The sequence below is a fragment of the Rhodococcus sp. Eu-32 genome, from assembly GCF_003336925.1.
GTDB classification, from domain to species: Bacteria; Actinomycetota; Actinomycetes; order Mycobacteriales; family Mycobacteriaceae; genus Rhodococcoides; species Rhodococcoides kyotonensis_B.
This window is the reverse complement of sequence record NZ_QGNK01000010.1, coordinates 1-57,671: the sequence shown is the minus strand read 5'-3', so window position 1 is coordinate 57,671 and position 57,671 is coordinate 1. Positions and strand designations below refer to the sequence as shown.

The window sequence follows — 57,671 nt, the reverse complement described above, 5'->3', positions numbered from 1 at the left end:
ACTGAGGAATTTCACTCCGACGAAGAAATGCGCACGCACGAAAAGTTTGACTTCAATTCGAGCCGGTGTAACTGTTCTGCCCGGAACTGCACAGTCCGAAAAGAAAGTTCTGTCGATGCCAAGACCGCTCGTCTACAACGCTTTCCTGCACTTGACACCCAATCACCACAGCCACGGCTACTGGCGGACCCCCGAGGGCCGCGTCCAATACGGATACAAGGATCTGCAGCCGTACATCGACGTGGTGAAGACGCTCGAGCGGGGCCGAATCGACGCGCTCTTCATCGCTGATGTCGTCGGGGTGTACGACCTCGACTTCGGAGACGGCACGACGACCATACGCGCAGGCTCGCAGTTCCCGGAGAACGATCCGATCACCATCGTCTCGGCATTGGGGCACGCTACCGAGCATCTCGGTATCGCAGTGACCAGCAACATCATTCAGGACCATCCGTTCTCCTTCGCCCGACGCCTCTCCTCGCTCGACCACTTCACGAACGGTCGCGTCGCATGGAACATCGTGACGTCGTATCTCAGCAACGGATTCCGCAACTACGGGTACGACGAGATAGTCGGCCACGACGACCGATACGAGTGGGCACAGGAATACGTCGACGTCACCTACAAGCTTTGGGAACACTCGTGGGAGGACGACGCAGTTCTCCACAACCACGAGACCGGTGAATTCTTCGACCCCGCCAAGATCCACACCATCGATCACGTCGGCAAGCGCTACAAGGTGCAGGGTCCGCACATCGTCGAGCCGTCGCCGCAGCGCACACCTGTTCTCTTTCAGGCCGGGAACTCCCCTGCCGGACGTAGTTTCGCGGTCACCAATGCCGAGGTGACGTTTCTTCCCTCGTACAGTCCCGCCTCAGCGGTGCGTGATGTCGCGATCCTCGACGAGCAGGCGCGCGCGATCGGTCGCGATCCGTCGTCTCTGAAGAAGATCGTGATGCTGTCCACCGTCATCGGTTCGACGGAAGAGGAATCGAAGCGCAAGCGCGAGTACTTCCGCGAGAACATCGATTTCGAAGCACTACAAGCATTCTGGAGCGGAGGATCCGGTATCGACCTGTCCTCCGTCGATCCGGATACGCCGTTGTCCGAACTCGCCGGCCGGGCCCAACTCGGCAACCACGTGCAGTCCAACTTCCGCGCCGCGGCAGATTCTCTGGAGGACCCGTCGACGGTGAGTTGGCGCGAGTACCTCGTCGAGAAGTCTCTTTTGCCTGGCAGATTCGCCGGCACGCCGGAGCAGATCGCCGATCACGTGCAGGATTGGGCCGACTCCGGGATCGACGGTTTCAACGTCGTACCCATCACCACTCTCGGTTGGTGGGACGAGTGGGTGGATCATGTCGTGCCTGTACTGCAGGACCGCGGACTTGCTCAGCGCGAATATTCGCCGGGCACGTTGCGCGAGAAATTGTTCGGCCGTGGCGACCGGCTGGGCGACGACCACCGTGCCCGCTCTCTCCGCATCGGCAGCCACCAACCCGCATGACCCACATCCACTCTCCCGGAGCAACTTCATGACTGCCACGCTTGACTCCATCACGGTGCGAGAACGATTTGCCGATGTCCTGGCCGACATCGCAGCGACCGCCGTCGCGCGCGACCGCGATCGCACACTCCCCTACGACCTGGTACGACGGCTCGCCGAACGCGGTTTCGGCGCCCTGCGCGTACCGACGAAATTCGGTGGGTCGGGCATCGCGGTTCCCGAACTCGCCGAGCTGGTACTCGATCTCGGCGCCGCCGACTCCAATGTCGTGCAACTGCTTCGCACGCACTTCATCTTCACCGAGGCGATCATTCATTCTCCCGAGTCGGACAGTCGGTCGGAGTGGCTGCGCCGCATCGGACGTGGTGACCTGTTCGGCGGCGCATACACCGAGCAGAACGCGCAGAACCAAACCCACTTCTCGACGCGCATCGAGTCGAGAACCGGTCGACGCGTGGTCACCGGACGCAAGTTCTACAGCACCGGGTCCCTCTACGCGGACTGGATTCTCACCACTGGAGAGGGAGACGACGACACTGTCGAGCAGGCCGTCGTGCCCGCGAAGGCCGACGGCGTCACACTCGTCGACGACTGGCACGGGTTCGGTCAGAAGCTGACCGCAAGTGGCACGACGGTGTTCGACGCGGTCGACGTGACCGACGCTCCCCAGTTGCCCGCCGACCTGGAGCTGGGAAGCTACGGCACGTCCGTCGCGCAGTTCTGGCACCTGCTCGCCCTCGCGGGAATCGCCCGCGCGGCGCACGTCGACGTCGTCGAGTACGTCCGCGGCCGGGCCCGCTTCTTCAGCCAGGGTGCCCGGCAGTTGCCCCGTGAGGACGCGCTGGTGCAGCAGGTCGTCGGTGAGGTCAGCGCGGCACGCCATGTCGCCGAGACGCTGGTACGTCATTCGGCTCGCACGCTCGGCGACCACGGCACCGCCTTGCTGGGAGGCAACAACTCGCAGGAGCTGGAGGACGCGACCGAGATCGAGATCTACCGTGCTCAGGTGTCGGTCATCGATACCGTGTTGAAGGCCGTCACCCGGTTGTTCGACGTCGGCGGCGCATCGGCGCTCAGCGCGGAGAAGGGCTGGGATCGACACTGGCGCAACGCACGAACGCTGGCGAACCACAATCCGACGCCGTACCGTCTGGCGAGTATCGGCGACTTCGACCTGAACGGCACGTCCCCGTTCCGGCAGTGGCTCAGCGGCATCGACCTGCGCAACAGGGGAAGCTAGCCGTGGACTTTCTCACCTACGCCTCGCTCGGATTGTCGACGGGTGGCGCCTACGCACTGGTCGCGCTCGGGCTGATCGCCGCCTACCGCGGCACCGGCGTCATCAATTTCGCGCAGGGCGCGCTGGGAACTTTCGGTGCTTACTCCTTCTGGAAGCTGCACGAAGCCGGCTTGCCGCTCCCCATCGCCATCGCAGCCGCCGTCGTGGTCAGCGGTCTGATCGGCGTCGCCTTCTTCGCGATCGTCGGCAAACGCCTGGCGCACGCACCCGTTGTCACCAAGATCCTGATCACGCTCGGTCTACTACTGGTTCTGGAAGCCGTCATCCGACTCGTCTGGACCAATCACCAGATCACCATCGATCCGTTCCTGGTCAGCGGTGGGTTCGAGGTCGGCGGGATACGCGTGCAGAACATTTCCGTCCTTCTCGGAGTCACCGCCCTCGTCGCCACCACAGCGTTGCATGCGCTGTTCACCCGAACGCGGTTCGGCTTGATCACCATGGCCATCCAGGACACCGACCTCGGTGCTCAGTCCATCGGTATCGATCCACGTAAATGGGGATCGGCCGCATGGGGTCTCGCAGGTGTGCTGTCCGCTGCAGGCAGCGTCCTCGTTCTCCCGATAACGCAGTTGTCGCCGACGTCGGCTGCGACGATTCTGGTCCCTGCGCTGGGGGCCGCGCTCGCGGCGAAGTTTCGCAGATTCTGGGTGGCGTTCGGCGTCGCGATCGGAGCCGGTGTTCTCGAGGGCCTCGTGACCGGACTGTACGACGCGCAACTTGCGCGTGCCGTTCCGCACATCATCGCGCTCGCAGTTCTCATCGTGTTCGCACGCACCGACATGAGCCGAGGAACCCGCGAGGTCAAGGCGGTCTTCCACGTCGGATCGGGACGAATCCGCCCGCTGCATGTCGTGATCGGTACCGCTGTCGTCGTCACGCTCGTCACCTTCGGAAACGGTTCGACAGTCGACGCATTGAGCCTCACTGCGATTTTCGGCCTCGTCGCTCTCGGCATCGTCGTGTCGACGGGTTACACGGGCCAGGTCAATGCACTGCCGCTCACGTTCGCCGGCATCTCGATGCTCGTGTTCGGTGCAGTGAGCCACCACGGCGCCTCGCTCCTCACCGCCGCGGCGGCAGCGGTGGTCGTCTCACTCGTCGTGGCAGGCCTCTCGTCGATCGTGTTCGTACGTGCCCGCATCTACGAAGTGACCATCGGGTCCCTGGCAATCGCGTCGATCGTGCAAGTCCTTGTGTTCTCGGTGGACAAGTTCTTCAACGGCACGACGGGATGGGCCATCGGTGACACCGAGCTGTTCGGGATCTCGTTCAGCAACATCGTCGAACCTCAGAACTTCGCACTGCTGGCGTGGACCGTGCTGATCGTGGGGCTGATCGTCGTCGCGAACATTCGACGCTCTGCTGTCGGCCGATATCTGCTGTCGGTGCGCCAGGACGAGCGCCTGCCCGCCGCTCTCGGAATCAACGCTGTGCGAGCGAAATTCACGTCCATCCTGCTTTCCGGAACGTTGTGGGGTCTGGCCGGCATACTGCTGGCGATTCAGCGCGGGTTCATCTCCAAGGGCCAGATCACGTTGGAGGGCTTCACCTACAGCGATTCGCTCGCACTGATCGCGTTCACGATCCTCGCGGGCACAGGGCATCTCGCAGGCGCTGTGCTTGCCGGATTGTTCGCGCCGGGTGGGCTACTCGCGAGCATCCTGTCCTTCACACCCGACATCAACGACTGGTTGTCGTTGTTCTTCGCCGCGAACATGATCCTCGTTCTGACCACCGAACCCGACGGTGTCGTCGGCCAGTTCCTTCGGCTCCGCGGCGCGGCGTTTCGCACGTTTCGATCGGCTCCCGTACAGAAGGAGAAGGTGCATGCCACGCTTGAACGTCAGTGACCTGTCCGTCGACATCGGAGACCACAGGATTCTGAACGACGTGTCCTTGTCGGTGCCCGAGGGCCGAATCGTCGGACTACTCGGAGCCAACGGCGCAGGAAAGAGCACCGCGATCGACGCCATCACCGGGTATCAGCGCGTCACGTCGGGCACCGTCGAGGTCGACGGCAAGGACGTGACGAGGACGACCGCACCCGCTCGGGCCCGTCACGGCCTCAGCCGCACGTTCCAGGACTACCTGCTGTTCGAGGACCTCACCGTGGAAGAGAATCTCCTCTCCGCTACGGAAGTCAGGAGCCGAAAGTCGGTCGTTGCCAGCATTGTTCGGTCCGGTCGGCCCGGCGCCCAGGAATTTGCACGGGTCGACGAGGTTCTCGTGGCCCACGGTCTCGACACCATACGCCACAAGCGCGTCGAGGAACTGTCTCTCGGTTGGCACGCACGAGTGAATCTGGCGCGCGCCGTCGTGCAGGATCCGTCCGTGCTGTTGCTCGACGAGCCGGCCGCCGCGCTCAGCCTCGATGCACGACGACGCGTCGTCGACACCGTCAAGAACATTCGTGACACCTCGGACATCGCAATACTGTTGGTGGAGCACAACTTGGACGTCGTCACCGAAGTCTGCGACGACATCTACGTTCTCGAAGCGGGGTCCGTCGTCGCGCACGGCCCCACTTCCGAGATCCTCGATCATCCGATGGTTCGGTCCATCTATTTCGGCGAGGAAGAATCCGGAGCTCCACCGGCCGGGAGCGGAGCCGGCGGAGTGACCCAGAAACGCACCGAGGTGACCGCATGACGATGGCAATCGACACCGCTGGCCTGCACGTGAAGGGCCTGACCGTCGACTACGGCAACGGCGCGGGGCTGTGGGACTTCGATCTCGACGTCGCACCCGGCGAAGTGGTCTGTGTCATCGGCAAGAACGGCGCGGGCAAATCCAGTGCATTGCTGGGCATTTCGGGTTTCGTGAAGCCACAGTCCGGATCGGTCGTGGTCGACGGGCGCTTGCTCGCGGGTACTCCGTACCGGCGATGCAAGAAACACATCGGTCTGGTCGTCAAGGGTCGATCGCTGTTCGGAAGCTTGACCCTGGCCGAGAACCTTGCGCTCGCGCACATCGACGAACGCGACTTCTTCGACCTCTTCCCACAGCTCGCCGATCGTCGCGACGTACCCGCCGGAAGCCTCAGCGGAGGTCAACAGCAGCTGGCCGCCGTCGGCCGCGCGCTTCTGCGTGACGTGCGTGTCGTGTTGCTCGACGAATTGACGTTCGGACTCAGCCCGGCCGTCCGAACCCTGATCGCGCGTGTCGTCGGCGAGCAGGCCCGAGACCGAGGCATCAGCGTGGTCGTAGTCGAGCAGCACGTGGAGACTGCGGTTGCCATCGCCGATCGCACCCTCGTACTCGCCGACGGCCGAACCGCACTCGAGCTCTCACGCGACGAACTGGTCGACGCCACCGAGCACGTCGAACACACCTATCTACACCCCTGATCACGAAGGAAAACCATGTTCACACGTAAGTTCCGTGCGGGTCTGATCGGCTTGTCCGCATTGTCGCTCCTGGCCGCCGGATGCTCCGGGGGTGGCGACAGCGACTCCGACACGATCAACGTCGGCTTCATCGCGCCGCTGTCGTCGTCGCCGTCCGCGTTCCAGGATCCAGCATTGGTTGCCGAGATCGCCGAGAAGGCCGTCAACGACCAGGGCGGCATCAACGGCAAGAAGCTCAACGTCATCGTCTACGACACGAAAGGTCAGCCGGCCAACGTCATCGCGGGCGCACGCAAGCTCGTGAACGAGGACGACGTCGTCGCGTTCATCGGCGGCAACAGCGGCGACGGTCTCGCCGAGATCGGCAAACAGGCAGGCGTCGTCAACTGGTTCCCGATGGGCTGCGCCGCTGCCGACGTCTCGAACGAGCTGTCGATGATCGCTGCACTCAACTGCGCCGGCGCGGCTCAGGGAACGTACCTGGGCGGCGCCAGGTTCAAGCCGAAGAAGGCCGTCTACGTCGCGTACGCAGGCAATACTCCGTACATCGAGAATGCGAAGCTCGGGTACCGAAATGCCGGCGTCGACGATGTCGAGATCATCGAGATCGCGCCCGACACGACCGATTACGCGCCCGTCATCGCCAAGATCAAGGCGGCGAACCCGGACGTGTGGGGCGGCATGATCTACACGCCGGAAAAGCTGACCGCACTGGTCCAAGCTGCCGTCGACCAGAACCTGCGAATTCCGTTGGTGCTCAGCAACAACGTCATGGAAGACGCAACCATCAAGGTCGTCTCCGACTCAGGAATCCCGAACTCCGTCGCGCTCGAAAAGGGTGAGGATGCGGCGCAGTTCGCCACGTGGAAGGAGTACGAGGACCAGCTCGCGAAGTACGACCCGGAAGGCAAGGTCAAGACTCCGCACGACGGCAGCGTCAGCACCGACTGGCTGGCCGTCTGGACGTTCGCACAGGAAGCACGCAAACTCGACACCGTCGACCGCGATACCTTCCGCGAGCACACCCAGAATCTGACGGACTTCCAGACCGACGTACTGCACGACATCGATTTCACGATCCAGGACGGTCCGGTCCTCATTGCGCCGCGTCAAGCCAACTTATGGGCCTTTGCCGGTCACATCGCCGACGGCAAGCTGCACGTCGACGACCCGACTCCGTTCAGCGCGTTCGAGAAGACGCAAGTGCAGTAGCACCGCCACTTCGTCCGACGAGATCGAAGTTGTGTAACCGATCAGAAGAATGCCGGTGCACAACTTCGGCTTGGTCGTCGTGTCGACAGGCCGTGACCCCCACGTTTCGCGACGGTCCGGCTCGGGCATGCGGACGCCATGCCCTCAATCCTCTACACCGCACAGGTGACCGCGACACCCGGATCCGTCGAAGCAAGCGACGGCGCTCTGACGTTGGACGTGCACGAACCCTCGGAACTTGGTGGAACCGGTGGATCCACCAACCCCGAACAACTGATGGCCGCGGCGTTGGCGTCGTGTCTGCTCGAGTCCGTCCGCATCTCTGCAGGCACGGCCGGTGAAAGCATCGACGACGTGTCCGTCGAAGGTTCGGTCAGCCTGTCCGACACGGACGGCGTCGGCTACGACGCCACGTACTCTCTCGCTGTGTCGCTGCCGAACTTCGCGAACCCCGACAACGTTCTGGCTCAAGCGAAATCGATCTGCCCGTTCCTGAAGAAACTCGACGACGTCGACGTGACCCTCACCGACTGAAGTCTCTTTTCGCGCCGCTGCGAGTCAGCACGAGACCTGTACCGACGACGCCGATCAGACTGATCGCCAACGCAATCGAGGACCACCCCTCGGTGTGCCAGTACACGTCCTCCAGAGTGATCAACAGCGCTGCTTCGTCCACGATCAGACCGAGACCGATTCCCAGTGCCGCTCCCATCCAGGACCGACTTCTGGGTGAGCGGTCGACGAGCCCGAATACGGCCACTCCCGCCAGAATCAGTATCCCCCACAGGTAATGGTGAAGGTGTACGCCGCCGGCGGACACGTCGCCGACGTTGCTGGTGTCGATTTGGATCAGCCACGTCACCAATCTCGCGCCGCCGAACGTCACGGTGAATGCCAACCACGCCAACACGATTCCTCGGCGCGCCGGATCCACTTGTCGGAGCCGACGTGGAAACCGGAACCGGGCGGGAGTGGATATCTCGTGGGACTTCGCGGCGGCATCGTCGGACATACTTACTGTCTACTCCAGTATGCCGGGGCGCCATCCGTCACCCTCGCCGAGCGGTGATGTGCCGCCAGAGGAAGATGACGACACGCACACAGTCTGGAGGACACGTGACATCTGGCGGGGCCCTTGCGCGGCGGTTGGGGCTGTCCGACGCGATCGTGATCGGCGTCGGATCGATGATGGGCGCAGGTGTGTTCGCGGCGTTCGCCCCGGCGTCGGCAGCCGCGGGCGTCGGTCTGCTCGTTGGTCTTGCTGTCGCCGCGATCGTCGCCGTGTGCAACGCCCTGTCGTCGGCGCAGTTGGCTGCCCAATATCCGACGTCCGGTGGTACCTACGTCTACGGCCGAGAACGGCTCGGGCACTGGCCGGGGTTCCTCGCCGGGTGGAGTTTCGTGATCGGCAAGACTGCAAGTTGCGCCGCGATGGCGTTGACGTTCGCCCACTACGCAGTACCCGACGAGTACACGAAACTCGCTGCCGTGGCCGCGGTGGTGGTGCTCGCCTCCGTCAACTACGTCGGCGTGACGAGAACCGCGGCGCTGACCAAGGTGCTCGTGACACTCGTCCTGGTCGTTCTGGTGGGAACCACGCTCGTCGGGCTGTCGGCACCGACGCGTCTGCCCGACGCCTCGGCGAGTATCGACCACGGCTGGTACGGAATCCTTCAATCGGCCGGACTACTCTTCTTCGCATTCGCCGGCTACGCGCGCATCGCCACGATGGGTGAAGAAGTCGTGGACCCACGCCGAACGATCCCCCGCGCCATCATCACGGCTCTGGCGATCGCTCTGTGCGTCTACGCCGTCGTCGCGGTGACGGTCCTCGCGGTGCTGGGACCCGATCAGCTCGCTGCGTCTACCGCACCGCTGGTCGATGTCGTGACCACGGCGGGCCAATCATGGGCCGCCCCGATCGTGCGCGTCGGCGCCTCGCTGGCAGCGCTGGGTGCTCTGCTGGCGCTCATCGCGGGGATCGGGCGTACATCGCTGGCGATGGCTCGCAACCGCGACCTACCGCGCTGTCTGTCAGCGGTGCATCCGCGCTTCGCGGTACCCCACCGCGCCGAGATCACCCTCGCCGTGGTGGTCGGAGTTCTGGTTCTCACCGTCGACCTTCGCGGTGCGATCGGGTTCTCGTCGTTCGGGGTTCTGCTGTACTACCTGATCGCCAACGTCAGCGCGTGGACGCAGGCGCCGGACGATCGTCGGTATCCCCGACCTGTTCAAGCAGTGGGGGCCGTGGGATGCGTCGCGCTCATGGCGACCTTGCCCGCGCCGGCGATCGGCGTCGGCGTCGCGGTTCTCGCCGTCGGGGTCGTGTATCGCTGTGTTCGACTCCGACGGGCCCGCTGACGTCTCCGCCCGTCCGACATGTTCTGCGACGGCACAGGGTCGACGACCCGCCCTGTCTCCAGGCCGCCCGACATGGTCGACAACATGTCCACGGCCCCGACGAGGGCCAGCAGACAGAACAACGCAACGAACCACACCGAGAATCCCATCACGACAGACGCGATCCCCGCCCCGGCCAGCCCCACGACAACGAGGGCACCCCATCTTTCGTACACGCGAGAACTCCACTCGTTGCGGTTCCACTGTTTCGTCAATGAACATTCGCAGCGCGCGCAGCGGGGGCACAGAGTCCAAAGTCACCGACGGACGGCACAAGACCTTGTGTGCGGCGCCGCGAATTCAGTTCTCTCTGCTGACTTTTCGGCGACTGGACCTGCGGTCGTCACGAAAACGAGGGGCGGCGACACGTAGCACGCGATTCGCCGGAGGAGTAGTCGGTTTACAGCGTCGCCCCCGGCCACCGTGCTGGGATACCACTCGCCTCCCCCCACCCGGTTTTCGTTTCGTGCGTGCATGGAACGGGCACACACGCACATGGTCACGAACGAGCCTGGAACAACCTCACCTCCGAACACCTCGACACCGTTGAAGCGTGCGATCACCGGGAAGATGCTGTTCGTGTTCATTCTCGGCGACGTCCTGGGCGCCGGAATCTACGCGCTGGTGGGCGAAATCGCGGGTGAGGTCGGCGGGGCCATCTGGCTGCCCCTCTTGGTCGCACTACTGATGGCGATGCTGACGGCGGCGTCCTACGCGGAGTTGGTCACCAAGTACCCCCGAGCCGGTGGAGCAGCCGTGTTCGCCGAGAGGGCTTACCGACGGCCGTTCGTGTCGTTCATGGTCGGATTCTCGATGCTTGCTGCGGGTGTGACCAGCGCTGCCGGTCTTGCGCTCGCCTTCGCGGGCGACTACCTACAGGTCTTCGTCGAGATACCAAGTGTGGCAGCTGCTTTGATCTTCCTGGCGGCGGTCGCGATGTTGAACGCGCGCGGCATCACCGAGTCCATGCGAGCCAACCTGGTGATGACGGTCGTCGAAGTGTCCGGGCTCGTGACGATCATCGCGCTTGCCGGGCTCGTCCTCGGGCGCGGCGAAGGTTCACCGTCACGCGTTCTCGAGTTCGCCGACGGAACCACCCCCGCTTTCGCTGTCCTGGGAGCCGCACTCCTCGCCTTCTACTCCTTCGTCGGTTTCGAAACCTCGGCGAACGTGGCAGAAGAAGTGACGGATGTTCGCCGCGTGTATCCGCGCGCGTTGTTGGGCGCGCTCGTAGCGGCCGGAGCGGTCTACATCCTGGTCGGTCTGGCAGTGTCGACCGTCGTCGATGCGGACACCCTTGCCGGGTCGAGCGGGCCCCTGCTCGAGGTCGTGAACAAGGCAGACGCGGGATTCCCGCCGTGGCTGTTCAGCCTGGTCGCGCTGATCGCGGTCGCGAACGGCGCCCTGCTGACCATGATCATGGCGTCGCGATTGACGTTCGGCATGGCACGCGACGGACTTCTTCCGTCGGCGTTGAGCAGAGTACTGCCGAATCGGCGCACTCCGTGGGCAGCCATCGTCGCGACCACTGCCGTCGCCATGGTCCTGTGCGCGACGGGATCGGTCGCGGCTCTCGCCGAGACCGTCGTCCTGCTTCTGCTGGTCGTGTTCGTGAGCACGAACGTGGCCGTTTTGGTTCTTCGACGAGACGATGCGCGCGGGGATCATTTCCGAGTTCCGACGGTGTTCCCTGTTCTGGCTGTCGTGACGTGCATCGTCCTGGCCACGCAGCAGTCGGCGGAGACCTGGCTGCGTGCACTGGTGCTGCTGGCGGTCGGAGCTGTTCTGTACGGCGTGCGGCGGCTCGCGACGGTTCGCTCGGGCAACAGCTCCGCGACGTCATGACCGATCCTCGCCGATGGAGACGGTGCGCCCCCTCTCCACGTACAGAACCTTGTCTCCTATTCCGTCGGCGTCGGCCTCACGAAGAAAGTCTTCGAGCGGGGACGAGAACACGCCGTAGTCGTCGAAGTGAATGGGAATCGCCCGGTCCGGATCGATCAATCGGATCGCGCGAACTCCCTGGTGTGCATCCATCGTGACCATCAAGCCGCGTCGAGGCGACTGCCCGAACGGTAGCGTCGTGCCGCCGAGGTGGAACACGCCGGTGTCGATCGACGGATACCGTCGCGGGATTTCCAGAAGGTCGTCGACCACGAGCGTGTCGCCCGAGATGTAGATACGCAGCTCGACTTTCTCCGAATCGTGCTCCGGCCCGACGCGCGAGAACTCGATCATGCTGCCCATCACGGGTGGCACGAGATGTGTGGCAACTGCCCAGCGCGGGCCGTGACGTCCCGGCATCGACGTCACGGTAGCGCGAGTACCGCGTCGCTCGATGGTCTGGGACTCCCATGTCTTCACCGGGCGCGCGTCGAGGAATCCGCGACTGCCCAATTTCGTCGCCGCGTGCCCCGTGGTGATGATGGGGGTCTCACGATCCAGCTGTTTCTGGGCGCGCCGATCCCAGTGGTCTCCGTGTAGGTGAGACAGAACGACGGCATCGATGGGAGGCAGTCGATCGATCGACAACGCCGGTTCTCGCAGACGTTTGGACACCAATCCGTGGCCCAGGTACGCGTACTCGCCTGCATGGAGAAAGTTCGGGTCGGTCAGCAACGTGATGTCGCCGACCGAGATCAAGCACGTTGCATTGCCGATGAAGGTGAACGTTCCATGCATGGTCTTCTCCCATGACGACATCGAATGGACTGTCGTTCGGCTTCCACGGACTCCTTCGCTGCAAACCTTCCCGAACACCCCGCCCGGCAATCAGCCGTCTCGCAACAGAGGAAGCAGTTCCTCACCGATTCGTACGACTTCCCGCGCGTACGGGGTATCCGACAACACGAAGTGCGTCACTCCCAACGCTGCGTAGCGTTCGAGCGACTCCGCGACTTCCGTCGCCGTCCCGACGAGCCACGTCGTTCCCGCACCGCCGCCGCCGTAACGACCGGGGGCGGTGTAGAGATTGGAGTCGAGCACGTCCCCGCGCGCCGCGAGATCCAACAGCCGCTGCTGCCCGGTCGCGCCGCGGGGGTTCGCAGTGAGCAGGGGGTCCACGGACTTGGCCATCTGCTGTACTTTTGCTTCGGCGTCGCTCCATGCTTCCTCGTGGGTGTCACGAATCAACGTCGTGACTCGCAGGCCATACTGTAAGGGAGCGTGTTCGCGTCCGACTTTGTCGCTCAACACCTTCAGACGATCGATGCGTTCGGCCACCCCGTCGAGAGGCTCGCCCCAGAACAACTGCACGTCCGCTTCGGCCGCTGCGACTTCCTCCGCGGCCGCCGAGGCACCACCGAAGTACAACCGCGGCCGCTCACCGTCGGGTAATCGGGGCACGGCCGTCGAATTCTGGAGCTGCCAGAACTTCCCGTCGACCGTGACGTTCTCCTCGGACCACAGCCGACGGACGATGCGTAGGAACTCGCGTGTGCGGTCGTAGCGACGCGACTTGTCGAACTCGCCGTCGCCGTACGCGCTCAGGTCGTCGGTGCCGCTCACGATGTTGACGAACACGCGCCCACGAGACAGCCGATACAGCGTCGCTGCCGCGCTGGCGAAGTGCGCCGGCTGCCAGTATCCGGGACGAATCGCGATGAGAGGTGTGAACGTTTTCGTCCGAGCCGCGAGTGCCGTCGCGACGGTGAACGTATCGGGTCTACCCCAGCCGGTGCCGATCAATGCACCGCCCCAGCCGTGTTGCTCGGCGAGCCGGGCCTGCTCGACCGAGAACTCCAGCGAGCCCCACCCGTCCACCGTGTCGTCACCTCGGTGACCTGGCTCGACGGTGTTGGGAATGTACCAGAGGAAGTCTCGGCTCATCGTTGCGCACTCGGCAACGGCGCTTCGGTGCCCAAATTCTGGGGCCGCAGTGAGCGGTGTCCCGCGACTCGACCTGCCAGCTTCTCCAGACGATCGATCTGATGCTGCGACAGAGCCACATTCGACGCACCGGCGTTCTCTCGCACGTACTCGGAATGCCGCGTACCCGGAATCGGCACGACGTCGTCACCGCGGCCCAGGATCCAGGCCAAGGCGACCTATGACGGTCTGAGACCCAATTCCGCTGCGACAGAGGTCACCTCGGCGGCAAGCGCGCGATTGTGCTCGAAGTTCTCGTCGGCGAACCGCGGGTGTGCTCCCAGCGCCTGCTTGACGTCCGACTTCGACTGCACCGCGCCGGTCAACCAGGCACGTCCCAGGGGCGAATACGGAACGACGCCTATACCCAGTTCCCGCGCGATCGGGACCGTCGAACTTTCGATGTCACGACTGAACAGAGACCACTCACTCTGAATCGCGGCGATGGGATGAACCGCATGCGCCCGTCGAATGGTGCCGGGGCCTGCCTCGGACAACCCGATGTGCAGCACCTTTCCGGCCCCCACCAACTCGGACAGCGCGCCGACGGTGTCCTCGATGGGGACCTCGGGATCGACACGGTGGAGGTAGTACAGGTCGACGTGATCCACGCCCAGCCGGCGCAGCGAGCCCTCGATCGCACGACGCACGTAGTCGGGACGCCCGTCGATGCGGGGGTTCGGATTGGTGTTCCGATCGAGAGGATTGCCGAACTTCGTAGCCACGACGGCCTTGTCGCGTCGGCCCTTCAACACACGCCCGAGCAGAATTTCGCTGTGCTCGGGCCCGTAGACGTCGGCGGTGTCGAACAGGGTGATTCCCGAGTCGAGCGCCGCGTCGACGACGGCGCGTGCATCGTGCTCGTCGTGCGGCCCGGAACCGGTACGAAAGGACATGAAGCCCAACCCGATCGATGACACAACCGGCCCGTCGGATCCAAGCTTGCGAGTTCCGATGTCTGTCACTTCTACTCCTCTGCTCCGGCTGATTCGTCAGCCGGTGTGTTGTGCGAAATTGTCCCGAAGCGTCGTCCCGGAGTAATCGCGCCGATGTACTCCGCGCGCCTGCAACAACGGAACGATGTGATCGGCGAACTGAGGCAACGACTCCGCGAAGACCGTGTAACCGTCGGCAGCGCCACGATCTGCCCACCCGATCAGCTCGTCGGCAACGGTCTCCGGTGTGCCGAATACACGTCTATGGCCGCCGCCGCCGAGAACGATGAACCGACGCAACGTCAGATCCGGCCTGTCTCTCGCCAAGTCGACCCCGCCCTGCGCGAACCCGATCGACCGGGAGCTGTCGGCCACAGCGACCTCCGGTGGCACCGGGCCGTCGAGATCGAGGACCTCGGCTTCGAGATCGAAACGGGCGGCGAACCGGTGCAGCGCATCGGTTCCGTCGAGTGCGTTCTCCGCGTCGTGCAACAGACGGCGTACCTCGTCCTCTGTGCTGCCGAGGGTGAAGAAGATCCCAGGCAGTACGAGAACTCCCGACGCCTCACCGCGCTTGTTTCTCGTTTCCTTGTTCAGTCGCTCGCGATAGTCGCGGGAGGAGCTCTCCGTCGATCCGACCGAGAAGACGGCGTCGGCGAACTCGGCGGCAGCGTCGATTCCCTGATCGGAGCCGCCCGCTTGGAACAGCACCGGCCTTCCCTGCCGCGAACGCGGCAGCTGCAGCGGGCCCGCCACCGAGTAGAACTCGCCGTCATGATCGATGGGCGCACGATCGAGGGCGTTCAGGTCCCACGATTGCGTCAGGTCATCGCGCCACGATTCCCACAGTGCAACGACCACTTTCGTGAATTCGTGTGCACGCCGATATCGTTCGTCACGCGTCGGCGGGGTGTCGAGACCGAAATTACGGGCCACCGTCGGATCCATCGTCGTGATGATGTTCCACCCTGCGCGACCATGCGACACGTGGTCGATCGACAGGATGGACCGAGCCAGCGCGTACGGGGTGGCATACGTCGTCGACGCCGTCGCGACGAGCCCGACGTGCTCGGTCTCTCTCGCCAACGCGGGTAGAACGACCAGCGGGTCGAGATACGCGAACCCGCGTCCATCCGGCGGGATGCCCTGCGAATCGGCGATGAACACCGCGTCGAGCTTCGCCTGCTCGGCGAGCTGCGCCGAGCGGACGAAGTCATCGATGTCGACGAACGGGTGCGACACCCCGTTCTCGTCCCGAACCTGAAGCGGTCCCGGGATCAGATTGACCGTGAACCGGAGATATCTGCTCACGAGCCGTAGAACGGATCACCGGAGACCGCGACGGATTCACGTCCGTCGACCCCCTTGGGTACATCACCTTCCAGCGTGACGCGATAGAGAACGCGGTCGTGCCCGAGGTGGCCCGCATCGGCGATAGCGAGGTGTGCTGTGGCCCGGTTGTCCCAGAATGCGACACTGCCCGGCTGCCACTGGAATCGCACCGTGTATTCGGTCTTGGTCGCCTCGGCCCACAGGAGTTTCAGCAAGCGTTCGCTCTGGTCGGGGCTGAACCCGCGAATTTCACGGGCTCCGCGGGTGAAGCCGGGGCTGACGAACAAGGCACGTTCCCCGGTCAACGGGTGCACCCGAACCGCCGGATGGTACGCAACCAGGTTTGCTTCCTTGATCTTTCGGTCGCGTTGGCTCCCCTCCGCGGCACGAGCCTGGAACCGATGTTTGATCTCGAGTGTGTCGACGAAGTCGCGCAACTGTTTCGGCAGGTTTTCGTATGCCGCAACGAGATTCGTCCACGCAGTGTCGCCTCCGTACGGCGGCAGGATGTCGGCGCGCAATATCGACGCGGCGGGCGGGTTGATCAGCGCCGTGACATCGGTGTGCCAGCTGTGATCGTACGACGTGCGCTTGCGACCGAGGTTCTTGTCGTATCGCCTGCTGTCGATGGGCAAGATCTCGGGGAATCCGTCCGGGGCATTCTCCTCGTGCGGATGCGCGGGCGTCACCTTGCCGAACTTCCGCGCGAAAGCAACCTGCTCGGCATGGCCGATCTGTTGGTCACGGAAGAACACGACCTTGTATTCGTTCAACGCTCGCTGGATCTCGGCGACGGTTCCTTCGTCGAGATCGTCGCGCAGATCCACACCGGTGATCTGTGCTCCGATGTAGCCGGCAACCGGAACGACGTCCAGACCGACCGCGGTATCGGGTGATGCTGTCATGGGCTGACTCCTGTTCTTCGCAGTTATTGTCGGACAACTGTTTTCGGAATGGACTCGACGAGTCTCGAGGTGTATTCCGTGCGGGGGTCGTCGAACACGTCCGCTGTCTCACCGTGTTCCTGCACGACGCCGTGTCGCAGCACCGTCACCGTGTCGGCGAACTGTCGGACCACGCTCAGGTCGTGCGAGATGAACAGGTAACTGAGCCCGAGCTTCACCTGCAGATCGACCAGAACCTCGAGAATTTGCGCCTGCACGGTGACGTCGAGAGCCGACGTCGGCTCGTCGAGAATCAGGATCTTCGGACTCAGACTCAAGGCTCGTGCGATGGCGACGCGTTGGCGCTGACCACCGGACAGCTTGGTGATCCGGCGATCGAGATAGGACTCGTCGAGACCGACGAGGCCGAGTACGCGACGCGCCTGCTCACGTCGTTCGGTTCGCGTCCCGACCTTGTAACGCACCAGCGGCTCGGCAACCAGCCGGCCCACCGAATAGGTGGGATCGAGCGAATGAAAAGGATTCTGATACACCAACTGCAGATTGCGGCGGGCATTCTTGATTTCCCGCTTTCCGAGGTGGGACACATCCTGTCCGGCGACGAGGACGTGACCGGTATCGGGTTCTTCCAGTCTCAGCACGATTCGCGCGAGAGTCGATTTGCCGGAACCGGATTCGCCGACGAGTGCGTGAGTTCGGCCCTCGGGGATCTCGAAGGACACTCCCTTCAGAGCCTCGGTGTGGTGCCGCCCGTTGTGGAACGTCTTCCGTACATCGGTGACTACGAGCGCAGGCTCTGGCCCGGGCACGGGACGCCCTGCCTTGGCCGTCTCGAATCGATCGGGCTCGATGCTCGGAATGTCGTCGATCAAAGCTCGGGCGTAGGCGGACCGGGGATCACGCAGCACGTCGACCGACGACCCGGTCTCCTCGACTCGCCCCGCATTCAGCACCACGACCGTCTCCGAACGCTCGGATGCCAACGACAGATCGTGCGTGATCAACAGAACGGACAGTCCGTGTTCGGACTTCAGACGGTCGATCAGATCGAGAATCGTCTTCTGGATCGTCACGTCGAGTGCGGAGGTCGGCTCGTCGGCCACGATCAGTTCGGGTCTCTGCGAGATCGCGATGCCGATCAGCACGCGCTGGAGTTGGCCGCCGGACAGTTGATGCGGGTACGAGTGCAGCGCACGGTCGGGATCGACGATTCCGACCGACCGGAGAAGCTCGGCCGCTTGGGCGTGGTGATCGGACGACCTGGAGTACTCAGGAAGACCGGAGGCGCGGTACGCCTCGAATATCTGACGGTCGATTCTCCGAACGGGGTCGAGTGAGGCGGTCGGGTCCTGTGGGACGAAGCCGATTCGCCGACCGCGGATGCGGCGGAATTCCCGCTCGCGCAGGCGCAGTACGTTCCGTCCGCCGAATTCCACAGAGCCACCGACTGCGACTCGATCCTCGAGCAAATTCAAAATGGCGTTGACGACGGTCGACTTTCCCGACCCGGACTCGCCGACGACGGCAACCGTCGTTCCGGCGGGCACGTCGAACGACACTCCCGATACCGTCGGTGCCTCGAGGTCACCGCTGTACGACACCGCGAGATCACGGACCGTGAGCAATGGCGCCGAAGCGTCGTCGGCGATGGTTTGTTCGGTGTATTCGGAGATGGCAGTCATGTCACTTGTCCCTACCGATCGATTTGCTCAACTGATTCAGTGCAAGCACCGACAGCACCATCACGGCGCCCGGACCGTACACCAACCACGGATAGCGATAGAAGAAGTCCTTGCCCTCGGCGACGAGCAAGCCCCAGTCGGGGCTCGGCGGCGGATTTCCGTATCCGAGGAAGGCGAGCGCCGAGATGTTGATGATCGCAAGACCGAACTGAAGGACCGCGAGTGCCAACACGGATCGGTAGACGTTGGGCAGCACGTGCTGGAACAGCACCACGAGTCTGCCGCCACCGATCACACGTGACGATTCGACGAATGCACGGTTCTTCACTCGAAGTGTTTCGGACCGGATCAGACGAGCGAACACGGCGATCGACGAGATACCCACCGCGATAGCGGCATTCACGCTGGCGAATCCGAGAGACACCACGACGATCACTGCGAGAAGAAAACCCGGGATCGCCAGCAGTGCATCGATGAGCCGTCCCAGTATCGCGTCCGCCGTTCGTCCGAAGAATCCCGCAACCAGTCCCACGACGCTGCCTGCGACGAGCCCGATGACGACCGCGACCAACGCGGTGAGCACTGCAGATCGTGTGCCGTGGATGACACGAGCCAGGATGTCTCGACCGAGTTGGTCGGTGCCGAACAGATGCTCGATCGACGGAGCCTGGAATTTGTTGGCCGTGATGCCCATGTACGGGTCTTGATCGGTGAACAGAGCAGGAGTCAGCGCCCACGCCACGACGACGGCTACCACCACCAACGCCAACACCGTGTAGATGTCGCCGAAGCTTCTCGCCGCCGGCCGAATTCGTGCCAGCGGTGTCGCGGAAATGGCGACCATCTCTAACCCTCCCGTTGTTTCGCGTACTGGGCCGGTGTCACAGTGATGCTCCCGCGCGCCCCACGAAGGCGTGGATCCAGCGCCGGATAGACGAGATCCACAATCAGATTGATGATCAAGAACAGTGCCGCTGCCAAGACGACAGCCGCCTGCAGCACCGGGACGTCCTGTTCACTGACGGCCTTCTCGACGACGGTTCCCACGCCCGTTCTTCCGAAGATGGCCTCGGTGATGATCGATCCACCGAGCAGATCGCCGACGATGATCGCCGTGATGGTCAGCGTGGGAAGCGCCGCGTTGGGGAGCAGATGGCGCGTCAACAAACCCACCCGACCAATGCCTTTCGAGATCGCTACCGTCGAATACTGCTCTGCGCGCGCGGTATCCAGCGCCGAGATGAACACCTGCGCGATCGGCGCCGAGGCGGGGATGGCCAAGGTCACGGCGGGGTAGATCAACGCGTCGGCGCTCCGGAAATCACTCAGAACGAACCAGCCCAGCTGAAATGAGAAGACGTTGATCACGACGAGGCCGATCAGAAAGTTCGGCAACGACAAGAACAGCGACGGGAACGCGCGAAGCACGCCGCCTCCGAACCGAGCGGGAAGGAAGAACGCGCCGACGGCAATGGCCGCCGCGAGGACGACTGCGAACACGAAAGCCGTGCCGGCCAACTGAAGCGTCGACGGTACGCCCGACCACAGCAGCGTCGTCACCGGAATGTTCGACGCGTACGACAACCCGAGATCGCCGTGCAGCAACCGTTCGAGGGCGGTCAGAAGTTGCTGCCACGCAGGTTGATCCAGTTTGAAATACACGAGCATCTCGTCGATCTCAGCCTGCGAATAGCCGTACTCGGGGTTGCTCAGCCTGCCCGACACAGGGTCGCCGGGAAGCAGCGTCACGATCACGAACACGAGGACGTACACGATCAGAATCGTGACGAGTGCCTGGCCGACTCTGGAGATCGCGTACCGGGCCGTGGGAGATACCGCTGCCATCACTGGTCCCTGTCCGTGTCGTCGCCGATCCACGCGTCGTAGAAGTTGATCAGGCCGAGACCGTCGACCGATAATCCCTTCAAGCGATTGGACGCGCCCCAGGTCTGGATGAATTCGTGTACGGGGATGTAGTAGGCGTTGTCGATCACGTATTCCTGCACTGCTTTCGACGCCTCGATCCGTTCGGCATTCGACGTGGCCTGAACGAGAGTGTCCAACAAAGCGTCGAGTTCGGGGCCGGGCGCCTTGAACTGGTTTGCCTGCGAACTGTGCCACCAACGCCACATCTCGGTCTGACTCCCGGCGAGCCAATGGTTCTCGTAGAGCGGCACACTCGGTTGTGCCGTCACCGAGTTGTAGTTGGAGAAATCCGTGCCCTCGATCTGCAACCGCACCCCGATACGACGCCAGTGCTGTGCGATCAACTGAAGATCTGCCTCAGACGTCGTGATGTAAACCGACGGATAGATCAGGAAGCTGAGTTGCTCACCGTCTTTCACACGGTATCCGTCGCCGTCGTATTCGGTCCACCCGGCGTCGTCCAGCAGACTGTTCGCAAGATCCGGGTCGTACGCGAATCGATCACGCAGGTCGAGTGTTCCCGGGACGACGTCGTTGAACGTCGACTTCGCTTCCTTCCATGCACCGCTCGGGTAATTCGTGGTCAGAATGTCGGCACGATCCACGCCGTGCGTCAACGCCTTTCGAACACGGATATCGTCGAGGTGAGCTGCAGTGAGGCGAAGCTGCAGGCCCCACACGCTTCCGAAGAAGCTCGGCGCGATCAGGGCGAAATCTCTGGCGACAAACGGCTCTTCGGTCGGCTGTACGTAATGGATCAGGTCGACTTGGCCGGCCTGCAACGACCCCGTACGCAGGGACGGCTCGACGACCTGCTGGACGGTGACGCGCTCGAGGTGGGCAGGCCCGTTGTGCGCCGCGTCGTCGCGTGCCCAGGCGTAGTCCTCTCGGCGCCTCAGAACCACTTCCTTGCTGGGAAGCCAGGACTCGACCACGAAAGGACCTGTGCCGTGGATCTTTCGGAGATCCGATTGTTCCTCAAGACCCGCCCTGATGGTCTCCGGCGCGAGGATTCCGACGGTAGTCCAGGCGCCCAGCTTCTGAATGAAGTCTCCGAACGGCGCGGTCAGTCGAACGCGGACCTGATAGTCGTCGACGGCCACGGCCTCGCCGTACGTCGTCGGGAAGTACGCCGATCGCGGCAGGCCGCGCTCCTTGTCCCCCTTGCCGAGGAAGTTCAGGTTCTCTGCGACGGCCGCCGCATCGAGGCGTTCACCATTGGAGAACGTCACGCCCTGTCGGATCGTCAGACCGAACTCGGTTCGGTCGTCGTTCTCGGTGTATCCCGTTGCGAGATGCGGTACGAAATTCCCACCTGCGTCGTAGTAGAACAGTCTCTCCACGAGCTGGTTCCAGACCTGAGCGACATGCCACGATCCCGTGCTCTGCTGTTGATATCCGTCGATGAGCTTCTCGTTGAGGTACGTGAATCGACCTCCCGACACGGGAACGGTCGAACCGTTGGCCACCGCACGTGGCACAGGCGGTTCGCCGCACGCCGCCAACAGCCCCGATCCCAGTAGAGCCGCACTCAGCCCCAGGAATCGGCGTCGCCCAAGTTCGTATGACATGTTGCCTCTCGTGAGAAGATCCGTCGAAACGCGGCTGCCGTTGTTCGACACGAGCAGCCCGCGGCGGCAGGAACGTCGGAGTCAACAGTCTTACTCGACGACGCGCGCAAACCAACACTAAGAATCGCCTCGAGTTCAACCGATTACAACGTTGATGTTCGCCGATAGATTGAGGATCCACGGGTGTGCACGAGCCGGGTGGATTACGAGAGGAAGCATTCATGACGGAACTGTCGACGATCGCCGACATCGGACGTACACCGACGCCCGTCGGGTCGGTCCGAGACATCATCGGTCGCACGCCGTTGGTACGGTTGCGATGGCTCGAATCCAGCGGCGCGGCAACGTTGTTCGGCAAGATCGAGTTCGTCAACCCGGGCGGCTCGGCAAAGGATCGCATTGCGGCGTCGATGATCGAGCAGGCCGAGCGCGACGGTCTCCTGACTCCGGACTCGGTGATCATCGACGGTACCTCGGGAAACACGGGAGCCGGGCTCGCGATGATCGCGGCAACCAAGGGCTACCGAACCATTCTCGTGGCATCCGACAAGGTCTCACCCGAGAAGATCTCGGTTCTGCGCGCATTCGGTGCCGAAATCGTCCTCACCGGCGCGCAATTCGAGCTCGGCCATCCACGAAACGTCCGCAGCATCGTGACCCGACTCGTCGAGGAGATACCGAACGCGTGGTCGTCGGCGCAGTACGACAACCCCGCGAACCCTGCAGCGCACTACAACGGCACCGGTCCGGAGATCTGGGAACAGACCGAAGGCAGAATCACTCACTTCGTTGCCAACATCGGAACCGGCGGAACCATCAGTGGCACAGGCCGTTACCTCAAAGAGGTCTCGGACGGACGCGTGCAGATCATCGGCGCCGATCCGATCGGGTCGGCCTACTCCGGTGAGGTGACGCCGTACTACGTGGAGGGCGCAGGACGCGCGATGCCGGACGGCGACTGGCCGACGACCTACGACCAGGATGTCGTCGACCGCATCATTCGCGTCGACGACCCGTCCAGCTTCCGAGCCGCGCGTAGCCTTGCCCGGCGCGAAGGCCTACTCGTGGGCATATCGTCGGGTACGGTCGCCGCCGCGACCACAGAATTAGCCCGCGAACTCGATGCAGCCGACACAGTGGTGTCACTGCTCATCGACTCCGGACGCGGATATCTGAACAAGCTCTTCGACGACGACTGGCTCATCGCGCGCGGGCTTCCCACCCCCGCGGACGACGGTTTCATCGCTGTCACCGACGTCATGCAGGAGGACGATCGGCTCGCCGACCACCTGGGTCGCCTGTCGAGAACGAACTGATCGACGGTTTCGGCCGGCGACGGCAACAGTGTCCGCACCGCGGCGCGGTTCAGGGCGCTGTGCGTCGCGCGAAGAGACCGAGCCGGATACCCGACAGCAGGAAGAAAATTCCGCCCAGAACCGCGTAGCCTGCGACTCCTCCGATCTCGGAGGCACCCTGCACGCCCTGTGCCAGAAAGCCGCCCCCGGCCAGTATCGAAATGCCGCCGCTGAGCATCTGAGGCACCTGACCCCCGCGATGCCGGTTTCGCACCGCAGTGACGAGTTGCGGAAGGCCTGATCCGACAGCCCAAATTCCCCATACGACCAGGACCGTTGCGATGGACACGGTCGACGCCCACCCGAGCGCGACCGCGACGACAACGCTCACCAAGACATTGATCCACTGCGCGATACGCGCCCCCTGTCCGTTGTGGCGGTTCCTCACCTGCCACAGAACCGCGGCCGCGTCGACCAGCGGGTAGACGACCAGCAGAAGAGTCAGCGCCGGCCCCGACGAGCCCCCGGCCAGTATCAGCGACGCCGCCCACAGCAGCGCGAATGCGAAACGCCCGAGATAGAGCCGACGCAATTCCACCTCGTGGGTCGATCTGGACGTCGCTTCTGTCGTGATCGTCATGGTTCTCCTCTTCTCTGCACCCGAAACGGTGACTGTAGGGTTACTAGTTCGTCTACACGCAGAGTAGACGGGTCGGAACTCGGTTGCAACAGCACAGCGTGTCGAGCAGTGCACATCCGCAGGACCTACGACTCTCGCGTGCACTCCGCCGATCCTCGATCGTCGAATGTGCGAGAACACGAACACATGCCACTCGATGGACGTCTTCGTCAGGAGGAACCGATGAACACCCTTGTGGTCTACGAATCCATGTACGGCAGTACCCGTCTCGTCGCCCAGGCCATCGCCCGGGGAATGCGCGTGACCGACGACGTCGACGTGGTGCCCGCGTCACACGCGTCGGAATGCGACGTTGCCTCGTACGACCTGCTCGTCGTCGGAGGCCCGACGCACGTTCACGGGTTGAGTCGGCTCAGGACGCGGGATGCCGCCATCGGAGCAGCGACGAAACCGAACGCACCCATGCACCTCGAGGCCGACGCGTCGAGTGCGGGTGTTCGCGAGTGGCTGTCGACGCTGGCCCCGTCGACCGGAATGGCGGCCAGCTTCGACACCCGGCTCGACCGCTCACCCTTGTTGACCGGACGAGCGTCGAAGACGATCGCGAAACGACTACGTCGCCTGGGTTACAGTGTGATTCGCCCACCCGAAAGTTTCCTCGTCGACAAGAATTCACGATTGAAGCCTCACGAACTCGACCGCGCAGAACGCTGGGGTCGAGAGTTGAGACAGCAAGTGACCTCGGGGTCGACACACTGAAGGCCGGGAAGCGCATGCCTCCGACAGCCTCCTCGCAGTCGAGCGAACTCGGACGTGTCTGGCGCACGACCACACCCACCCGTATCGACGGCAATGCGCTTTCGTCCTTCGACGAGCCTCGACCGCGTCCCTGGGACGGCGAACTCCTCGTCCGAGTCGACGCGTGCGGCGTCTGCAGGACCGACCTGCACGTCGTCGAGGGTGACCTACCGGTACATAGGGCCCATGTGGTGCCTGGTCACGAAGTCGTCGGACATGTTCACGACATCGGGCCTCGTACCGAGACGACCTTCCGCGTCGGGGACCCAGTCGGCATTCCTTGGCTACGACACACCTGTGGGACGTGCGCGTTCTGCCGGTCCGGATGCGAAAACCTTTGTGCGCGTTCTCTGTACACGGGGTGGGACCGAGACGGCGGGTTCGCCGAGTGGACGGTCGTGCCGGCGGCCTACGCCCTGCCTCTGCCGGGGGGCTACAGTACGACCGAACTCGCGCCCCTGCTGTGCGCAGGCATCATCGGATACCGAGCGTTTCGACTCTCCGGCCTCCCACCGTCTGGGAAGCTCGGCCTGTACGGTTTCGGCGCCAGCGCACATATCGTCGCGCAACTCGCCCGATCCGAAGGTTCGACGGTCCACGTGATGACGAGAGACCGCGCGGCTCGAAAGCTGGCACTGGCCCTGGGCGCGGCGTCGGCGCAGGACACGTTCGACGCTCCTCCCGAAAACGTCGACGCAGCAATCGTTTTCGCGCCGATCGGCGAGGCAGTACCTGCCGCACTGGAGGCGCTGGCACCCGGCGGCACCGTGGTGCTCGCTGGAATCCACATGAGCGACGTGCCTCCGTTGAACTACGACCGACATCTCTTTCACGAAAAGCACCTTCGAAGCATCGAGTCCAACACTCGGACCGACGCACGTTCATTTTTGGAGCGGTGCAAGGATACTCATCTCCGCCTCGAGACCGTCGAATACGGACTGGACCAAGTTCCGACGGCGTTGCGGGATCTCAGTCACGGTCGATTTGCCGGTGCTGCCGTCGTCGTCATGTGACCTGGCGGTCGAATCGGTCAGTGCACGACCAAAACGGGACACTGCGCGTGATGAATCATGTTCTGGCTCACCGAACCGAGTAACGCTCCTGCCATCTTTCCCCGGCCACGGCTCCCGACGACGACGAGCTGAGCAGAGGCGGACAGTGTTCGAAGATGATGTGCCGCTTGGCCTTCGACGCTCGCGCACGTGACCGCGACATCCGCGAACGAATCGGCGATGGGGTTGACCGTGTCGCGCAGCCATTGCCGCTGATCGCTGCGCAACCGGTCCCAGTCGATGAGACCCGCCGCGTATCCCACTCCGACGGACTCTGCGATCTGCCACGCATGTGTCGCGATGACCGGGGCCTTCACGGTGTCGGCGAACTCGAACGCGGCACGCAACGCGTGATTCGACGACTCCGTACCGTCGACTCCGACGACGACCGGCATGTCTGCATCGGCGTCGTCCGCCGAGTGTGCGCGCCACACCAGCACGGGGCACTCGACCGAGTTGCACACCCGAATCACCTCGCCCCCGAGCACGAGATCGGTCAGCGCAGACGACCGACGGGAGCCGACGACGATGACGTGCGCATCGTCCGATACCGATTCGAAGTAGTCGGTGACGGATTTGCGCGTCTGCACCGCCCTCAGGTCGATGCTCGGGTTCACCTCCCGTACGGCGCGTTCTGCAGCGTCGAGCGCCTGCCGTCCCACCTCGCGCAGCTCGCCGAGAATCTCCTGCTCCCCCGCAAGCACCCCCGTACCCAGGTACCAGGTCACATCAGGAAGCGAATGCACCAAGACCACCGAGCGTCGAATCCGAGCGGCGTACTCCCCCGCCCACCGTGCGGCTTCCAGAGCCGGAACGGACCCGTCGATGCCGACGTAGATCGGCATCGCGTCGTTCGTCGATTCATCCATCCGAGTCACCCTCCCGGTCGAAGCGAATGATGGCCCTTAGATTTCCTCGACGCGGCCGACGCCGTCAGTGCCGAAAGTCCTCGCCGAAGGCTCTATCGGCGCCTCGGGACGACGCAGGTTGCCCCCCGGCCGGCACCGCGACCTATCGCGGTGACACCCGTCCGTCGAGAAGCCTTTCGGACAGGTCCCACAACCGCCTGGCGTGCTCCATGTTCTGCATCGGCTTCCACAGCGTTCGGAGTGCGGGCGGCCCACCGATCACGCGAGTCGGACCGAAGAACTGGTCTCCTTCCGACGTGGTGCCCACTGCCGCCACGACAGCTGGACGGGCAGCACTCTCGACGGTGCCGGTAACACCCACGCGGGTCAATGCACTGATGACGCGTCTGCCGACCACGTTCTTGTCTCTGCCCATACCTGGTTGCGCAGCAAGCAGATTCGTGGGAGACACACCGGGATGGGCGATGTTGCTGGAGATTCCCCACCCGGCGGCCTTGCTTCGTGAGTCGAGTTCTCGCGCGAACAGCGCGACCGCAAGCTTGGACTGAGCGTACGCTTTCGAGACGTCGTAATGCTTCTCCCAGTTCGGATCGTCCCAGCTGATCGAGCCCGATCGCGCCGCGATGCTCGTCTGATGCGTCACTCGTGCACCACCCTCGCGCAACAAGTCCAGCAGGCCGAGCGTCAGCGCGAAGTGCCCCAGATGATTCGTCCCGAACTGCAACTCGAACCCGTCCTCGGTGACCTGCCGGTTCGGCGGCTGCATGACACCTGCGTTGTTGACGAGGATGTCGATCGCACGCCCGTCGGCTCGGATGCTGTCCACCAGTGCCGCAACAGAATTCAACGACGCGAGGTCGAGAGGCCGCGTCGACACCTTCGCCCCCGGCACGGCGGCACGGATTTGTTCGATCGCGGCCGCGCCCTTCGCAGAATTGCGAACCGGCATCAGCACTTCGGCGCCTGCGGCGGCGAGGCGCGTTGCGACAACTCGCCCGATCCCGTCGCTCGCGCCGGTCACGATCGCCAGTTTGCCGGTCGAATCTCGAATATCGGTGTGGTGTGCCATGAGTCGCTCCCGCTCGTTCGGTTTCCGTTACACCCTCGATGTTCGCGGTCCGTCCCGTCGATAGCCAGTGACTGTCGATCCACCGTTAAGGAATTGTCTGCGTGCCGACGACAGCCAGCAGCTGTAGTTTCTCGTAGCTGTCGCTACCGGGTACCGCGGTGTACACGAGAAGTCGGTGGAACTGGTCGGGATCGAGCAGGGTCTGACACTGCAGCTCGAGTTCACCCACGATCGGATGGACGAACCGCTTGACGTGCCTCGGACGCAATCCCACCTCGTGCGCTGCCCACAACGCTCGAAATTCCTCGCTTCGATCGTGCAGGAGGTCGACGTATTCGGCAGCGCGAGACCCCGGGCCCCGAAGGGTGACGATTTCACGCAAACCGGAGACGTACAGGCGCGAAAGGAAGTCGCGCTCGTCCGGGTGATACATCTCCCGCGTGCTGGGATCGGCGAACCATCGATAGCCGAGACTGCGCGCGGTTCCGACGCGTAACGACGCATCACCGGTCAACGCCGCACTGAGCGGCGTCTGTCGAAGCGTCTCCCCCAGTTCGGACACCACCTCCGCCGGGGTGTCCTGCAGGCGATCCAGAATCCGCAGCACACCAGGACCGACATGATCGCTCTCGGTTCCTCGTACAGGTGGGTTGTGGCCGGCGAGCCGAAACACGTGGTCACGTTCCGCCACCGACAGATGCAGTCCTTGACAGATCGACGCGATCATCTCGACCGAAGGATGCGGACCCGTTCCACGCTCCAACCTCGCGTAGTAGTCGGTCGACATGTGGCAGAGCTCTGCCACCTCTTCACGCCTCAGACCGACTGCACGCCGTCGTCGGCCGCGCGACATGCCGACGTCTTCGGGATGTAGCGACTCTCGTCGACGACGAAGAAATGCCGCCAATTCGACGCGGTCGATCACAGCGCGCTCTCGCATTACACGTTCGGCATTTTCATGCCACGTTCATACCCTGAGACAGGAGCCGCCGACCAGGGACCAGCAATCCACCCCTCACACCCCACGATCGAGTCTTTCGACACGACCGGGTCAGGGACGAGGTCGCGCAGGTTGCCGCGGTGGTCCATCGGAATGCGCCGTAGCATCCGAGCGCATGGGCGCTCCTGAAAGTTTCACACTCCGACCGTGCACGGGCAGAGCCGAATGGCCGACGCTCGTGCGTATCTGGCGTACCGCTGTCGAAGCGACCCATGACTTCTTGACGGCCGCGGACATCGACTTCTACGAGTTCCGGATGATCAGCGACTATTTTCCAGCCGTCGAGCTGACCGTCGCGGACAGCACAGGCGTCCTCCTCGGATTCTCAGGACTATCCGGGAATTCTCTCGAGATGCTGTTCGTCAGCGGAGACCTCCATGGACGTGGCGTCGGCTCGGCGTTGCTGCAGCATGCGCTGCAGCAACATCCCGACCTGCAGCTCGACGTGAACGAACAAAACCCGACGGCCGTCGGCTTCTATGAACGTAACGGCTTCAGGGTCGAGAGCCGCTCGGAGACGGACGCAGATGGTCGACCGTTCCCGATCCTCCACATGCGGCGGTAGATAGGACTCGGCTGTCCTCGCTCGACGACGACGCGAAACTCGCCGTTGCACGACGAAACCTGCTTGATCGGCGGACAATGACACCACCCGCGGGGCCGCGTTCAGTTCGACGACAGGCGGCCGCCCGCAGCTGGAAGTGGGGGTGTGGCATGGATGAGGTCGACGAACGCGGGCCGGACGGTGCCGCACCCGTCACTGCGGACGTCGATCCGCGGCGCGTTCGACAGTCGTGACCGTCGTGCCCGGACAACCGATCCTCGGCCGGCTACCCGGTATCGCCACCGCGCGCGACTATCGTCGGGAGTGGCTGCGCCGTGACATCACCGCCGGGCTCGTCCTCACCGCCCTGCTCATTCCGGCGGGGATGGGGTACGCGGAGGCGGCCGGTCTACCCGCGTACGCCGGCCTCTACGCGACGATCGTTCCGCTCCTCGCCTACGCGCTGGTCGGACCGTCGAAAATACTTGTCCTGGGCCCGGATTCGTCACTGGCACCGTTGATCGCTGCCGCGGTCGTGCCGTTGGCCGTCGCGGACGACCCGGAAAGCGCGCTCGCCCTCGCGGGCGTCCTCGGCGTCCTCGTGGGACTGGTGTTGCTCATCGGAGGCTTTCTCCGGCTCGGGTTCGTGACCCAGCTCCTGTCCAAACCCATCCGACTCGGCTATCTGAACGCAATCGCGCTCATCGTCGTGGTCGGCCAGCTCCCCAAGCTGTTGGGATTCTCGGTGGACGCAACAGGCCTCGTCGGCGAAATCGGAGGGATAGCGACGTCGGTCGCACGGGGCGAGATCGATCCGATTGCCGCCGCAGTAGGCGTGGCATCGCTGGTCGTCATCATCGGACTGCGTCTCGGGGCACCCCGGGTGCCGGGTGTGCTCGTCGCAGTCGTCGGCGCCGTCGTCGCGTCCGCCACGTTGGGACTTACCGACGAAATCGGAATGGTCGGTGCATTGCCGGCAGGACTACCGCTGCCGTCGTTCGGCGGAGTCGATTGGGGCGATGTGGGGCGACTCGTCGGACCCGCAGCCGGTATCGCCCTGATTGCATTCGCCGACACAGGTGTTCTCTCCCGCACCTTCGCTGCTCGGCGTGGCGACGATGTCGACGGCAGCACCGAGATGAAGGCCGTCGGAGTCGCGAACGTCGCCGGTGGACTGTTCGGCGGATTCCCCATCTCGGCGAGTGGATCTCGAACACCGGTTGCCGAACAGAGCGGCGCACGGACGCAACTTGCGTGCGTGGTCGGCGCCGTCGCGGTCCTGGTGTTCGTACTCGTGGCTCCCGGGGTGACGAGTTATCTCCCCGACGCAGCGCTCGCGGCCGTCGTGATCGTGGCGGCCACCGCGCTCGTCGACGTGAAGGGGTTGGTTCGGCTGTGGCGCATGAGCACGGTCGAATTCGGTCTCGCGATCGCGGCATTCCTCGGCGTGGCCCTCGTCGGCGTACTGCAGGGAATTCTCGTTGCCATCGGCCTGTCGTTCGTCGCGGTCGTCGCTCGGGCGTGGCAGCCGTATCGCACCGAATTGATCAGCCTGCCCGATCGCGCGGGATTTCACGACGTCGAGCGCCATCCGGCAGGGCATCGCATTCCAGGGCTGGTGCTGGTTCGATTCGATGCACCGTTGTTCTTCGCCAACGGCGAGATTTTCGACGAGTACGTACGGTCCGTCGTCGCCGACGCACCCACTCCGGTCGAATGGGTCGTCGTCGCTGCCGAACCGATCACCGGACTCGATACGACCGCAGTCGACGAGCTGGTCGACCTGGACATCTACTTGGAGGGGAACGGAATTCGTCTGGCGTTCGCCGAGATGAAGGGTCCGATCAAGGACCGTCTGATCCGATTCGGTGTCGGCGACAGATTCGACGCAACGCACTTCTACCCCACCGTCGAGTCGGCGGTGGCCGCCTTTCAGGATCGCGCCTGATCGGACATGGTCTCTGAGCGAAAAGCCAAGCGCCACAATCGGACCCAGTCGAATACCGGAGTGGCGGGTCGCACGCCTGGTCTCGACCTGGGGACACGCACGCGAAGCACGCCCGGTTCGACGATGCACCGCACGGGGGTCGCCAGCTCGAGAGATTCACCGTCGACTCCTACCGGGATCCGAGCGGCGTCGGCGGCAACGGTGACCTCGACGGCAGTGTTCTGCGTGAGCCCGTGAATGTTGGTGCGACGCAACAAGCCGACGGCTTGTCTCGTGTTGGCCACGGACACGGTGACCGCGCCGAGGACGCCCCGGTCGAGACGGTCTCGTCGACTCAGACCCGCCAAATCGGTACTGCCGTACGGATTGTTGCTCACCAGAATTGCCTGCGGACCCTCGACCGTCGTGTCACCGATTCGCGCGACCAACCGGTGCCCCTCGTTTTCAATCAGCAGATCCGGAAGCATCTTCAACACCGTGGCAGTCTTGTCGTCGCGATAGGCAGGACTGCGGACGATCTCGGCGTACACGCCGAACGACGCATTGTTCACGAACGGCCGACCGTTGATGAACCCGAGGTCGACGTGCAGTTCAACCCCGTCGCGCAGAGCATCCAGTGATCGTGACGGGTCCGCACGGTCGAGTCCGAGGTCCATGGCGAAGTGGTTGCGAGTTCCCGCACTGATGACCAGGAACGGCACGTGATGTTCGGCCGCGACGGCGGCAACCAGCGCCTGCGTCCCATCGCCACCTGCCACCCCGAGCAGGTCTGCCCCCTGCTCGACCGCTCGTTCGGACAACGCGGTGACGTCGACCGTGCCCGGCCCCTCCAACAGGACGACGTCCGCGCCCAGCTCCTCGGCTTTGCGTTTCAGATCGAACTTCTCGACCTTTCCGCCACCCGAATACGGATTCATGACGACGAACGGCCGTTGCGGCGGGGGCACGTCGCGCTCGGGCATGATCGCCTCTGCACGTCGTTGCCGCAGAGCGCGGCGGGCACACGCGACGGCCAGCGCCGCGAGCGCATAGGACAGCAACACGACCCAGAACAGACGGGATCGTACGAACAACGCGAGCATGACGATCGGCGCAGCGATCGCGATTCCGAGCCCCAACCACCGGAACAACCCGCGCCGAGTAAGGAACCAATACAACGCGGCGACCGTGACGACGACTCCACCTACACCCACGAGCACGAGCGCAACGGTCCCGAGTACGCCGGCGAACACCACCGGAACGACGGACGCCGCGACAGCGAACAGTATCGCCGCACGCGCCGGCCACCGTCGACTTCCGTTCCCCCTCATCGCCCCTCCCCCGACTACGACGCCACCCCCGGTCCATCTTCCGCCATCGACGGCGGTCGTTGTCACCTGTTCGAGATCAAAGACCGCGAGAAGAAGGCAAGATTGGCCGGTCGCTCGGCAAGTCGACGCATGAAGTACCCGTACCACTCGGTCCCGTACGGCACATAGACCCGAACTCGATGCCCCTCCTCGGCAAGACGGGTCTGTTCGGCGTCGCGGATTCCGTAGAGCATCTGGAACTCGAAGTCGTTCGACGAGCGATTCTCGCCGACGGCGAGTTGCTGCGCAGCGGAGATCATCACGGGATCGTGTGTAGCCACCATCGGGTATCCCCTGCCCGACATCAGGATTCGCAAGCACGCGAGATAGTTCTCGTCCACCGACTGCGCTCCCCGATAGGCCACCGACGCCGGTTCGTCGTACGCTCCCTTGCACAGGCGAATTCGTGATCCCGGTCCGGCCAGATCGCGGCAATCCTGTTCGGTTCGCTTCAGGTACGCCTGCAGCACCGTTCCGACCGTCGGGAAGTTCTCGCGCAATGCGCGCACGATGTCGAGCCTCGACTCGGCCGTGCTGTGATCCTCGGCGTCGATGGTGACCCGCGCGCCCACTTCTGTTGCTGCCGAACAGATTGTGCGAGCATTCTCGAGCGCGATCCGAGGGCCGTCCTCGGGCAGACACAGCCCGAGCGCCGTCAGCTTCACCGACACTTCCACCGAACGAGTCGAGACGCCGGTCCTCGGTAGCGGCAGCTGCGCCAGAGTGGACAGCAAGGTCAGATAGTGCTCGACGGTCGCCGTCGCTTGCGCGGGTTCTCCGGTGTCCTCGCCGAGGAAGTCGACGGTGATGTCACGTCCCGACGACAGGATCGCGGCTGCTGCTCGCACTGCATCGTCCTCGGTGTCGCCTGCGACGAATCTGTCGACGACCTTCTTGGTCACCGGTACCCGCGTGACGGTGCGTTCGATGCGTGGAGACCGAGCCGCCGCCAGCAGCACCGGCCGGACGAGAGTGGAGAACGGCATCACAGCTCCTCCCTCTGATGCGGATACGAATGGTCGGTCGGGGGAACGAACGTTTCCTTGATCGTCCGCGCGGACGCCCACCGCAACAGGTTCAGCGGAGACCCTGCCTTGTCGTTCGTTCCCGACGCCCTCGCGCCTCCGAACGGCTGCTGGCCGACGACAGCGCCCGTCGGCTTGTCGTTGACGTAGAAGTTGCCCGCCGCGAACCGAAGTCCCTCGACAGCTTTCGCCACTGCAGCCCGGTCGTCGGCGATGACGGAACCGGTGAGTGCGTACGCCGAGCCCGCGTCCACGACGTCGATGATGTCGTCGAACGCGCGTGGCTTGGAGTCGTCGTAGACGTGGATGGACAGGATCGGCCCGAAGTACTCGGTACGGAACGCGTCGTCGGTGGGGTCGTCTCCGAGCAGAACCGTCGGCTCAACGAAGAAGCCGACACGGTCGTCGGCGCCACCACCCGCTGCAATCGTCAGACTGGGGGTCGCCTTGGCTCGCTCCAAGGCGGCCGCGTTGCGATCGAATGCGCGTTTGTCGATGACGGCGCCGCCGAAATTGCGGAAGTCCGTGACGTCGCCGTAGGACAGCGACTGCACCTTGTCGATCAGGTCGGTGCCCATCGCCGACCAGACCGACGCCGGAACGAACGCACGCGATGCTGCCGAACACTTCTGGCCCTGGTAGTCGAACGCGCCGCGGATCAATGCGGTGGTGAGCACGTCGGGGTCGGCACTGCTGTGCGCGAGCACGAAATCCTTTCCACCTGTTTCACCGACCAACCGAGGGTAGGAGTCGTAGCTGCCGATGTTGTGTCCGACTTGCTGCCACAGTGACTTGAACGTCGCTGTCGATCCCGTGAAATGGATCCCGGCGAGACGGGGATCGGACAACGCAACCTTCGAGACCTCGGGTCCGTGCCCGTTGACCAGATTGATGACACCAGGCGGCAGGCCCGCCGCTTCGAGCAGCCTCATCGTCCAGTAGGCGGCGAGAGACTGGGTTCCCGACGGCTTCCACAGGACGGTGTTTCCCATGAGCGCCGGCGCGGTCGGGAGGTTCCCTGCGATGGCGGTGAAGTTGAACGGCGTGATCGCGTACACGAACCCTTCGAGAGGGCGGTACTCGACCTTGTTCCATACACCCGGAGACGAGACCGGTTGATCCTCGAGGATCTGCCGGGCGAAATGCACGTTGAAACGCCAGAAATCCACGAGTTCGCACGGCGCATCGATCTCCGCCTGATACGCAGTCTTGGATTGTCCCAACATCGTTGCCGCAGTGATCTTTTCACGCCACGGTCCGGCCAGTAGGTCCGCTGCACGCAGAAAGACGGCCGCGCGATCGTCGAACGACAGGGCACGCCATGTGGGTGCGGCATCGCACGCCGCGGTGATGGCGTCGGAAACGTCGGTGTCCGTCGGCAACGTGAAGGTGCCGAGAACACTGGCGTGCCGATGCGGTTGCACCACGTCGATCGTCGGGCCTGGACTGCGCCGGTGCTCCCCTCCGATGACGTGGCTGATCTCGGTATGCGCACTCGACAGTTCGGCGAGTGCGTCCTGCAGTCGAGTGCGTTCCGCGCTTCCTGGTTCGAAGGACCCGACGGGCTCGTTGGTCGGCCGCGGAGTGTTCGTGATCGCGTCCATGATGCGTCCTCCTCGAAACAGGGCGGCATCTCGCCGCGGTAATCGTCCTGATAGCAGTCAACATCGATTCGCGACGCCGAGATTCAGCCGATCGGCCGAAGTTTCCGGGCAGAATTCGTACAGTCGAACACATGGACGTCGTGACGTTGGGTGCACTTCTCGACGCACTGGACTCGGCCGTCGTCGGTCTGTTGGAAGCGCCGACCGGCGATGACGTCGTCGTCACCACGGCCGAACTGGTGGACGGCGACGAGCTCGCCGCAGGCCGGAACGCCCGCACGCCGTTGTCGGACGTCTATCTCCTGGTCGGCGTCCACGAGGACGACGCCGTCACGTGGCTGCACTCGCTCGGCTCGACGGCACCCGAGGCCCGGCCGAAAGTCGTGATGACGAAACACGCTGCACGTCGGTCGTCGATGGCCGCTGCAGCCCGTCGAGCCGGCGTGGCCCTGGTGGCCGTGCACCCTGACGCGCGGTGGAATCAACTGTTTCCGTTGATACAGCGGGTCCTTCGGCGCACCCGCGTCGGCGACCCCGATTTGCTCGCCGCGGAGACAGACCTGTTCGACCTGGCGCGCATCACCGCCGACAACGCGTCGGGAATGGTCTCGATCGAGGACGTCCACTCGCATGTCCTGGCCTATTCCGCGTCAGACGAGACCGCGGACGAGCTTCGTACACTGTCGATTCTGGGACGCGAGGGGCCGCAGGACTATCTGCGCGCGCTGCGGGACTGGGGAGTTTTCGATCGCCTTCGCGACAGCGACGACGTCGTCGACATCCCTGCGCACGACGAACTCGGTACCGAACACCGTCTGGCAGTGAGCATTCGACAGCCGTCGGTGGACGGAACCCTCCCGCCACGTAACCTCGGGACGATCTGGCTGCAGGAGGGCAACACTCCGTTCTCCGACGATGCAGCCGATGTGCTGCGGGGAGCGTCGGCGATTGCGTCGACACTCATCTCGAGAACACTCGACGCGTCGACCACCCACGGCGTTCTGATTCAGCGTTTGTTCGGTGCCCGAGGCACCAGCGTCGACGTGCCCTCGATCGCGAGCGCTCTCGGTCTACCGGTCGACGGCCCGGGCGCGGTGATCGGATTCGCCCGCGTCCCGGGCTCCTCGGCGCCCGTCGCGGATCTTGCGACGATGGGAAGCGCTCTGCGACTCCATGCGAGCGCGTTTCGACGAGACTCGATTGCGACCATCGTCGACCATCGCACTTACGTTCTACTCCCCCGATATTCGTCGCCCACCGCCGTGACAGCGTGGACTCGTCAGCTCGTTGCGCACTTCGAGACCAGATACCGCGCGGTCCTCCATGCGGCGATTGCGCTCGACATCGAGCACCTCGGCCGGGTCGCGGCAGCTCGGACCGAAGTGGACCGGGTACTGAACGGCACCGCGAAGTCGAGGACGAGCACACGCGTCACGACATTGGCCGAGTCGATGACCGCGGTACTGCTCGGCGAGTCCCTCACGGTGCTCCACAGCCATCCCGAATTGCACGACCCGCGCGTGCAGGCGTTGTTCGAGTACGACGAGAACAAGGGCTCGTCGTTACGACAGAGCGTGGAGGCGTTTCTGCACGAGCACGGTGACGTGCGCGCGGCTGCTCGGCGAGTGCAGGTGCACCCCAACACACTTCGCTATCGACTCCGTCGTGTCGAGCAGATCGTGGGGATCGACCTGTCCGACCGAGCGGACCGGCTGCTGCTCGAACTGCAGCTCGCGCTGCCGTGTAACTCGCCCGGGCGATGAGCACACGGCCACCTCGTCGAAAGAAAAGCCTTACTCCGGGGCCGGAACCCTCTTCAGGATCGCCCGCATGCCCAAGGCGCTCACGACGGGGAACGCGGCGGCCACGAGCCACGGTGACCCCGACGCCCACCCGGTGGCCGGAACCGCATCGACGACGGCACCGACGACAACCGACCCGACGAGCACGCCGATGCCACCCAGCGACGCCATGAATCCGTAGTACGAGCCCAAACGCCTCTCGGAAGCGAGGCGAGGAACGAGATCGCGCGCCTGCGGCAGTGTGACCATCTGTCCGAGCGCGAGCACGAGGACGAACACGGCGGCCGGGAGCAGACCCACCAGACCGTCGAGCTGCAGCGGCGTCGCGAGCGCGACGACCACGAACGACAGTGCCATCATCATGAATCCGATCGGCAGAACCACGCGCGGTGATCTGCGGCCGACCGTCCGGGTGACGAACATCTGGGACGACACCACGAACATCGCGGACAGGGCGAAGAACCACCCCAGCACCGACTGCGAACCCCACGCACGTTCGACTTCGAGAGGGAGCAACAGGTACAGCTGGTTGTAGGCAATCAACTGGGTGCTCATCGCGAGCGCGAACAGCACGAACACTTTGTTGTGCACCACTTCGTTCCACCCCGCGAGCCAGGAGTCCCCCCGATGCTCGCCCGGCCCTCGGGGCAGCCACTTCAGATGCGCCACAAGCACTCCGACGAAAATCAACGCCGCCACCACGCACGCGAGCCGGAAATCGACGAGCAACAAGAGCGATCCCACCAAGGGACCGGTGAACGATCCGATCTGATTGCACACCGACAGCAACGCGAATGTCTGCACTCGGCTGGGTCCGCCGTCGCGTTCACTCTTGCCCGCCTCGGTCGCTATCGCAGATTCGACCGCGGGCGAGAACAGAGCTGCCGCGAATCCGACGGCGACCGTCGAGGCGAGCACGCCGGCCAGAGAGTCCGACACGGACAAGCCGAGAAATCCCGCCACACGCACGACACAGCCGACGAGGACGACGGGCTTGACGCCCCATCGATCGGACAGAGTCCCCCCGACGAAGAAGAGCCCCTGCTGCGAGAACGTCCGCACTCCGAGCACGACGCCGACCACGGCTGCGCCGAGACCGAGATCACCGGTCAAGTGCACCGATAGGTACGGCAGCACCATGAAGAACCCGACGTTGAACGTCAACTGGGTCAGGACGAGCAAACGAATCGCAGGGCTGGCCCGCCTCATTTCGACGATGAACGACCAGCCCCATTTTCGTGCTCGAGTGTCAGGGCCCGCGGCCACGCACATCTCCCTCGTCGACCGATGTTGCCGCCAGGGACGTTACCGGTGCGGATCGATGTGACTTCACCGCGCGGGATAGGTTAGCCTATCCGCGTTCGTCGCCACGTACGTTCTGCGCGAGTGAATGGCGCAGCAACGCAGCGTCCACTCACGCATCGGTCTCGTCGAAAGAGTTTTCCTACAGTGAGTGCACTCTCCAGACGCGTCGGCGTCCTGTCGACCGTCGCCCTGCTCGCCGGCCTGCTCACCGCATGTGGCGAATCGGAGGCCGTCTCTCAGACCGACGCCGTGGCCGGGAACGGCGACACTTCGTATCCGCTCGTCATCGACAACTGCGGGCAGTCGGTCACGGTGGACGCGCCCCCGCAGCGGGTGGTGTCGCTCGATCAGAACTCCACCGAGATTCTGCTCTCGCTCGGACTACAGGACCGCATGGTCGGCACCGCGTCGTGGACCGATCCCGTACGGGAGAACCTCACGGCTGCGAACGCCGACGTCCCGAGACTGGCGGACAACGCCCCCACGTACGAAGTGGTGCTCGACGCCGAACCCGATTTCGTCACTGCGTCGTTCGGACGTCATTTCAAGGAAGGCGGCGTCGCCGATCGCAGTCGTTTCGCAGAGACCGGGGCGCAGACCTACCTGTCGCCGACCGACTGCGACAACGGCGTGAGCATCAACGGCGGTAACAAGAGAACGCGACCCTTGACAATCGACTCTCTCTACCAGGAGATCTCCGAACTCGCCGAGATCTTCGACGTTCAGGACCGAGGCACCGCACTCGTGACCGAACTGCAGAGTCGCATGATTTCGGCGACGCAAGACATCTCCGATTCGGGCGAGACCATGGCGTTCTGGTTCGCCGACACGAAGAGCCCCTACGTCGCCGGTGGCCGCGGCTCGGCGAACCTCATCGCCACCACCGTCGGCGCCACCAACGTCTTCTCCGACATCGAAGACGACTGGCCCGCGGTCGGCTGGGAAACCGTGGTGGACCGCGACCCATCCGTGCTCGTCCTCGGTGACCTGCTACGTGCGCGATTCCCCGGCGATGTACTTGCAGACAAGATCGCGTTTCTCGAATCCGATCCGGTGACCAGAACGATGCGTGCGGTCCAGGACAAGCGCTACATCTCGTTGCACGGCGCCGAGATGAACCCGTCGATCAGAATGGTCGACGGTGTGGAGAAGGTCGTTGCGGGCCTTCGCGAGATGGGTTCGCCGTCCTGAGCACGCAGACCGCGGTCGACGCGCGTGGTGCGCGCCGACAGGTCGGTCTCCCGGTCGTCATCGGAAGCGGGCTGGCGCTACTGCTGCTGTCTGTTGCCGTGGCGATGACACTCGGGCCGGCGAACGTGTCGTTGGTCAACGTCCGCGACATCGTGACCAATCATCTCGGACTGACCGACATTCCAGTCAAGGTGTCCAAGAACGCCATCGTCTGGGAGGAACGTCTACCTCGAAGCCTGGTTGCCGCGGCGTGCGGCAGCGGTCTCGGTATCTGCGGCGTCATCATGCAGTCCCTCTTGCGCAATCCGTTGGCCGATCCGTTCGTACTCGGCATCAGTTCCGGCGCGTCCACCGGAGCGGTGATCGTCGGAGTTCTCGGAGTCGGCGGGGCAGCACTGGGGTTGTCCGGCGGTGCGTTCATCGGCGCCCTGGTGGCGTTCGGTCTCGTTCTCTTGCTGGCGAACCTGTCCGGAGGAAACCACGACCGCGTCATTCTCGCGGGTGTGGCCAGCACGCAACTGTTCTCGGCCCTGACATCGTTGGTCATCTTTGCCTTCGCCGACTCCGACGAGACTCGGGGCGTCATGTTCTGGTTGCTCGGATCGCTCGAGGGCGTCCGGTGGAACGACGTCGTCCTGTGCGCGGCAGTCGTCGCGGTCGGCGTCGGCATCTGCTTCTACTACGCGTTCGTGCTCGACGCGTTCAGCTTCGGCAACGAGGTCGCGTCGTCGCTCGGAATCGACGTCCGCACAGCACGAACGGCGCTCCTCGTCGTCACGGCACTGATCACCGCGACGCTTGTCAGCGTTGCAGGCGCCATCGGGTTCGTCGGCCTCGTATTGCCGCATGCTGCACGGTTTCTCGTCGGACCTCGTCACCAGCGACTGATTCCGGTGACCGCGGTCATGGGTGCCGTGTTCATGGTGTGGGTCGACGCCGTCTCACGCGTCGCGTTCGCCCCGACGCCTCTGCCTGTCGGAGTCGGCACCGCACTCGTGGGTGTTCCCGCGTTCATCGCCATCCTCGCCCGACGGAAAAGGTCGACGTGACACTCGCAGCTATCGACGTACGCTGGCAGCGCGGCGCAGCGCTCGTCGTCGACGGCGTCTCTCTCACGCCCGAGCCCGGCGACACCGTCGGCCTGCTCGGCCCGAACGGATCCGGCAAGTCATCGCTTCTGCAGCTGATGAACGGTGCGGTGAAACCGACCTCGGGTGTGGTCACGCTCGACGGCGCGGACATGAACGCGGTGCGTCGTCGCGACATCGCGAAAGTGGTTGCGGTCGTGAGTCAACACGCCGACACCGACTTCGATCTCACCGTCGCCGACGTCGTCCGACTCGGCCGAATCCCCCACCGCGGTGCATTCGGCGGAAACGCCACGGCAGACCAGCGTGCCGTCGACGCCGCTCTGGCGCACACCGGCCTCACCGACAAAGCACACCGGCTGTGGCATCAACTGTCCGGTGGTGAACGGCAACGTGCACAGATCGCTCGAGCACTCGCGCAGGAACCGCGGGAATTGTTGCTCGACGAGCCGACCAATCACCTCGACATCCAACACCAGCTCGAATTGCTGTCACTGGTGTCCCGGTTGCCCATCACGAGCGTCGTCGCACTGCACGACCTCAACCTGGCGGCGATGTTCTGCACCAAGGTCATCGTTCTGTCACAAGGCCGGGTCGTCGCAACCGGAATTCCGTCCGAGGTGCTGACCGAAGAACTGATCGAAGAGGTCTACAACGTGCGCGCCCGGGTTCAGGTCGACGACGACCGACGGGTTTTCATCCGGTTCGGAATCTGAGATGCGCGACCGACCGACGGTCGGACGTAAAGTCGAACGATGACTGTGCGAGCGGGTGTCGTTGTCACGGGAACGGAAGTTCTCTCCGGCCGGGTCACCGACAGAAACGGCCCGTGGGTGGCCACGCAGCTACTGGAGATGGGCGTCGACGTCGCGCACATCACCATCTGCGGGGATCGGCCCGGTGACCTGACCGCCCAGCTCCGATTTCTCGCCGATCAGCAGGTCGACCTGATCGTCACCACCGGGGGCCTCGGTCCGACCGCCGACGATCTGACCGTGGCGACGGTTGCCGCCCTGTACGGCCGGGAACTGCACGTCGACGTCGAACTCGAGGAACGCATCCACGCAATCGTGCAGCGATGGCGAAGCCGACTGAGCTCGTCGACCGACTCCGAACCGCTACGGGCGGGGATCCGCAAGCAGGCTCTGGTTCCACACGGTGCCGAGTCCATCTCGCCGACGGGAACGGCACCCGGCGTAGCGATGCCCGCCGACGAATCTCGTTCACTACCTGCCGTTCTCGTATTGCCGGGCCCGCCTCGCGAACTGCAGGCGATGTGGCCGGATGCCGTCGAGAGCGCACCGGTCGCCGAGGTACTGGCACGCCGAGCGCGGATCCGGCAAGACACCATCCGCGCCTATGGGCTGTCGGAGGCCGACCTTGCCGCGACGCTGCGGACGGCAGAGAGCCGGATGACGGGATTCGACGATCTGGAGATCACCACCTGCCTACGGCTCGGGGAGCTCGAAATCGTCACCCGCTACGAGGAGTCCGCGGCGGACACGTATTCGACTCTGGCAGGCCTCATCGACGACGCCCATGGCGCACAGATCTTTTCGACCGACGGGTCCACCATCGACGACATAGTCGCGCGTCACCTGGCTGGGCGCCGGATCGCCACGGCAGAATCGTGCACGGGCGGGATGATCGCCGCCCGGCTCACCGATCGCGCAGGCTCGTCGGCGTACGTCGCAGGCGGCGTGGTGTCCTACGCCAACGAGGTCAAGACGAGCCTCCTCGACGTCCCCGCCGGCATTCTCGACGAGCACGGTGCCGTGAGCGAGCAGGTGGCGGCAATGATGGCGGAAGGCGCGCTGAAGACGATGGACGTCGACGTCGCAATCTCCACGAGCGGGATCGCAGGGCCAGGGGGCGGCACCGAGGCCAAACCCGTCGGCACCGTGTGCATCGCACTCGCGTTCGCCGACCGGCCCACCATCGCCCGGACGCTGCGTCTCCCCGGCGACCGAGCCAGTGTGCGTTCGCTTTCCACCACCGCGGCGATGCACATGCTTGCCGACGCGTTGTCTCCTGATCATCGAGTGGAGGCCGGTCTCCGGTCGTCGGAGCACACCTGATCGACCACGTCACCGTTGCGTTCACGCTACGCTGTGGCGCGTGAGTTTCTCGGTCCGGCCGGCAACGTCGTTCACCGACCTGAGTACCGTACTCGGGCCCAAGAACCCGTCGTCTTCGGTGTGCTGGTGCCTCAGTCACCGACTCGACGCCAAGACGAACAAGGCACTCGTCGGTGTGCAGCGCGGCGCCTACGTCGAGACGTTGACTCACCGAGACGTTGCACCGGGAGTGCTCGCCTATGCCGGTGACGAGGTCGTCGGCTGGGCTGCGGTGGCGCCGCGGTCCGAACTGCCGTTCGCTCGGTCACGGAAGATACCGCACGTCGACGCGTCGGCGGTCTGGACGGTGTGGTGTATCCGGGTCCGCCCGGGATACCGCAAACGGGGCGTTTCGCACGTCCTTCTCGACGGCGCCGTCGAATTCGCTGCACACCACGGTGCGCCGGCGCTGGAGGGATATCCGGTCGACAACAGGGGTGAGAAGGTCGATCCGACGATGGCCTACGTCGGAACCCGCAGCTTGTTCGAAGCATCGGGCTTCGTGTTCGCGGCCGAGACGTCCGCGGTCTCCGGTGGATTCACCCGGGTGGTCATGCGCAGACAACTACACGGGCAGCCCGCGTCGCGACGGTAGATGATGCGACGCGGGCTACGCCGTGAACTACATCGCCTCGATCTTCGGCAGGATGTCGTTCTTCAGGCGCTTCATGTCGTCCATCGTCTTCGGCGTGGGGACATCGGCGAAGGGCGGCCATACGAGAAGCTTCGTCAGGCCCGCTTCGCGGTACCGCTTGAGCTTGTCGGTCACCTGACGTTCGGATCCGACGAGCAGGTTGGTCGCCTTACCAGCCGGGGTGTCGTCCATGTCGACGTCGGTGATCACGGTCCAGATCATGGTCGCGATGTCGAGGTCGTCGACCGTTCGTGCCGTGTCGAGTTTGTCGAGTTCCGTTGCAATTCCGGCGCGCCAGGTTGCGATCTCTTCGGGAGAGTCCTGAATGCCGATCCAGCCGTCGAGACCGTACCTGGCGACTCGCTTGGCTGCGCGTTCGGCGTCCTTGAGACCGCTGAAATACATTGGCGGACGCGGAGTCTGCAGCGGCTTCGCTCCGAATCCGCTGGGGCCGAAATCGGCGAATTCGCCGTGGTACTCGAACACATCGTTGGCCCAGATGCCCTGCAAGATCTCGATCGTCTCTCGCAGGTGTTGATGGCGGCGCGGGAAAATATGGCTCGCGCTAGCGGCCGCGAATTCCTCTGGCATCCAACCGGATCCGACTGCGACGTTGAGTCGACCGTTGCTCAGGTGATCGATCGTCGCCAGTTCGGCGGCCAAGACGCCCGGCGCGCGGTACGGGGTGTCGATGATACTCATCCCGATTCGAATGGTGCTGGTCTTGGCCGCCAGCCACGGCAGCAACGGGAAGCCCTGTAGGAACTCGCCCCGCGAGGACACGGGCAGTTGCTTGGGCAGCTCGTGCATCATCCCGAACGCGTATTCCATCTCGGCGCGGTCGGAGGCCTCCGGGACGATGATTCGGTCCAGGGTCCAGACCGACTCGTACTCGAGTTCCTCCGCCAGACTGGTGAGGTCCTCGAGTTCGGCGACGGTGATCTTCTCGCGGAAGTTGGGCAAGTACAAAGCAAGCTCGAACATGTGTGTTCCTCCTCGTGAGGTCTGTTTGGATCGATGGGTGCGGCTCAGTCGGCGACCAGGGTCGACCTGATTTCGGTCTTGAGAATTTTCCCGACGGTCGAGCGCGGGAGGTCAGGCCACACCTCGATCTGCTTGGGCGCCTTGACCGATCCGACGCGATCCTTGACGAAGGCGATGAGTTCACTCGGTGCCGGAGACGCACCGTCGTGGAGCAGGACCACAGCAGTGACGCGCTCGCCCCACTTGTCGTCGGGGAGGCCGATCACTGCGCAGTCACGGACGGCATCGTGGGCCATGAGCGCCTGCTCCACCTCTGCGGAATACACGTTGAAGCCGCCGGTGATGATCATGTCCTTGGCGCGGTCGACGATGAAGAGCAGACCGTCGTCGTCGAGGTAGCCGATGTCGCCGGTGTGGTGCCATCCGTGCGCCGACGCAGCAGCGGTCGCTTCGGGATTGCGGAAGTATCCGGCCATCACCAGCGGTCCGCGGACGCAGACTTCGCCCCTGGCCCCCGTCGGGACCGGGTTTCCGGCTTCGTCCAGAATCGCCACCATCACCAACGGCGACGGGTAGCCGGCGCTCGTCAGGCGTGCGTCGTCGATGCTCCCGTCGGGGCGACGGTGTTGGGCGGGCGACAGCGTCGAAATCATCATCGGCGCCTCGGACTGGCCGAACAACTGTGCCATCGGGCCGATCCGTTCGAGCGCTTCGGCGAGCCGTGCGCTCGAAATGGGCGCCGCCCCGTACCAGAAGCATTGCAACGACGACAGATCCGTCGCGTCGAGCCTCTCGTGCGCCAGTGTCATGTAGATCAACGTGGGCGGCAGAAAGGTGTGTGTGATCCGGTGGCGCGCGACCAGCGCAAGGAACTCGCCTACGTCGGGATGGTCCATCACGACTATCTCCCCACCCAGCGCCATGATGGGAAAGCACAACACCCCGGCCGCATGAGTGAGCGGTGCCAGCGCGAGGTACCGGGGACGGCCGACGAACGGATACTGCATCAGCACGATCGATGTCATCGTCTGCAGATTGCCGTCGGTGAGCATGACGCCCTTGGGCTTGCCGGTAGTACCGCCGGTGCCCACGAGTGCGACGACATCGTCGGCGGACGTCGCGTTCGGCGCATCGTCATCGGCTGCCGCGGCGAGCCAGTCGTCGAAACCCTCAGCGACACTGTCGGATTCACCGAACCGCACCAAGGTGGTGAGCTTGGATAGCCGGGGCGCGATCTCGGCAACCAGTTCGTCGAACGCCGGCTGGAACAGTAGCGTCGTGCAGTCGAACAAGTCGAGCAAGTCGGCGTTTTCCTGTGCAGCGTTCCGCGGGTTGATGGGGCACCAGACCGCCCCCGCACGGGCGATGCCGAACACACACGCGAACGACGTCGGGTGGTTGGCCGAAAGAATCCCCACTTTGTCCCCGGGCATCACGCCGGCCCGTCTCAACGACCGAGCCACCGAATGCGACAGAGCGACGACGTCTCCGTACGTCAAGGACTCGCCGTTCAGCGTGAGACACGGCGCGTCCGGGCCGAGGGACGCACCCTTGTCGAGGTAGAAAGCAAGCGTCACAAGGGAACTCCCGCCGTCGAACAGCCGGACACGCGATTCACATCCCCATCCCGCCGTCGACGGGAAGTCCGGCACCGGTAATGAACTTGGCGGCGTCGGAAGACAGGAACACCACGGCGTCGGCCATGTCGTCGATCTGGCCGAGACGACCCAGCGGAGTAAGCTCCGCGACCGCGCCTGCGGCGGCCTCCGGCGACTCGAACAGTCCCAACGCTGCCGTCTCGACAGCGAGCTTGTTGCCCATGGCCGTCGGCGTGAGTCCAGGATAGATCGAGTTGACGCGCACGCCGTAGCCGAGCTTGCCGGATTCAGCCGCGGCCACCCGGGTCAGACGATCGATACCCGCCTTGGACGCCGAGTAGATCGCGATACCGGGGAACGCGATCGTCGCCGCGACCGAGGCGATGTTGACCACCGAACCACCGGCGCCGGCTGCCCCACCCGGGCGCATGGCTCGGAAGGCGTGCTTGATGCCGAGCGCCGTCCCCAGGATGTTCACGGTCAGCAGCGACGACGCTGCTTCTGCGTCCAAGTCGACGAGGAGGTCGGTCACCTCGACACCGGCGTTGTTGACGACGATGTCGAGTCCGCCGAGCGCGGCCACGGCCGCCGACGTCGCTGTTTCCCACCCCGCATCGTCACGGACGTCGAGGTGGAAGTACTCGGCTTTGGCGCCCGTGGATCGAAGGTTGTCCACCGTCTCTCGGCCCAGGTCGTCGTTGATGTCCGCGACGGCGACCGCCGCTCCCGCTTGCGCCAACGCTGAAGCCATACCGGCGCCCAGCCCTTGTGCGGCCCCGGTGACGAGGGCCGTTCGGCCGGAAAGGTCGTAACTGGTCATGAATGTGCCTCTTTCTCGACAGACCGCAACGCGACGGTGCAACACCCGGCATAGTTCTGGATAAATGAGATCGTCGTCACACTACGAGGCTTGTTTGACAACTGTCAAGGATTTTGGACAGTTGTCCAAACCGGCCTCCACGACGTACCTGAGATGCACACCAGCCCTGACTAGCGCCGTACACTCGGTCGATGACCAATGCCACGCAACTGGACGCGCAAACGGGCGCACGCGGCCCGGAGAAGTTCGCGGCACGGCGCGTCGAGCTTGCTACAGCCACCCTCATCACACTCGCCGAGCTGGGGTACGCACGCACCAGCCTGCGCGAGATTGCACAGAACTCGTCGTTCTCCCATGGAGTGCTGCACTACTACTTTCGAGACAAACTCGACCTCATCGCCGAGGCTGTGCGGATCTACGAGGGCGTGTGCGTCACGCGATACGACGAGGCAGTCACCTCTGCGACTACGGCCGAGGAACTTCGGCAGATGTTCTCTACGATGTTCGTCACGACGCTGCAGTCCGATTCCTCGTTACACCGGCTCTGGTACGACTTGCGTAACCAGACCCGCTACGAAGCATCGCTGCGCGCAGAGGTGAGCGAGATCGAAGCCAGACGAACCGACATGGTGTGGAACGTCGTGAGCCGCTACTGCGAATTGCGTGGTGAACCAGCTCGGCTGCCCCAGCAGCTGATCTACCTGACATTCGACGGGATCGCCCAACAAGGCCTGGACAATCTGCTCGACGGCACCGACCCCGACATGACGCGTTCGCAGACCCTTCTCGAACAAGCCTTCGACGCAATCTGACCGAATCATCCGGTGTCGGTAGGCGCCATGCCCAAGCCACCGCTACGCTGAGCTATCGACAACGATTGTCAGCAAGCGGCAATCTCGACCGAGGGAGTACGAACCATGGCGTTTCCGATCATCGTCGCGAAAGCAGTATCGACGGTCGTGACGGGTGCGGTCGGCGTCGCCGCATACAACGGTGCGAAGAAGTTGTACGAGAAAGCGCCTGTTCGTAAGGTCGCGGTGTCGGTCACCGAGGTCGGACTCCGCGCAGCACGAAAAGCCGAGGTACAAGCGGAGTCTGCGCGTCTCGCGGTGTCCGACGTCGTCGCCGAAGCTCGGGACCGCCTCGGTGAGGACGTGCCTCCCCCCGTGGTATCCGAGACCGGACACGGACATTCGCACTGACACCGGGCATACAGTGTCGACTTCGGTTGTACCGCAACACGATGTGCTCCCTGAGGGGTTCGAGATCCTGTCCGACGCGGCCGGCCGGATACGGCTACGCGTCGACTGGTTGAAGTCGAGCCCTGGACGCGCGGTGGCCATCGAGGATCACGTCGACAAAGTCCACGGCGTCCGCGCGGTGCACGTGTATCCGCGCACCGCGTCTGTCGTCGTGTGGTACTCGCGCGCTCGCCTCGACCGCGCGGAGTTGTTCGCGGCTGTCGCCTCCGGCCGTGACACGGCCTGGGCACTGGTGCCTGCGCGCAGTCCTCGTTCTGCCGACGTCACCAACGGCGACGTCCTTCGCATGACCATCGGCGGCGCTGCGCTGGTCCTCTTGGGACTGCGCCGGTACGCATTTCGACGCCCGCCGATTCTGGGACCGACCAGCCGAGTCGTCGCGACGGGCGCCACGATCTTCACCGGCTATCCGTTCCTGAAAGGCGCGCTGCGATCTCTGGCAGGCAATCGGGCAGCAGGTACCGACGCACTGGTCAGTGCAGCGACCGTTGCCAGCCTCGTGTTGCGGGAGAACGTCGTCGCTCTGACCGTTCTGTGGCTGCTCAACATCGGTGAATACCTGCAGGAGTTGACGCTCAAGCGAACCCGGCGGGCCATCTCCGATCTGCTCAGCGGCACCCAGGACACCGCATGGATCCGGCTCGCCGACGGCTCCGAGATCTCTGTCGACGTCGACCGTCTCGAAGTCGGTGACGACGTCGTCGTCCACGATCATGTCGGCGTTCCTGTCGACGGGACGGTGGTCGACGGCAACGCGGTGATCGACCAGTCGGCGATCACGGGTGAAACGCTGCCCGTGTCGATCACCGACGGCGACCGCATCCACGCCGGTTCTGTCGTGATTCGTGGCCGTATCGTCGTCAGGGCGTCGGCCGTGGGGCGTGACACCACGATCGGACGCATCATCGCGCGGGTCGAGGAGGCACAGGAGGACCGTGCGCCGATCCAGACCGTCGGCGAGAACTTCTCGAGGCGTTTCGTTCCTGCGTCGTTCATCCTGTCGGCGCTGACGCTTCTGGTGACCCGTGATGTGCGGCGTGCGATGACGATGTTGCTCGTCGCATGCCCCTGCGCGGTGGGCCTGTCGACGCCCACGGCGATCAGCGCGGCGATCGGAAACGGTGCTCGGCGAGGCATTCTCATCAAGGGCGGCTCGCATCTCGAGCTTGCGGGCCGCGTCGATGCCGTGGTGTTCGACAAGACGGGGACGTTGACCGTCGGCCGCCCGGTCGTCACGAACGTCGTGTCCTTTCACGACGCCTGGGAACCGGAGCAAGTTCTCGCATACGCCGCGAGTTCGGAGATCCATTCCCGTCATCCGTTGGCGGAGGCCGTCATTCGCTCGACGGAGGAACGCCATATCGCAATTCCTCCGCACGAGGAATGTGAGGTCCTCGTCGGCTTGGGAATGCGCACGGTCGCCGATGGGCGGACACTGCTTCTCGGCAGCCCGTCGCTCCTGCGCGGCGAGTACGTCGACGTATCGGAGAAGGCAGCCGATTGGGTGTCACGGTTGCAGCGCGAGGCCGAGACTCCCCTGCTCCTCGCGGTCGACGGGACTCTGGTCGGTCTGATCAGTCTGCGAGATGAGGTGCGCGCCAACGCATTGCGCGTCCTGAACGAGCTACGCGCCGACGGGGTGGAACGCATCGTCATGCTTACCGGTGATCACCCGGAAACGGCGGCTGCAGTGGCTGCCGAACTCGGCATCGACGAGTGGCGGGCCGAGGTCATGCCGGACGGGAAATTGGAAGCCGTCCGCGAGCTGCAGGAAGCGGGCTATGTCGTCGCCATGGTGGGTGATGGCACGAACGACGCGCCTGCGCTGGCCGTCGCCGACATCGGTATCGCAATGGGATTGGCGGGGACCGATGTCGCCGTCGAGACCGCGGACGTCGCGCTCGCCAGCGACGACCTGGACCGACTGCTCGACGTCCGCGACCTCGGCAGGCATTCGGTGTCGGTCATCCGACAGAACTACGGAATGTCCATTGCCGTGAACGCCGTCGGATTGATCGTCAGCGCCGGAGGCGCCCTCTCCCCCGTGCTGGCGGCAATTCTGCACAACGCTTCCTCGGTTGCGGTGGTGGGCAACAGTTCCCGGCTCATTCGTTACCGACTGTGAGCGTTACTCGACCATCGGTTCGTGCACCTGTGAGGACCACGTGTCGGAGCGGTGTTTGCAGGCAGGTACCGCGGGTACGCGCACGTCGTGACTACTGTGAACCGGATCACCGAGCCGTGGGGTGAGCGCACCCCCTTCTCCCGCGGCGAGCGGTGGCCGGTACGCGTGGACACACATCTTGCCGACGGAGTGTCCGACGCGGACGTCGACGCCTGGGTTCAGTCGGCGTCGCTGCTGCACAGCAACGGCGATGCCATGGACATCGCGGTCAAGGACGGCTCCATCGTGGGGGTTCGTGGTCGGGCCGACGACCGGGTCAACCACGGCCGTCTCGGACCCAAAGACCTTTACGGGTGGCAGGCCAACGCGTCACGCGATCGTCTCACGACACCGCTGATTCGCGTCGACGGTGAACTGGTGGAAACCGACTGGGACACCGCGATGAAACGGATCGTCGACCGCAGTCGCGCCCTGTTGGACGAGCAAGGGCCGAGTGCGCTCGGTTTCTACACGAGCGGGCAACTGTTCCTCGAGGAGTACTACACCCTGGGAGTGATCGCACACGGGGCGATCGGCACGAACCACGTCGACGGCAACACCCGCCTGTGCACGGCCACCGCGGCGGAGGCCCTAAAGGAATCGTTCGGCTGCGACGGGCAACCAGGAAGCTACACCGACGTCGATCACGCCGATGTCATCGCGCTGTTCGGTCACAATGTCGCCGAAACGCAGACGGTGTTGTGGTCGCGCATCCTCGACCGACTCGCGGGAGAGGATCCACCTCGCATTCTGTGTGTGGATCCTCGTCCCACCCCCGTCGCCCGGGCAGCGACCATCCATCTCGCTCCGTTGCCCGGCACGAACGTGGCGTTGATGAACGGGCTCTTGCATCACGTGATCGCCTCCGGGTGGATCGACAAGGACTACATCGACGCGCACACGGTCGGCTTCGACGAATTGTCCTCGCGCCTCGCCGATTACACCCCCGAACGGGTCGCCGATATCTGCGGCGTATCCGCGGACGACATCCGCCGTGCTGCCGAACTGGTCGGTACCGCGGACCGTCTGCTCTCGACGGTTCTGCAGGGTTTCTACCAATCTCATCAGGCCACCGCCGCCGCGGTACAGGTGAACAACCTGCACCTGCTGCGCGGCATGCTCGGCAAACCCGGGTGCGGGCTATTGCAGATGAACGGGCAACCCACCGCCGAGAACACTCGCGAATGCGGTGCGGACGGAGACCTCGCGGGCTTTCGAAACTGGTCCAACGACACGCACGTGCAACAGTTGTCGCAGTTGTGGAACCTCGAGATGCACAGCATCCCGCACTACTCCCCTCCCACCCACGCCATGCAGATTTTCCGCTACGTCGAACAAGGTTCGATACGCATGCTGTGGGTCAGTGCCACCAACCCGGCGGTCTCGCTACCGGAGCTGTCCCGGATTCGATCCATTCTGTCTCAACAGCGCTTGTTCCTGGTGGTTCAGGACATATTCCTCACCGAGACAGCCGAACTCGCCGATGTGGTTCTCCCGGCCGCGACCTGGGGCGAGAAGCTCGGCACTTTCACCAATGCCGACCGAACCGTCCACCTGTCGGACAAAGCCGTCGAACCGCCCGGACACGCGCGCGCCGATCTGGACATCTTTCTGGACTACGCACGTCGAATGGACTTCCGAGACAAGGACGACAATCCGTTGCCTCCTTGGCAGGACGCGGAATCCGCGTTCGAAGCGTGGAAGAAAGCCAGTGCGGGACGCCCGTGCGACTACACCGGGCTCACATACGCACAGTTGCGCGGCGGCAGCGGAATTCAGTGGCCCTGCACTGCGGATCGGCCGAACGGCACCGAGAGGCTGTACGAGAACGGTCAGTTCTTCGCCTCCCCTGACTACTGTGAGAGCTACGGCAAGGACCTCGTCACCGGCACACCCGTCGAACCGACCGAGTATCGCGCGATGAACCCGGACGGAAGAGCGATTTTCAAAGCCGCGGAGTATCTTCCGCCGCACGAACGACCGAGTGCCGAGTATCCGTTCGCGTTGATCACCGGACGCACCCTGTACCACTTCCACACTCGAACCAAAACGGCGCGCGCTCCGGAGCTGCAAGCCGCCGCACCACAGGTGTGGGTGGAAATGTCCGCGGGGGACGCGCACGAGCATCAGATCTCCGAGGGCGATCTGGCGAGGGTGCGCTCCCCTCGTGGGCACATCGACGCTCGTGTCCGAATCACCGATATTCGGCCCGGAGTTCTGTTCGTGCCGTTCCACTACGGCTACTGGGACTCGCACGACGGCGGAAGACACGAGAGAGCCGCGAACGAAATGACCATCACCGACTGGGATCCTGCGTCGAAACAACCGATCTTCAAGACCTCCGCAGCGGACATCGACCGCGTAGCGGGGTCCTCCGACGACACGACGGCGACTCGGCCGCCGTTCGAGAAGTCGAGAAACGAGGCCAGGTCATGAAGATTGCGTTGGCGCTGCGAGAACTCCATCGCTCCGAGGCCAAACTGACACGGATTCTGTCGACCATCGCCGCCCGCCACCGCGTCGAACCGGAAGTCCATCACGTCGCCCTCGACATCCGCGGGTGGTCGATCGACCATCTCGCAGCCCTGGCCGAACATGGACGGCACTACGAACTCGACCTCGACGTCGAACCTCGCACTGCGGCAATCGGTACCGCTGTGCAAGAACAGATCAGCACCCTGCTCGGCCGACGACCCGAACCGGCCCTGGTGCTGCTGATGGATCTCAGGCATCTGCACCGTGCTGCCGCCGGGGTGTCCCTCGATTGGGAGCTGCTCGCGCAAGGAGCGCAAGCGGTCGGCGATACCGACCTGATCGACCTGTGCCAGCGCTCTCACCCCGACACTCTGCGGCAGATGCGATGGGCGAACGGCATGCTGAAGACACTGTCACCACAGGTGCTCGCGGGCTGATTCAACTGAAGTCGTTGCGAGACGCGTCATTTCGATATCGCGTGCAGCTATGTGTCGAACAACTGTCACAACTCGCACTGATGATCGTCGTTGTTGCCGGTCGCCAGGACCGAGCCGTCGGCGCGCAACCCGAGGGTGTGTTCGGCGCCGGCAGCGATGGCTACGACGTCGCGCCATGTGTCGACGTCGCACTGGCCCCGAGTGTTCACACCCGCCGCACGAACTAAACCGCCCGACACGATACCGACCGTGTGATGACTACCTGCGGCGACAGCGGTGATGTTCTGCCATGTGCGGCAGTGATCGGCCCCAGCATTCCGATTGCCGCAGTAAAGGACTCGGCCGTCACCGGTGGTTGCAACAGTGTGCAGATATCCTGCCGATACCGTGTTCACGTCTCGCCAGTTCTCGACGGCGCATTGCCCTCGGTGGTTGTTACCTGCGGCTGAAACAGTGCCATCGGCATGAACGCCGACGGTGTGCCAATCACCGGCGGTGACGTCGACTATTTCCCGCCAATCCTCGACGTCACACGCTCCCTCGGCTCGCCTTCCGACCGCACGGACGGTCCCGTCGGTGAAGAGGGCGACCGTCCGTCGCCAACCAGCGGCAATCTCGACCACGTTCGTCCAGTGGCTCACGTCGCACTGGCCGTCGCCGTTCCAGCCGACCGCGACGACGGTGCCGTCTGCGCGCAGTCCGACCGTGTGTGATCGACCGGTGTTGGGGGCTGCATGAACGTTTCCGGCTGCAACCATCGTCAGTTCGGACCAGGCGGCGACCTGGGTCTCGGGCGAGTCTGGGCTTCCCGCGGCCACAGCTGCACCGTCAGCCGATACTCCGACGGAATGCCGTCGTCCAGCAGCGAGGCTCTGCATCGCGGTCATCGTTTCGGTCGTCCTCGTTCTCTGTCCCCAGGCTGCGAGCGTAGCCATCACTCGGACTCGAACATCCGGGCAGATATCGATCCCTGATGGACAACTCATTCTGGCACGGGACGTCACGAGTCCACTGGAGTGTCGTGCGTCACAAGTTGGAGCCCGGGCGCGCGCTTTGCGTGAGTGTCTACGACCAATTCCCTACGAACGGCTGCCGGTAATTCGGCGCCGCCCCGTCCGCGGTGTCGAACTTCGATTCCGCGGGACCGTAATCACGAGTGGAGGAAAAGGATGCCCGACTTCATCGACAAGGCGCAGCACAAGGCCGAGGAGATCGCCGGTGAGGCGAAGGAACACATCGGTTCTGCAACAGGTGACGACGAGATGCGCGGACGCGGGGCTGCGGAGAAGGCGAAAGCCAACGCCCATCAAGCAGCCGATACCGTGTCCGATGCTGCCTCCGGCGTAGCTGACTCGGCGACCAAGGCGGCATCGTCGATCGCGGACAGCGCAGCAGCCACCGCTTCCGACGCGGCCGACACCGCTGCGGATTTGGTGGACCGGGCATCCGCGAAGGCTCGCGAAGTCGACGTCGATGCCGTCGTCGACACGGCCACCTCGCCCCGGACACTGGCTGTGGTCGCAGCGGTTGTCGGCGCCGTGCTTGCAGCGGTTCTGATCAGCCGTAACCGTCGTCGACGCTCACCGCACTTGGTGCGCGAATCCAAGCGCGCTGCCCGGGCAATCGCGCGGAGCACGGGCTCGAAGCCGATTTTCGGCCGCTGATGGTCTCACGCATCGATGCATTCCAACGGAGGCATCCCGCGGCAGGATTTCCGCTCGCGGTCGTCTACAAGTTTCTCGACGACCGCGGCGGTTACCTGTCTGCGCTGATCGCGTACTACGCGTTCCTGTCGCTGTTTCCTCTTCTGCTGCTGTTCACGACGTTGCTGGGCATCGTGTTGTCGGGCAATCCCGAACTGCAGGAGCGCATTCTCGATTCGGCGATGAGTCAGATCCCGGTGATCGGCGATCAGCTGGGTCAGCCGGATCGGCTCAGCGGAGGTGTCACAGCAATCGTCATCGGCGTGGTCGGTTCCCTGTACGGCGGACTCGGTGTCTCCCTGGCAGCGCAACACGCACTCAATACGGCGTGGTCCGTCCCACGGAACATTCAACCGGATCCGCTACGGGCGCGGCTCAGGGGCTTGTTGCTGCTGACCACGGTCGGCTCCGCGATCGTCGGACTGACGGTCCTCAACGCAGTGGCGTCGTCGGGTATGTTCGGTGTCGCCGGCGGTACGCTCGCCCTCGTCGGAGCAATCGCGCTGAACAGCGCAGTGTTCGCCGCGGCCTTTCGTATCGGCACTGCTCGAACGCTCTCGGTGCGAGACGTTCTTCCAGGAGCGATCGCGGCAGCGGTGATCTGGCAGGCACTCCAGTCCTTCGGCGGAATCTACATCCGTTACGTAGTCGGGAATGTCAGCACCAGCAACGGTGTCTTCGCAATCGTCCTGGGTCTGTTGGGTTTTCTGTACGTCGCGTCGGTACTCATCGTCGTATGCATCGAGATCAACGCGGTGCGGGTGGACAACCTGCACCCCCGGGCTCTGCTGACGCCCTTCACGGACAACGTCGACCTCACCGAGGGAGACAAGAACTCCTACACCGGACAGGCAGAAGCCCAGCGCAACAAGGGATTTCAAGAAATCACCGTCACGTACGACGACAGCGATGCGCGGTGACGTCGTAGAAGAAGGCCGATCGCTCGGCTGGACGACCTCGTATCAGCGTGGTCTGCCCTGAGCGCCGGGTCCGCGAAAGTCGCTTCCGAGTGATGTTCGGACGCCGATATCACGAACGAAATCGTCGTTCCACGGGCATACTGACGCCACCGCCCTCGAAATGCTCGGCACGGTCGGGGTCGGTCCGAGTGCCGCGACGGGAGTGACCTGTGCACAACGCGAACAAGCTGGGCGTGCTGCTACCCAGAGATATTGCGATCGAGGACTTTCTGACATTCGCGCACACGTCGGAACGTCTGGGTTTCGACGAGCTGTGGCTCGCCGAGGATTGCTTCTTTCGCGGCGGGATCGCGCAGGCGACAGCCGTACTGGCCTCGACCAGTCGGATCACTGTCGGTATCGGCATCCTTCCTGCCGCCTTGCGGAACCCGGTCGCGACGGCGCTCGAAGTGTCCTTCCTGACGGAGTTGTACGGCGACAGACTGATCCTGGGCATCGGCCACGGAATGCCTACCTGGATGAAGCAAGCAGGAGTGTGGCCCGAAAGCCCCCTAACATTGCTGTCCGAGAACATCACCGCAGTTCGACAACTGCTCTCAGGCAAGACCATCGAATCAGCCGGCCGTTACGTGCACCTCGATGACATCGCGCTCGAGTTTCCTCCTCGCTCGGTGCCGCCGATCATGGCAGGCGTTCGCGGACCCAAGTCTCTCGGGGAATCGGGCCGAGTAGCAGACGGCACAATCCTTGCCGAGCCATCGACACCTGCGTACGTCGTCGCCGCTCGGCAATCCATACGCGGCGGCGCCGAGCATCGAATAGTCGCTTACAACGTGGCAGCCGTGAACGAGTCTGCCGACTCGGCGCGTGAGGTGGTTCGGCCAGCGTTACGCGTAGTGGCCGAGCCCGAATGGCGTGCCCACATCCAACCCCTTGACTTCTCGGAAGAACTCTACGACTTGCGGTCTCGTTGCGACACAGCCGACGAATTCGCAGAGCGCATGCCCGCGGAATGGGTCGACCGTCTCGCATTGGCGGGAACGCCCGAAACCGTGGCGCAGCGCATTCGTGAGTTGCATGAAGCAGGGGTCGACACCGCGGTGCTGGTGCCCCCGTCGGGACACGACTATCTCGACAGTTTGCGCAACTTCGAAACAATGCTGACGCTGTTCGAGTGAAGGTCGGAGTGACCGTGATCGATACCGCGACCAGTGCCGTCGAGACCACCGAGCAAGTGAGAGCCAACCCAGTCCTGACCACCGACTCGAGCGGAACCGCCTACCTCACCAATGCCAAAGGCAGCTCTGTGAGCGTGAATCACCCCAGGTTCTGTGCCGCCTCCAGTTGGGGCTCATCCTCGGTTCCGAAGCCAGCGTAGTAGAGAGTTTCGTACTCGATCGGGGGCATATGCCCGATGCTCGAGTGGAGACGTCGAGCGTTGTACCAATCGACCCATCCGGCGGTCGCGAATTCGATGTCCGAAATCGTCCGATACGGCCCGGAGTGGAAGATCGTGGTGCGGATGCACTCGGTCTTGTACAACCCGTTCGCTGATTCGATGAGGGCGTTGTCGTACGCGTCCCCGACCGACCCGATCGATGCAGCGATCTGCTCGAGCGCCAATTTCTCGGTCAGCGTCACCGATGTGTACTGACTGCCTGCGTCCGAATGATGTATCAGCTCAGCAGCTTTCACCGGATTGCCGTCGCGGTTGCGTTGCCACAGTGCCATCCTCAGCGGGATCGTCACCAGATCCACGGTTTTGGACATCGATGCATGCCAGGCCACGATCTTGCGGGAGAACACGTCGATGATGAACACCACGTACACCCATCCGGCCCATGTTCTGACGTATGTGAAGTCAGTAACCCATACCCGGTTGGGTTCGTCCGCCCGGAACTGCCGGTTCAGTAGATCTCCCGCCCGGACACCGTCCGCGGAACGAATGGTGGTTCTGATGCCCTTCGCTCGCCGAACACCATTGAGCGACA

At 64.0% G+C, this 57,671-nt stretch carries 50 protein-coding genes and 1 pseudogene; 28 read left to right on the top strand and 23 right to left on the bottom strand.

Annotated elements, in window-relative coordinates; all coding sequences use genetic code 11:
• The first annotated feature begins 115 nt into the window (after nt 1-115).
• The 7 genes from DK926_RS13925 to DK926_RS13895 all read left to right on the top strand — a co-directional run bounded on the left by DK926_RS13925 (nt 116) and on the right by DK926_RS13895 (nt 7,903).
• Nucleotides 116-1,507 carry an NtaA/DmoA family FMN-dependent monooxygenase gene (locus DK926_RS13925; RefSeq protein ID WP_114330915.1) on the top strand — a complete coding sequence of 464 codons (1,392 nt, stop codon included), beginning with the start codon at nt 116-118 and terminating at the stop codon, nt 1,505-1,507.
• Between the two features lie 28 nt (nt 1,508-1,535).
• On the top strand, nt 1,536-2,747 hold the full coding sequence (locus DK926_RS13920; protein ID WP_114331008.1) for an acyl-CoA dehydrogenase family protein: 1,212 nt from the start codon (nt 1,536-1,538) through the stop codon (nt 2,745-2,747).
• A gap of 2 nt (nt 2,748-2,749) precedes the next feature.
• Nucleotides 2,750-4,660 carry an ABC transporter permease gene (locus DK926_RS13915; RefSeq protein WP_114330914.1) on the top strand — a complete coding sequence of 637 codons (1,911 nt, stop codon included), beginning with the start codon at nt 2,750-2,752 and terminating at the stop codon, nt 4,658-4,660.
• Nucleotides 4,638-5,459: an ATP-binding cassette domain-containing protein gene (locus DK926_RS13910; protein ID WP_114330913.1), complete on the top strand. Its 822-nt coding sequence runs from the start codon at nt 4,638-4,640 to the stop codon at nt 5,457-5,459. The genes DK926_RS13915 and DK926_RS13910 overlap by 23 nt, the downstream gene beginning before the upstream one ends.
• On the top strand, nt 5,456-6,157 hold the full coding sequence (locus tag DK926_RS13905; protein ID WP_114330912.1) for an ATP-binding cassette domain-containing protein: 702 nt from the start codon (nt 5,456-5,458) through the stop codon (nt 6,155-6,157). The genes DK926_RS13910 and DK926_RS13905 overlap by 4 nt, the downstream gene beginning before the upstream one ends.
• A gap of 15 nt (nt 6,158-6,172) precedes the next feature.
• Nucleotides 6,173-7,369, top strand: coding sequence for an ABC transporter substrate-binding protein (locus DK926_RS13900; RefSeq protein WP_114330911.1), 1,197 nt, complete (start codon nt 6,173-6,175; stop codon nt 7,367-7,369).
• Nucleotides 7,370-7,507: 138 nt separating this feature from the next.
• On the top strand, nt 7,508-7,903 hold the full coding sequence (locus tag DK926_RS13895) for an OsmC family protein (protein ID WP_114330910.1): 396 nt from the start codon (nt 7,508-7,510) through the stop codon (nt 7,901-7,903).
• Here the strand turns inward: DK926_RS13895 and DK926_RS13890 are convergent.
• Entirely contained in the window at nt 7,893-8,381 is a 489-nt protein-coding gene (locus tag DK926_RS13890; RefSeq protein ID WP_114330909.1) for a hypothetical protein, read from the bottom strand. The genes DK926_RS13895 and DK926_RS13890 overlap by 11 nt on opposite strands.
• 104 nt (nt 8,382-8,485) lie before the next feature.
• Here DK926_RS13890 and DK926_RS13885 point away from each other — a divergent pair, with 104 nt between their 5' ends.
• Both DK926_RS13885 and DK926_RS13880 read left to right on the top strand, forming a co-directional pair.
• The gene (locus DK926_RS13885; RefSeq protein ID WP_114330908.1) at nt 8,486-9,730 is read left to right on the top strand and encodes an APC family permease; all 1,245 of its coding nucleotides are present in this window, start codon (nt 8,486-8,488) and stop codon (nt 9,728-9,730) included.
• 534 nt (nt 9,731-10,264) lie between these two features.
• Nucleotides 10,265-11,614, top strand: a complete 1,350-nt coding sequence (locus DK926_RS13880) for an APC family permease (protein WP_243636813.1) — start codon at nt 10,265-10,267, stop codon at nt 11,612-11,614.
• On the opposite strand, the gene DK926_RS13875 is transcribed toward DK926_RS13880, so the two are convergent.
• The 9 genes and pseudogenes from DK926_RS13875 to DK926_RS13835 form a co-directional block, all read right to left on the bottom strand.
• Nucleotides 11,609-12,472, bottom strand: coding sequence for an MBL fold metallo-hydrolase (locus DK926_RS13875; protein ID WP_243636797.1), 864 nt, complete (start codon nt 12,470-12,472; stop codon nt 11,609-11,611). The two genes, DK926_RS13880 and DK926_RS13875, sit on opposite strands and share 6 nt — an antisense overlap.
• A gap of 69 nt (nt 12,473-12,541) precedes the next feature.
• The gene (locus DK926_RS13870; RefSeq protein WP_114330905.1) at nt 12,542-13,597 is read right to left on the bottom strand and encodes an LLM class flavin-dependent oxidoreductase; all 1,056 of its coding nucleotides are present in this window, start codon (nt 13,595-13,597) and stop codon (nt 12,542-12,544) included.
• Nucleotides 13,594-14,601: pseudogene (locus DK926_RS13865) on the bottom strand (aldo/keto reductase). The gene DK926_RS13870 and the pseudogene DK926_RS13865 overlap by 4 nt, the downstream one beginning before the upstream one ends.
• Nucleotides 14,602-14,628: 27 nt before the next feature.
• Nucleotides 14,629-15,882 (bottom strand): NtaA/DmoA family FMN-dependent monooxygenase, encoded by a 1,254-nt coding sequence (locus DK926_RS13860; protein WP_114330904.1) that lies wholly within the window; start codon nt 15,880-15,882, stop codon nt 14,629-14,631.
• Nucleotides 15,879-16,808, bottom strand: a complete 930-nt coding sequence (locus tag DK926_RS13855) for a TauD/TfdA family dioxygenase (protein ID WP_114330903.1) — start codon at nt 16,806-16,808, stop codon at nt 15,879-15,881. Before DK926_RS13855 ends, DK926_RS13860 begins: the two co-directional genes overlap by 4 nt.
• A gap of 23 nt (nt 16,809-16,831) precedes the next feature.
• The gene (locus DK926_RS13850) at nt 16,832-18,490 is read right to left on the bottom strand and encodes an ABC transporter ATP-binding protein (RefSeq protein ID WP_114330902.1); all 1,659 of its coding nucleotides are present in this window, start codon (nt 18,488-18,490) and stop codon (nt 16,832-16,834) included.
• Between the two features lies 1 nt (nt 18,491).
• Entirely contained in the window at nt 18,492-19,334 is an 843-nt protein-coding gene (locus DK926_RS13845) for an ABC transporter permease (RefSeq protein WP_114330901.1), read from the bottom strand.
• A gap of 2 nt (nt 19,335-19,336) precedes the next feature.
• A complete protein-coding gene (locus DK926_RS13840) occupies nt 19,337-20,335 on the bottom strand; it encodes an ABC transporter permease (protein ID WP_114330900.1) in 999 nt (332 codons plus the stop codon).
• Nucleotides 20,335-21,987, bottom strand: coding sequence for an ABC transporter substrate-binding protein (locus DK926_RS13835; protein WP_114331007.1), 1,653 nt, complete (start codon nt 21,985-21,987; stop codon nt 20,335-20,337). Before DK926_RS13835 ends, DK926_RS13840 begins: the two co-directional genes overlap by 1 nt.
• Nucleotides 21,988-22,208: 221 nt before the next feature.
• Here DK926_RS13835 and DK926_RS13830 point away from each other — a divergent pair, with 221 nt between their 5' ends.
• Nucleotides 22,209-23,303, top strand: coding sequence for a pyridoxal-phosphate dependent enzyme (locus tag DK926_RS13830; protein WP_114330899.1), 1,095 nt, complete (start codon nt 22,209-22,211; stop codon nt 23,301-23,303).
• A gap of 49 nt (nt 23,304-23,352) precedes the next feature.
• On the opposite strand, the gene DK926_RS13825 is transcribed toward DK926_RS13830, so the two are convergent.
• A complete protein-coding gene (locus DK926_RS13825) occupies nt 23,353-23,922 on the bottom strand; it encodes a hypothetical protein (protein WP_114330898.1) in 570 nt (189 codons plus the stop codon).
• Between the two features lie 222 nt (nt 23,923-24,144).
• Here DK926_RS13825 and DK926_RS13820 point away from each other — a divergent pair, with 222 nt between their 5' ends.
• Together DK926_RS13820 and DK926_RS13815 are read left to right on the top strand one after the other, a co-directional pair.
• Nucleotides 24,145-24,681: a flavodoxin domain-containing protein gene (locus DK926_RS13820; RefSeq protein ID WP_114331006.1), complete on the top strand. Its 537-nt coding sequence runs from the start codon at nt 24,145-24,147 to the stop codon at nt 24,679-24,681.
• A 14-nt stretch (nt 24,682-24,695) separates the two neighbouring features.
• Entirely contained in the window at nt 24,696-25,733 is a 1,038-nt protein-coding gene (locus DK926_RS13815; protein ID WP_114330897.1) for a zinc-binding alcohol dehydrogenase family protein, read from the top strand.
• 17 nt (nt 25,734-25,750) lie between these two features.
• Here the strand turns inward: DK926_RS13815 and DK926_RS13810 are convergent, their stop codons facing one another.
• From DK926_RS13810 to DK926_RS13800, 3 genes are all read right to left on the bottom strand, one after another.
• The gene (locus DK926_RS13810) at nt 25,751-26,641 is read right to left on the bottom strand and encodes a universal stress protein (protein WP_114330896.1); all 891 of its coding nucleotides are present in this window, start codon (nt 26,639-26,641) and stop codon (nt 25,751-25,753) included.
• A 142-nt stretch (nt 26,642-26,783) separates the two neighbouring features.
• Nucleotides 26,784-27,710, bottom strand: coding sequence for an SDR family oxidoreductase (locus tag DK926_RS13805; RefSeq protein WP_114330895.1), 927 nt, complete (start codon nt 27,708-27,710; stop codon nt 26,784-26,786).
• Nucleotides 27,711-27,795: 85 nt separating this feature from the next.
• The gene (locus DK926_RS13800; protein ID WP_207890816.1) at nt 27,796-28,650 is read right to left on the bottom strand and encodes a helix-turn-helix transcriptional regulator; all 855 of its coding nucleotides are present in this window, start codon (nt 28,648-28,650) and stop codon (nt 27,796-27,798) included.
• 175 nt (nt 28,651-28,825) lie between these two features.
• Between DK926_RS13800 and DK926_RS13795 the strand changes: the two genes are divergently transcribed.
• Nucleotides 28,826-29,275 (top strand): acetyltransferase, encoded by a 450-nt coding sequence (locus DK926_RS13795; protein WP_114330893.1) that lies wholly within the window; start codon nt 28,826-28,828, stop codon nt 29,273-29,275.
• A gap of 238 nt (nt 29,276-29,513) precedes the next feature.
• Nucleotides 29,514-31,202: a SulP family inorganic anion transporter gene (locus DK926_RS13790; RefSeq protein ID WP_114331005.1), complete on the top strand. Its 1,689-nt coding sequence runs from the start codon at nt 29,514-29,516 to the stop codon at nt 31,200-31,202.
• Here DK926_RS13790 and DK926_RS13785 read toward each other — a convergent pair.
• The 3 genes from DK926_RS13785 to pruA all read right to left on the bottom strand — a co-directional run bounded on the left by DK926_RS13785 (nt 31,187) and on the right by pruA (nt 35,180).
• On the bottom strand, nt 31,187-32,512 hold the full coding sequence (locus DK926_RS13785) for a diacylglycerol kinase family protein (protein ID WP_114330892.1): 1,326 nt from the start codon (nt 32,510-32,512) through the stop codon (nt 31,187-31,189). The two genes, DK926_RS13790 and DK926_RS13785, sit on opposite strands and share 16 nt — an antisense overlap.
• Nucleotides 32,513-32,574: 62 nt before the next feature.
• On the bottom strand, nt 32,575-33,537 hold the full coding sequence (locus DK926_RS13780; RefSeq protein WP_114331004.1) for a proline dehydrogenase family protein: 963 nt from the start codon (nt 33,535-33,537) through the stop codon (nt 32,575-32,577).
• Entirely contained in the window at nt 33,537-35,180 is a 1,644-nt protein-coding gene (gene pruA / locus DK926_RS13775; protein ID WP_114330891.1) for an L-glutamate gamma-semialdehyde dehydrogenase, read from the bottom strand. Before pruA ends, DK926_RS13780 begins: the two co-directional genes overlap by 1 nt.
• Nucleotides 35,181-35,311: 131 nt before the next feature.
• On the opposite strand from pruA, the gene DK926_RS13770 reads away from it, so the two are divergent.
• Entirely contained in the window at nt 35,312-36,943 is a 1,632-nt protein-coding gene (locus DK926_RS13770; protein ID WP_114330890.1) for a helix-turn-helix domain-containing protein, read from the top strand.
• Between the two features lie 30 nt (nt 36,944-36,973).
• On the opposite strand, the gene DK926_RS13765 is transcribed toward DK926_RS13770, so the two are convergent.
• Nucleotides 36,974-38,254, bottom strand: a complete 1,281-nt coding sequence (locus DK926_RS13765) for an MFS transporter (RefSeq protein ID WP_114330889.1) — start codon at nt 38,252-38,254, stop codon at nt 36,974-36,976.
• 177 nt (nt 38,255-38,431) lie between these two features.
• Between DK926_RS13765 and DK926_RS13760 the strand changes: the two genes are divergently transcribed.
• The 5 genes from DK926_RS13760 (at nt 38,432) to DK926_RS13740 (ending at nt 43,278) form a co-directional block, all read left to right on the top strand.
• Nucleotides 38,432-39,478, top strand: coding sequence for an ABC transporter substrate-binding protein (locus DK926_RS13760; protein WP_114330888.1), 1,047 nt, complete (start codon nt 38,432-38,434; stop codon nt 39,476-39,478).
• Between the two features lie 83 nt (nt 39,479-39,561).
• Nucleotides 39,562-40,527 (top strand): iron chelate uptake ABC transporter family permease subunit, encoded by a 966-nt coding sequence (locus DK926_RS13755; protein ID WP_114330887.1) that lies wholly within the window; start codon nt 39,562-39,564, stop codon nt 40,525-40,527.
• Entirely contained in the window at nt 40,524-41,282 is a 759-nt protein-coding gene (locus DK926_RS13750) for an ABC transporter ATP-binding protein (RefSeq protein WP_114330886.1), read from the top strand. Before DK926_RS13755 ends, DK926_RS13750 begins: the two co-directional genes overlap by 4 nt.
• A gap of 39 nt (nt 41,283-41,321) precedes the next feature.
• The gene (locus tag DK926_RS13745; RefSeq protein WP_114330885.1) at nt 41,322-42,644 is read left to right on the top strand and encodes a competence/damage-inducible protein A; all 1,323 of its coding nucleotides are present in this window, start codon (nt 41,322-41,324) and stop codon (nt 42,642-42,644) included.
• A 40-nt stretch (nt 42,645-42,684) separates the two neighbouring features.
• The gene (locus DK926_RS13740; protein ID WP_114330884.1) at nt 42,685-43,278 is read left to right on the top strand and encodes a GNAT family N-acetyltransferase; all 594 of its coding nucleotides are present in this window, start codon (nt 42,685-42,687) and stop codon (nt 43,276-43,278) included.
• Between the two features lie 27 nt (nt 43,279-43,305).
• Here DK926_RS13740 and DK926_RS13735 read toward each other — a convergent pair whose 3' ends face one another.
• Genes DK926_RS13735 through DK926_RS13725 form a run of 3 tightly spaced genes read right to left on the bottom strand, consistent with a single transcriptional unit; the run spans nt 43,306 to nt 46,719 of the window.
• The gene (locus DK926_RS13735) at nt 43,306-44,301 is read right to left on the bottom strand and encodes an LLM class flavin-dependent oxidoreductase (protein WP_068431397.1); all 996 of its coding nucleotides are present in this window, start codon (nt 44,299-44,301) and stop codon (nt 43,306-43,308) included.
• Nucleotides 44,302-44,345: 44 nt separating this feature from the next.
• Nucleotides 44,346-45,878, bottom strand: coding sequence for a long-chain fatty acid--CoA ligase (locus DK926_RS13730; protein WP_114330883.1), 1,533 nt, complete (start codon nt 45,876-45,878; stop codon nt 44,346-44,348).
• 37 nt (nt 45,879-45,915) lie between these two features.
• A complete protein-coding gene (locus tag DK926_RS13725) occupies nt 45,916-46,719 on the bottom strand; it encodes an SDR family oxidoreductase (RefSeq protein ID WP_114330882.1) in 804 nt (267 codons plus the stop codon).
• Between the two features lie 191 nt (nt 46,720-46,910).
• On the opposite strand from DK926_RS13725, the gene DK926_RS13720 reads away from it, so the two are divergent.
• The 5 genes from DK926_RS13720 to DK926_RS13700 all read left to right on the top strand — a co-directional run bounded on the left by DK926_RS13720 (nt 46,911) and on the right by DK926_RS13700 (nt 53,057).
• Nucleotides 46,911-47,531 (top strand): TetR/AcrR family transcriptional regulator, encoded by a 621-nt coding sequence (locus DK926_RS13720; RefSeq protein WP_114330881.1) that lies wholly within the window; start codon nt 46,911-46,913, stop codon nt 47,529-47,531.
• A gap of 105 nt (nt 47,532-47,636) precedes the next feature.
• Complete coding sequence (locus DK926_RS13715) at nt 47,637-47,921, top strand: DUF1490 family protein (RefSeq protein WP_068431406.1); 285 nt, start codon at nt 47,637-47,639, stop codon at nt 47,919-47,921.
• 13 nt (nt 47,922-47,934) lie between these two features.
• Complete coding sequence (locus DK926_RS13710; protein WP_279387086.1) at nt 47,935-50,106, top strand: cation-translocating P-type ATPase; 2,172 nt, start codon at nt 47,935-47,937, stop codon at nt 50,104-50,106.
• A gap of 87 nt (nt 50,107-50,193) precedes the next feature.
• A complete protein-coding gene (locus DK926_RS13705) occupies nt 50,194-52,581 on the top strand; it encodes a nitrate reductase (RefSeq protein WP_114331002.1) in 2,388 nt (795 codons plus the stop codon).
• A complete protein-coding gene (locus DK926_RS13700; RefSeq protein ID WP_114330880.1) occupies nt 52,578-53,057 on the top strand; it encodes a hypothetical protein in 480 nt (159 codons plus the stop codon). Before DK926_RS13705 ends, DK926_RS13700 begins: the two co-directional genes overlap by 4 nt.
• Before the next feature lie 65 nt (nt 53,058-53,122).
• Here DK926_RS13700 and DK926_RS13695 read toward each other — a convergent pair whose 3' ends face one another.
• Nucleotides 53,123-53,944, bottom strand: a complete 822-nt coding sequence (locus DK926_RS13695; protein ID WP_114331001.1) for a chromosome condensation regulator — start codon at nt 53,942-53,944, stop codon at nt 53,123-53,125.
• A gap of 282 nt (nt 53,945-54,226) precedes the next feature.
• Here DK926_RS13695 and DK926_RS13690 point away from each other — a divergent pair, with 282 nt between their 5' ends.
• From DK926_RS13690 to DK926_RS13680, 3 genes are all read left to right on the top strand, one after another.
• Nucleotides 54,227-54,721, top strand: coding sequence for a CsbD family protein (locus DK926_RS13690; RefSeq protein ID WP_114330879.1), 495 nt, complete (start codon nt 54,227-54,229; stop codon nt 54,719-54,721).
• The gene (locus tag DK926_RS13685; protein WP_114330878.1) at nt 54,721-55,680 is read left to right on the top strand and encodes a YhjD/YihY/BrkB family envelope integrity protein; all 960 of its coding nucleotides are present in this window, start codon (nt 54,721-54,723) and stop codon (nt 55,678-55,680) included. Before DK926_RS13690 ends, DK926_RS13685 begins: the two co-directional genes overlap by 1 nt.
• 209 nt (nt 55,681-55,889) lie before the next feature.
• Complete coding sequence (locus DK926_RS13680) at nt 55,890-56,858, top strand: LLM class flavin-dependent oxidoreductase (RefSeq protein WP_114330877.1); 969 nt, start codon at nt 55,890-55,892, stop codon at nt 56,856-56,858.
• A gap of 139 nt (nt 56,859-56,997) precedes the next feature.
• Here the strand turns inward: DK926_RS13680 and DK926_RS13675 are convergent.
• A partial coding sequence (locus DK926_RS13675; RefSeq protein ID WP_114330876.1) for an IS3 family transposase occupies nt 56,998-57,671 on the bottom strand: 674 nt, incomplete at its 5' end.

Bases quoted from the DNA above. Each gene is read 5' to 3' on its own strand.
- DK926_RS13695 (WP_114331001.1), bottom strand. From the start codon at position 53,944: ATGACCGCGATGCAGAGCCTCGCTGCTGGACGACGGCATTCCGTCGGA.
- DK926_RS13825 (WP_114330898.1), bottom strand. From the start codon at position 23,922: ATGACGATCACGACAGAAGCGACGTCCAGATCGACCCACGAGGTGGAA.
- DK926_RS13845 (WP_114330901.1), bottom strand. From the start codon at position 19,334: ATGGTCGCCATTTCCGCGACACCGCTGGCACGAATTCGGCCGGCGGCG.
- DK926_RS13725 (WP_114330882.1), bottom strand. From the start codon at position 46,719: ATGACCAGTTACGACCTTTCCGGCCGAACGGCCCTCGTCACCGGGGCC.
- DK926_RS13780 (WP_114331004.1), bottom strand. From the start codon at position 33,537: ATGCCGTTCTCCACTCTCGTCCGGCCGGTGCTGCTGGCGGCGGCTCGG.
- DK926_RS13925 (WP_114330915.1), top strand. From the start codon at position 116: ATGCCAAGACCGCTCGTCTACAACGCTTTCCTGCACTTGACACCCAAT.
- DK926_RS13795 (WP_114330893.1), top strand. From the start codon at position 28,826: ATGGGCGCTCCTGAAAGTTTCACACTCCGACCGTGCACGGGCAGAGCC.
- DK926_RS13910 (WP_114330913.1), top strand. From the start codon at position 4,638: ATGCCACGCTTGAACGTCAGTGACCTGTCCGTCGACATCGGAGACCAC.
- DK926_RS13720 (WP_114330881.1), top strand. From the start codon at position 46,911: ATGACCAATGCCACGCAACTGGACGCGCAAACGGGCGCACGCGGCCCG.
- DK926_RS13875 (WP_243636797.1), bottom strand. From the start codon at position 12,472: ATGTCGTCATGGGAGAAGACCATGCATGGAACGTTCACCTTCATCGGC.
- DK926_RS13735 (WP_068431397.1), bottom strand. From the start codon at position 44,301: ATGTTCGAGCTTGCTTTGTACTTGCCCAACTTCCGCGAGAAGATCACC.
- DK926_RS13895 (WP_114330910.1), top strand. From the start codon at position 7,508: ATGCCCTCAATCCTCTACACCGCACAGGTGACCGCGACACCCGGATCC.
- DK926_RS13835 (WP_114331007.1), bottom strand. From the start codon at position 21,987: ATGTCATACGAACTTGGGCGACGCCGATTCCTGGGGCTGAGTGCGGCT.
- DK926_RS13805 (WP_114330895.1), bottom strand. From the start codon at position 27,710: ATGGCACACCACACCGATATTCGAGATTCGACCGGCAAACTGGCGATC.
- DK926_RS13830 (WP_114330899.1), top strand. From the start codon at position 22,209: ATGACGGAACTGTCGACGATCGCCGACATCGGACGTACACCGACGCCC.
- DK926_RS13715 (WP_068431406.1), top strand. From the start codon at position 47,637: ATGGCGTTTCCGATCATCGTCGCGAAAGCAGTATCGACGGTCGTGACG.
- DK926_RS13890 (WP_114330909.1), bottom strand. From the start codon at position 8,381: ATGTCCGACGATGCCGCCGCGAAGTCCCACGAGATATCCACTCCCGCC.
- DK926_RS13810 (WP_114330896.1), bottom strand. From the start codon at position 26,641: ATGGATGAATCGACGAACGACGCGATGCCGATCTACGTCGGCATCGAC.
- DK926_RS13685 (WP_114330878.1), top strand. From the start codon at position 54,721: ATGGTCTCACGCATCGATGCATTCCAACGGAGGCATCCCGCGGCAGGA.
- DK926_RS13815 (WP_114330897.1), top strand. From the start codon at position 24,696: ATGCCTCCGACAGCCTCCTCGCAGTCGAGCGAACTCGGACGTGTCTGG.
- DK926_RS13900 (WP_114330911.1), top strand. From the start codon at position 6,173: ATGTTCACACGTAAGTTCCGTGCGGGTCTGATCGGCTTGTCCGCATTG.
- DK926_RS13800 (WP_207890816.1), bottom strand. From the start codon at position 28,650: ATGCGAGAGCGCGCTGTGATCGACCGCGTCGAATTGGCGGCATTTCTT.
- DK926_RS13840 (WP_114330900.1), bottom strand. From the start codon at position 20,335: ATGGCAGCGGTATCTCCCACGGCCCGGTACGCGATCTCCAGAGTCGGC.
- DK926_RS13880 (WP_243636813.1), top strand. From the start codon at position 10,265: ATGGTCACGAACGAGCCTGGAACAACCTCACCTCCGAACACCTCGACA.
- DK926_RS13905 (WP_114330912.1), top strand. From the start codon at position 5,456: ATGACGATGGCAATCGACACCGCTGGCCTGCACGTGAAGGGCCTGACC.
- DK926_RS13690 (WP_114330879.1), top strand. From the start codon at position 54,227: ATGCCCGACTTCATCGACAAGGCGCAGCACAAGGCCGAGGAGATCGCC.
- DK926_RS13820 (WP_114331006.1), top strand. From the start codon at position 24,145: ATGAACACCCTTGTGGTCTACGAATCCATGTACGGCAGTACCCGTCTC.
- DK926_RS13855 (WP_114330903.1), bottom strand. From the start codon at position 16,808: ATGACAGCATCACCCGATACCGCGGTCGGTCTGGACGTCGTTCCGGTT.
- DK926_RS13700 (WP_114330880.1), top strand. From the start codon at position 52,578: ATGAAGATTGCGTTGGCGCTGCGAGAACTCCATCGCTCCGAGGCCAAA.
- DK926_RS13765 (WP_114330889.1), bottom strand. From the start codon at position 38,254: ATGTGCGTGGCCGCGGGCCCTGACACTCGAGCACGAAAATGGGGCTGG.
- DK926_RS13870 (WP_114330905.1), bottom strand. From the start codon at position 13,597: ATGAGCCGAGACTTCCTCTGGTACATTCCCAACACCGTCGAGCCAGGT.
- DK926_RS13850 (WP_114330902.1), bottom strand. From the start codon at position 18,490: ATGACTGCCATCTCCGAATACACCGAACAAACCATCGCCGACGACGCT.
- pruA (WP_114330891.1), bottom strand. From the start codon at position 35,180: ATGGACGCGATCACGAACACTCCGCGGCCGACCAACGAGCCCGTCGGG.
- DK926_RS13785 (WP_114330892.1), bottom strand. From the start codon at position 32,512: ATGAGGGGGAACGGAAGTCGACGGTGGCCGGCGCGTGCGGCGATACTG.
- DK926_RS13770 (WP_114330890.1), top strand. From the start codon at position 35,312: ATGGACGTCGTGACGTTGGGTGCACTTCTCGACGCACTGGACTCGGCC.
- DK926_RS13920 (WP_114331008.1), top strand. From the start codon at position 1,536: ATGACTGCCACGCTTGACTCCATCACGGTGCGAGAACGATTTGCCGAT.
- DK926_RS13745 (WP_114330885.1), top strand. From the start codon at position 41,322: ATGACTGTGCGAGCGGGTGTCGTTGTCACGGGAACGGAAGTTCTCTCC.